This is a genomic window from Streptomyces sioyaensis (assembly GCF_004122735.1).
In the GTDB taxonomy this organism is placed as follows: Bacteria; Actinomycetota; Actinomycetes; order Streptomycetales; family Streptomycetaceae; genus Streptomyces; species Streptomyces sioyaensis.
On sequence record NZ_SDIF01000014.1, the window covers coordinates 57,672 to 109,665 of the forward strand.

Genomic DNA, 51,994 nt, shown 5'->3' on the forward strand with positions numbered 1-51,994 from the left:
CCGGCGACGGCGCAGGCCCCCCGCCCGTACGGACGAGGGGCCTGCGCACCGCGGTCCCCAGGAGGGCCGCCCGGATCCCGGGCCGCCCACGGGACCGGCGGCTACGCCGTGGGCAGGGCCGCCAGCTGCGCCGTGATCCGGACGATGTCCGCCTCCGCGGCCTCCAGCCGGCCGCGGATCTTCTCCACGACCTTGTCCGGGGCCTTGGCGAGGAACGCCTCGTTGCCGAGCTTGCCGGTGGCCTGCGCCTTCTCCTTCTCCGCCGCCGCCAGGTCCTTCGTCAGCCGCTTGCGCTCCGCCTCGATGTCGATGGCGCCGGAGAGGTCCAGGGCCACCGTGGCGCCCGCGACCGGCAGCGAGGCGGTCGCGCTGAAGCCGTCACCCGCCGGCTGCAGCCGCAGCAGCGAGCGCATCGCGGCCTCGTGCGCGGCCAGCGCCGTACCGGACAGCTCCAGCCGCGCCGGGACCTTCTGGCCGGGCTGCAGCCCCTGGTCGGAGCGGAAGCGCCGGACCTCGGTGACGACCTGCTGCACCGTCTCGATCTCCCGCTCGGCGGCCGCGTCCCGGAAGCCGGAGTCCTTCGGCCAGTCGGCGATGACGACCGACTCGCCGCCGGTCAGCGTCGTCCACAGGGTCTCGGTGACGAACGGCACGATCGGGTGCAGCAGCCGCAGCGTGACGTCCAGCACCTCGCCCAGCACCCGGCGCGAGGCCTCGGCGGCCGGTCCGCCCGCCTGGAACGTGGTCTTGGACAGCTCGACGTACCAGTCGAAGACCTCGTCCCACGCGAAGTGGAAGAGGGTGTCCGACAGCTTCGCGAACTGGTAGTCGTCGTAGTACGCGTCGACCTCGGCGACGACCGAGTTCAGCCGGGAGAGGATCCACCGGTCGGTCGCCGACAGCTGCTCGGCGGGCGGGAGTTCGCCCTCGACCGTCGCACCGTTCATCAGCGCGAAGCGGGTGGCGTTCCAGATCTTGTTGGCGAAGTTGCGCGAGCCCTGGACCCAGTCCTCGCCGATCGGGACGTCGACGCCCGGGTTCGCCCCGCGCGCCAGCGTGAACCGGACGGCGTCCGAGCCGTAGGCATCCATCCAGTCCAGCGGATTGACCGCGTTCCCGAAGGACTTGGACATCTTCTTGCCGAACTGGTCACGGACCATGCCGTGCAGCGCGATGGTGTGGAACGGCGGGGTGCCGTCCATCGCGTACAGCCCGAACATCATCATCCGGGCGACCCAGAAGAAGAGGATGTCGTAGCCGGTGACCAGGACGGAGTTCGGATAGAACTTCTCGACGCTCGGGGTCTGTTCGGGCCAGCCGAGGGTGGAGAACGGCCACAGGCCGGAGGAGAACCAGGTGTCCAGGACGTCGGTGTCCTGGGTCCAGCCCTCGCCGGTGGGTGCCTCGTCGTCCGGGCCGACGCAGACGACCTCACCGTTCGGGCCGTACCAGACGGGGATCCGGTGGCCCCACCACAACTGCCGTGAGATGCACCAGTCGTGGAGGTTGTCGACCCAGCCGAAGTAGCGGGACTCCATCTCCTTGGGGTGGATCGCGACCTTGCCGTCGCGGACCGCGTCCCCCGCGGCCTTCGCCAGCGGGCCGACCTTGACCCACCACTGCATCGACAGCCGCGGCTCGATGGTGGTCTTGCAGCGCGAGCAGTGCCCGACGGAGTGGGTGTACGGGCGCTTCTCGGCGACGATCCGGCCGTCGGCGCGCAGCGCACCGACGATCGCGGAACGGGCCTCGAAGCGGTCCAGGCCCTGGAAGGGTCCGTGTGCCGTGATGACGCCGCGCTCGTCGAGGACGGCGAGGTTGGGCAGGTCGTGCCGGCGGCCGATCTCGAAGTCGTTGGGGTCGTGGGCCGGGGTGACCTTGACCGCGCCGGTGCCGAACTCCGGGTCGACGTGCTCGTCGGCGACGACCGGGATCCGGCGGCCGGTCAGCGGCAACTCGATCTCGGTGCCGACGAGATGGGCGTAGCGCTCGTCCTGCGGGTGGACCGCGACCGCGGTGTCGCCGAGCATCGTCTCGGCGCGGGTCGTCGCCACGACGATGGAGTCGTCGCCCTCGCCGTACCGGATGGAGACGAGCTCGCCGTCGTCGTCCTGGTACTCGACCTCGATGTCCGAGATCGCGGTCAGACAGCGCGGGCACCAGTTGATGATGCGCTCGGCGCGGTAGATCAGCTCGTCGTCGTAGAGCCGCTTGAAGATCGTCTGGACGGCCTTGGTCAGGCCCTCGTCCATGGTGAAGCGCTCCCGCGACCAGGCGACGCCGTCGCCGAGCCGGCGCATCTGCCCGGAGATCTGGCCGCCGGACTCGCTCTTCCACTGCCAGACCCGCTCGACGAACGCCTCACGGCCCAGGTCGTGCCGGGAGACGCCCTCCTTGGCGAGTTCGCGCTCGACGACGTTCTGGGTGGCGATACCGGCGTGGTCCATGCCCGGCTGCCAGAGCGTCTCGTAGCCCTGCATGCGCTTGCGGCGGGTGAGCGCGTCGATCAGCGTGTGCTCGAAGGCGTGCCCCAGGTGCAGGGAACCGGTGACGTTCGGCGGCGGAATGACGATCGTGTACGGCGGCTTGTCGCTCTTCTCGTCCGCCTCGAAGTAGCCCCGCTCTACCCAGCGCTCGTACAGCGGCCCCTCTACCTCGGCCGGCGTGTACTGAGTCGGCAGTTCGGGGGCGCTGTGGTTGCTCTGCTGAGTGTTCTCGGTCACGACGGACAGTGTACGGGCGCGGATGTCGCGGCTTCGAATCGGTTTCGCCCCCGGCGCCACGGCTGTCAGCGGCGTCGTACAGGATGTCGGCAGCGCATAAACATCAGAACTTCACACGCAGCACTCAACTGTCTTCAGTTGTCACGAGGGGAACCGCTCCATGAGCTTCAACCAGCCGCCTCCCGGCCCGTACGGCCAGCAGCCCCCGCAGCCGGGCCCGTACGGCCAGCCGCAGCAGCCGCCGGCCCCGCAGCCGGGCTACGGCTACCCGCAGCAGGGCGGCCAGGTGCCCGGGCAGCAGGGCTACGGCTACCCCCCGCAGGCCCCGCAAGCCCCTCAGCAGGGTTACGGCTACCCCCAGCAGCCCGCCCAGCCCGGCTACGGCCAGCAGGCTCCGTACGGCGGCCAGCAGACCCCCTACGGCATGATCCCGCAGGGCGCCCCGGAGTCCGGCGGCAACGGCAAGAAGATCGGCCTGATCGCCGGCGCGGTCGCGGTCGTCGCGGCCATCGGCATCGGCGCGTACTTCGTCTTCGGCTCGGGCGGCGACGTGGCCCCCTACACGATCTCCCTCCCGGACAAGCTGCTGAACGGGGAGTACAGCAAGGCGCTCGGTTCCCCCGCCGGTGTCGTCAAGGACGTCTCGAACGACAAGGACGCCAAGGCGATGGGGATCACCGAGAGCAAGGCCGTCAGCGGCAAGTACGCCAACGTCGGCAAGCTCCAGCTCAATGTGGGGGGCGTCTACGGCAAGGTCGCCGACCCCGAGTCGGCCGTGGACCAGGCGTTCGCCAAGCTGGAAGAGGACCAGAAGAAGAACTCGGGAAACCAGGGCCTCAAGATCGAGACGGTCTCCGGACCGACCGACTACTCACCGAGTGACTTCGACGGCGCGGTCATGAAGTGCAAGGAGCAGAAGCTCTCGGCCGCCCAGGGCGGCATGAACGTGTCGCTGAACTTCTCCATGTGCATCTGGGGCGACAACAGCGCGATCGGCACGGTCTCCGTGATTCCCACCCCGTCGCCCGGCGGGGAGAGCGCGAAGGCGCCCACCGCCGAGCAGTTGTCGGACATGACGGCGAAGGTCCGCAACGAGGTCCGCAAGGAGAAGTAGCCCCGGCCCACGCGGCCCATCGAGGCACCGAGGCGCTCGACGAGGAACGCTCGCCGAGCGCCTTCTGCGTGCCCCACAGCACCGCAGCGAAAGCGCCGGCAGAACACTGGCCACAGCCTCACGGGCGCCACGAACGGGCGTGCCCCGCTGGTAACTTGACCATCGACCGACCAAGATTTTTTCACTTCAGGGGGAGAGTTGCCATGCGCAAATCCATCCGTCGCATCGCGGCAGCAACCGGAGTGCTCATGGCGGGAGCCGCGCTCCCGCTCGTCGTCACCGCTCCGGCCCAGGCCAGCACTGCGGACTGCACGGCCTACTTGAGCAGCAAGGGCTACATCGTGGGGAAGAAGGTGCTCATGATCTGCGAGGACTGGGCGACCGGCATCGGGGGCGCGATCCCGCCCCTGCCTTGCATGCAGCCTTTGGAGCGTCTCGGCGTCAAGGCGTCGCACGCCGAGGAAGCCTGCAACCGCGCGCAGTCCTGACCGCCGCAGCAGACACACCACCGCCCGGCAGCGTTCCCGCTGCCGGGCGGTTCGGTGAGCGGCTACGGCCGCGCCTCAGGCGCTCTTCTCCTGCGGCTCCCCCGACTCGCCGCGGTTGCGCGGGACCAGGGTCGGGTTCACGTTCGAGTGGACGACGTCCTCGGTGATGACGACGCGGGCCACGTCCTTGCGGGACGGGATCTCGTACATCACCGCCTGGAGGACCTCCTCCATGATGGCGCGCAGACCGCGGGCGCCGGTGCCGCGCAGGATGGCCTGGTCGGCGATGGCCTCCAGGGCCGGGCGGTCGAAGTCCAGCTCGACACCGTCGAGTTCGAAGAGGCGCTTGTACTGCTTGACGAGCGCGTTGCGCGGCTCGACCAGGATCTGCAGCAGGGCCTCGCGGTCGAGGTTGTGGACCGAGGTGAGGACGGGGAGGCGGCCGATGAACTCCGGGATCATCCCGAACTTCACCAGGTCCTCCGGCATGACGTCCTGGAGCTGGTCCTTGGACTCGATCTCGCGCTTGGAGCGGATCGTGGCGCCGAAGCCGATGCCCTTGGCGCCGGACCGGGCCTCGATGATCTTCTCCAGACCGGCGAAGGCACCGCCCACGATGAACAGCACGTTCGTGGTGTCGATCTGGATGAATTCCTGGTGGGGGTGCTTGCGGCCGCCCTGGGGCGGGACCGAGGCGGTGGTGCCCTCCAGGATCTTCAGCAGGGCCTGCTGGACGCCCTCACCGGAGACATCGCGGGTGATCGACGGGTTTTCGCTCTTCCGGGCGACCTTGTCGATCTCGTCGATGTAGATGATGCCGGTCTCGGCCTTCTTGATGTCGAAGTCCGCGGCCTGGATCAGCTTGAGGAGGATGTTCTCGACGTCCTCACCGACGTAGCCGGCCTCGGTGAGCGCCGTGGCGTCGGCGAACGCGAAGGGGACGTTGAGCATCCGGGCGAGGGTCTGCGCGAGCAGGGTCTTGCCGGAGCCGGTGGGGCCGAGCAGCAGGATGTTGGACTTGGCCAGCTCGATGCCCTCGTCGCCGCGGCCGGGGCCGTTCTCGCCCGCCTGCACCCGCTTGTAGTGGTTGTAGACGGCGACCGAGAGCGCCTTCTTGGCGGGGTCCTGGCCGACGACATAGCCGTTGAGGAACTCGTAGATCTCCCGCGGCTTGGGGAGCTCCTCCCACCGCACCTCGGAGGTCTCGGCGAGCTCCTCCTCGATGATTTCGTTGCAGAGGTCGATGCACTCGTCGCAGATGTACACACCAGGTCCCGCGATGAGCTTCTTCACCTGCTTCTGACTCTTTCCGCAGAATGAGCACTTGAGCAGGTCGCCGCCGTCACCGATGCGTGCCACGAGGTGCTTCCCCTTCGCCTGGGATCCGCATTGCTCCACGGACCCGGGTGCTTGCCTATCGACGGTACCTTGCCGGGCCCCCCGTACGGGCCCCCCTTGGACCGACTCGGTTCACTCGATCCCGACCCGGTCCAAGGGGGCAACGCTCCGGCTCACTTTGCGAAGATCGTCAGCCGATCGACACGGAGGACTTCCGGGTCGAGACGATCTGGTCGACCAGACCGTACGCCAGGGATTCCTCTGCGGTCAGAATCTTGTCACGCTCGATATCATCACGGATCTTCTCGACCGGCGTGGAGGAGTGCTTGGCCAGGAGGTCCTCCAGCTGCGAGCGCATCCGCAGGATCTCGTTGGCGGCGATCTCCAGGTCGGAGACCTGGCCGCGGCCGGTCTCGCTGTAGGGCTGGTGGATCAGCACCCGGGCGTTCGGCAGCGCCATCCGCTTGCCGGGCGTGCCCGCGGCGAGCAGCACGGCCGCAGCGGAGGCCGCCTGGCCCATGCAGACCGTCTGGATGTCCGGCTTCACGAACTGCATCGTGTCGTAGATGGCCGTGAGCGCCGTGAACGAACCGCCGGGGCTGTTGATGTAGATGGAGATGTCCCGGTCCGGGTCCATCGACTCCAGGCACAGCAGCTGCGCCATGACGTCATTGGCCGAGGCGTCGTCGATCTGCACGCCGAGGAAGATCACGCGCTCCTCGAACAGCTTCGCGTACGGGTCGTACTCGCGCACGCCCTGCGAGGTGCGCTCGACGAAGCGCGGGACGATGTAGCGAGCCTCGGCCTGTGGGCCGGAGAACTGCGAGGCCGGACCGGACTGCTCGGACTCGGCTCGCTGGTAGAGGCCGCTGCCGGGGAAGTTGTTCATCGTGGTGTTCACCGTCCTGGTGGCGATCAAGTGGGCTGGGGGATGTGGGGCGAGTGGTACGGGGCTCAGGCCCCGGTGCCGCCCCCGCCCGGAACGCCGGCGGCGGAGGTCATCACATCGTCGATCAGGCCGTACTCCTTGGCCTCATCGGCGGAGAACCAGCGGTCGCGGTCCGAGTCCTGGGTGATCCGCTCGACGGTCTGGCCGGTGTGGAAGGCCGTGAGCTCCGCCATCCGCTTCTTGGTGTGCAGCAGCCGCTCGGCGTGGATCTTGATGTCCGACGCGGAACCCGCCAGGCCCGCGGAGGGCTGGTGGATGAGGATCTCGGCGTTCGGCAGCGCGAAGCGCTTGCCCGGGGTGCCGGCGCTCAGCAGGAACTGCCCCATGGAGGCGGCGAGGCCCATCGCGATCGTCACCACGTCGTTCTTGATGTACTGCATGGTGTCGTAGATCGCCAAGCCGGCCGAGATCGAGCCGCCCGGGGAGTTGATGTAGAGGAAGATGTCCTTGTCCGGGTCCGCGGCGAGGAGAAGCAGCTGCGCGGTGATCTTGTTGGCGATGTCGTCGTCGACCGGCTGGCCGAGGAAGATGATCCGCTCGCCGAGCAGCCGGTTGTAGACCTGGTCGCCGAGGCCACCGAAGGTCGGCTCAGCGGCGGCGGAAGGCATCGGGATCGTCACGTGTCCACCTGCTCGTTGTCGGACGGCTCAGGCCGTCTCAGCGTCGTCTTCTGGGGCGCGGGGATCGGCGCCGTGTGTGGGTCCGGCGCGGTTTCAGGGACTCCCCTGCCCTCGTATCTACGGACCCTAACGCGCAGGTCGGACAACGCCATCCCGCATCGATAACTGTTCGCTGTGAGCGCAGGCTCACCGGCGGGTGACGACATACGGGCCCGAACACGCGGACGTGCGTGTTCGGGCCCGTCACAGCCGGTCGGCGCGCCGGCGCCGCAGGCTCAGGCCTCGGACTTCTCGTCGCCCTCGGTCTCGGCGGCGTCGGCGGCCTCGGTCTCGGCGGCCTCGACCGTCTCGGCGGTCTCGTCCTCGTCGTCGAGGTCGATGACCTCGCCGTTGCTGTCCTTGACCGTGGCGGCCTCGACGACGACCGCGAGGGCCTTGCCGCGGGCGACCTCACCGACGAGCATCGGCACCTGGCCGCCCTCGACGACGGCCTGCGCGAACTGGTCGGGGGACATGCCGGAGGACTGCGCGCGGCGCATGAGGTGCTCGGTGAGCTCCTCCTGGCTGACGTTCAGCTTCTCCTTGTTGACCAGCTCGTCGAGGATGAACTGGGTCTTGATGCCCTTCTCGGCCTGCTCCTTGGTCTCGGCGTCGAACTCCTCCTCGCTCTTGCCCTGGATCTCCAGGTACTTCGCGAGGTCGAGGCCCATCTGGCCGAGCTGGTGGTTGACCAGGTTGTGCTTGCGGGTCTGGATCTCGTCCTCGAGCAGCTTCTCGGGCATCGGCACCTCGACGAGCTTGAGCAGCTCGTCCAGGACCTTCTCCTGAGCCTGGGTGGCCTGGTCGTACTTCTTCATCTGCTCAAGGCGCTTGCGGCTGTCCGCGCGCAGCTCCTCAAGGGTGTCGAACTCGCTGGCCAGCTGCGCGAAGTCGTCGTCCAGCGCGGGCAGTTCGCGGGACTTGACCTCGGTGACCTCGACCGTGACCTCGGACTCCTTGCCCTCGGCGGAGCCGCCCTTGAGCTCGGAGGTGAAGGTGGCGCTGCCACCGGCCTCGACGCCGGTGACGGCCTCGTCGATGCCGTCGAGGAGCTCACCGGAGCCGACGGTGTAGGTGACGCCCTGGGCGACGCCGTCCTCCAGGACCTCGCCGTCCACCTTCGCTTCGAGGTTGAGCGTCAGGACGTCGCCGTCCTGGGCGCCGCGCTCGACCGGGCTGGTCGTCGCGAAGCGCTCCCGCAGCTGCTCGACGGACTTGTCGATGTCCTCGTCCGACACCTCGACGGCGTCGACCTCGACCTCGATGCCGGAGTAGTCCGGGATCTCCAGGGCGGGACGGATGTCGACCTCGGCGGTGAAGGCCAGCAGCTCGCCGTCCTTCAGCTCGGTGATGTCGACCTCGGGCTGGCCGAGGACGTTCAGCTCACCCTCGTTGACCGCCTCGGTGTAGAACTTCGGGAGCGCGTCGTTGACGGCCTCCTCCAGCACGGCGCCGCGGCCGAACCGCTGGTCGATGACGCGGGCCGGGATCTTGCCCTGGCGGAAGCCCTTCACCGTGACCTGCTGGTTGATCTTCTTGTACGCCGCGTCGAGGCTGGGCTTGAGCTCCTCGAAGGGCACCTCGACAGTGAGCCGAACCCGAGTCGGGTTCAGGGTCTCCACGGCGCTCTTCACGGTTCGGTCTCCTTGGGGCTGACTTCTGGGGTCCTGCGTGAGATCTGCCTGCGCCCGGCTGATCCGGGTCCGGCCGATCGCGCCCGGTACACAGACACACGGGCACGCAGTTTGCATAGTAACCGCAAGGAGGATGACGCCCACAATGTGATCTTGAACGGCCGTCGATCTTGCGACTCGCTCTGGTGGGCCGCAGCGGTGCCCGACGCGAACCGTCGGGCCGACCTGCTGCTGGTCGGGGTGGCCGGATTCGAACCGACGACCTTCCGCTCCCAAAGCGGACGCGCTACCAAGCTGCGCCACACCCCGTCGGTGCGACACGTAGGGTACATGGCCGCAGGCCGTACGGCTGCCAGTTATCGGGTTGCCCGGCGGGGTGGAGGTGCGGGTCCGGGCGGCCGGGCGCACCGTCCGCGGAAGGGATGTGCGGCGCACCGCCGCGACCCGCTAGGATGCACTGCGTGCCGCGGTCCTGCGACCGGTCGGCGCTCGCGGGCGTAGCTCAATGGTAGAGCCCTAGTCTTCCAAACTAGCTACGCGGGTTCGATTCCCGTCGCCCGCTCCGCATGCGGACCCCAGGCCTGATGGCCTGGGGTTTTGCGCTGTCACGGGCGAGACGGCGGGCGGGCGCACGCCTCTTCGCCCCGAGGGCGGGGGTCCTTAAGGTGGCCCCATGGAGATCTGGCTCAATCCCGCGTGTTCCAAGTGCCGTTCCGCCGTGGAGATCCTCGACGAGGAGGGCGCCTCGTACACGGTGCGCAGGTACCTGGAGGATCCGCCGGGCGCGGAAGAGATGCGCGCCGTACTGCAACGGCTGGGGCTGGAGCCCTGGGACATCACCCGGGCCCAGGAGCCCGAGGCGAAGGAGCTGGGGCTCGGGGAGTGGGAGCGCACCGACGCCGCGCGCGAGCGGTGGATCGCGGCGCTGGCGGCGCACCCCCGGCTGATTCAGCGGCCGATCATCACCGCGGACGACGGTTCGGCGCTGGTGGGACGCAGCGCGGAAGCCGTACGCGAAGCCGCGGCGCGGACCGGAGGCGAGGAGACCTCGTAGGGCCGATCCCTCGTGCGGTGCCCGGGAGGGGCCGGCGGACCACCTAGAAGGTGATGTGGTTGATGGTGTCCGCCAGGGAGTTGAGGAACCGGTTGATCGACGGCGCCATGCCCGTGGAGGCGAGGAAGAAGCCGAACAGTATGGCGACGAGCGCCGGACCTGCCTTGATGGATTTCCCTCTGATCAACACGATCAGAATGATCCCCAACAGCAGCACCACAGACAGCGAAAGAGCCACAACTGATCACACCCTCGGTCGGAACGCCTCACCGGCCCGGGAGCATGCCTCGCACACCCCCCTGCACCATCGTGCCACCAACTCCATGCCCACTGGATACCGGTGACGAATCATCGGCCAACGCTTTGCCCGATTCCCGACGCTGGGTGACCAGCTGGGGGACCGCAGGGTGCGGCCGGGCGGTGCGCGGGGTGGCGGAGCGGGTGACGTAGGGGTGGCGACGTCCTCAGGAGAGGCCGGGCCGGGCGGGGAATTCTTCCCACCCGGCGCCGCCCCGGCAAATCGTTCCGATCTTTCTCCGGTGCCGCTCGCCCCCTCCCCGGATCCGCGGAAAGGGAAATTCGTGGCGTCCGTCACTGCTTTACCGGGTGCCGCAAGGGCTTATTAGCATTCGGACATAAGAGCAAGGGATGGGACATTACCGCGGAGTCGTTTGCGGGGGATACGGGGGGATTTGAAGGGATGATAGGGGACGAGTCGGGCGGCCGCTGACCAGCTTCTACCCGGTGATTGCGGGTTTATCCGTTCTTCATCCGCGGCGGCGCCGGGGAGAAATAGGAAAGGGGCAGGACGCGGTTTTACGCATTCGTCGACCGCCGCTATCGTGCCTCCAATGTTTTCCGCTGCCCCGACACCCCGACGCGCACTCCCCGCTGCCCGGGCGGCGGACACGGACCGGACGGAGGCGACGGCCGGGCCGTCCGGCGGGCCGGAGGCGGCCGAGCCGCCCTCCCCCAAAGCCGGTAGCCGCAATCCGTTCTTCGACAACGCGAAGTACCTGGCCATCGTGCTGGTGGCGATGGGGCACTCCTGGGAGCCGCTGACCGACGGCAGCCGGGCCGCCGAGGCGTTCTACATGACCGTCTACACGTTCCACATGCCGGCCTTCATCATCATTTCGGGCTACTTCTCGCGCAGCTTCGACATGCGCAAGGACCGGTTGCAGCGGCTGGTCACCGGGGTCGCGGTCCCCTATGTCCTCTTCGAGACCGCCTACGCCTTCTTCAAGCGCTGGGCGGACGACGACCCGGGGCAGCCCATCAGCCTGCTCGACCCGTGGTTCCTGACGTGGTTCCTGGTGGCCCTGTTCATCTGGCGGCTGACCACCCCGCTGTGGAAGATCGTGCGCTGGCCGATCCCGCTCGCGGTGGCCATCGCCGTCCTCGCGTCCGTCTCACCCGACATCGGTGACGATCTGGACCTCCAGCGGGTGCTCCAGTTCCTGCCGTTCTTCGTCCTGGGGCTGTCGCTGCGGGCGGAGCACTTCGCGATGGTGCAGCGGCGGGCGGTGCGGATCGCCTCGATTCCCGCCTTCGCGGCCGCGCTGGTGATGGCCTACTGGGCGGCGCCCCGGATGACCTCGGCGTGGTTCTACCACCGGGACAGCGCCCAGGAGTTGGGCACCACCTGGTGGATCGGCGCGGTGATGACGCTGGCGCTCTTCGGCTGCTCGATCGTGCTCACCGCCTGCTTCTTCTCCTGGGTACCGACGCGGCGGACGTGGTTCACGGTGCTGGGCGCGGGGACGCTGTACGGCTATCTGCTGCACGGCTTCCTGGCCAAGGGCTCGCGCTTCTGGGGCTGGTTCGACGACTACGCCTGGCTGCACACCCCGCTCGGTGAGATCGCGGTCACGCTGATCGCCGGGGCCATCGTGACGGCCCTGTGCACCCCGCCGGTCCGCAAGGTGTTCCGCTTCGCGATGGAGCCGACGATGGCCTGGGCGTTCCGCAAGGACCCGGCCGACACGGCGCGGGCCCGCGTCAGCGCCTGAGCGCGGGCCCCGGCCCGGCCGCGCGGTGCCCGAGCGCCGGGACGGCCGGTGCGCCCACCCGGGGAGACCGGCGAAGAAAGAGCCGCGCGGACGGTGCCCCCGGGTCAGCCGTCGGTCAGGCGTCCCGGCAGATCAGCAGCAGCGCCCGGTCGTCGTTGACGTCCTTGGCGACGGCCTCGATCAGGTGCCAGGCCGCGCCGGCGAAGCCGCTGGCGACATAGCGGTCGGCCTCGCCGGTCAGCCGGTCGATGCCCTCGGCGATATCGCGGTCGGCGGCCTCGACCAAGCCGTCGGTGAACAACATCAGCACATCGCCCGTCCGCAGCGTGCCCTTGACCGGGTCGAACTGGGCGCCGTCGTAGACGCCGAGCAGCGGCCCCTCCCCCGACTTCTCCTCCCAGCGGCCGGTGCCCGCGCTGAGTTGCAGGGCCGGCAGATGCCCGGCGGAGAGCAGCTCGTAGTCGCCGGATTCCAGGTCGAGGACGAGATGGATGGAGGTGGCGAAGCCCTCGTCCCAGTCCTGGCGCAGGAGGTAGCCGTTGGCGGCGGGCAGGAAGGCGTGCGGCGGCAGTGAGCCGAGCAGGCCGCCGAAGGCGCCGGACAGCAGCAGCGCGCGGGAGGCGGCGTCCATGCCCTTGCCGGAGACATCGGTCAGCACCACTTCGAGGATGCTGCCGCCGTGGGTGCGGGAGGCCACCACGAAGTCGCCGGAGAAGGACTGCCCGCCGGCCGGGCGCAGCGCCATCTCGCGGTGCCAGCCCTGGGGCAGCTTGGGCAGTTCGCTCTGGACGCGGATCCGCTCGCGCAGGTCGAAGAGCATGGTGCCGCCGCGCCGCCAGGGCACCCCGACCCGGCTGCGGAACTGCGCGATCAGCAACCCGAAGAACCCGACCGCGGCGACCACCAGCACGGTGCCCGGAGTGATCCGGTCCGGTCCTTCGTCATACGGGCCGAACAACGCGGACTCGACGACCAGCGCGGTCGCGGAGGCGCCGTACAGCACGAGGAGGTTGGCCGGCCGCAGCACCAGTCCGCCGGCGATGACCGGGAGGACCAGGGCGGTCGGGGCGACCCACTCGGGGAACCGGAGCGTGCCCGCGGCGATGGCGGGTATGGCCAGGAGCAGGACGGCCAGTGCGAACCGGTCGGAGCCCTCACCACGGAAGTAGTCGACCCCGGCCTTGCGCACGCCGATGCGGGCCCGGTGCAGACCTTTGTGCATCCGGGCCGTCAGGGAGTCCGTGCCCTGGCCGCTTGTCATTGCTCTGGGACCCTATCCACCCGTTCGGCGGCGCGTCGATTCGCCGCACGACGGCCCGGCCAATTGCCGGGAAACTCCGTTCGAAATCCGGTCGCGCGGCCGGAGAGCGGCCTGCTAGGGATGGGGCATGGCAACGGAACTGCGGGGCGTGCGGGACGTCGAGTGGGACGACTGGTCCGACAAGCTGGATCTGGCGTTCGGCGAGCTGCCCCCGCCCCCTGAGCGGCGGTCCCTCCGGCGGGCGGCCACCGAGATCGAGCGCTCGATCGGGATCTGGGACGGCGACGACTGCGTCGCCACGGCGGGGGCGCTCTCGTTCCGGCTCACCGTGCCGGGCGGGGCCGGGGTGCCGGCGGCCGGGGTCACGATGGTCAGTGTGCAGCCGACGCACCGCCGCCGCGGGCTGCTGCGGTCGATGATGCGGCACCAGCTCGCGGACGTCCGCGAGCGCGGTGAACCGCTGGCGGTGCTCACCGCGTCGGAGCCGGCGATCTACGGGCGGTTCGGCTACGGGGCGGCGGCCCTGGACATGCAGCTGACCGTGGACACGGATCGGCTGGCCGCCCCCGAGCTGCCCGGCACGGACGGCGTGCGGCTGCGACTGGTGGATCCGGCGGCCGCGCTCGCCGACTGCGAGCGGGTCTACGCCCAACTGGTGCCGTCCCGCCCCGGAATGCTCGCCCGGCTGCCCGGCTGGGAGCGGATAGCCGTGCAGGACCCGCCCGATGAGCGGGACGGGGCCGGGATGCTCCAGTGCGTGGTGGCCGAGGTGGACGGCGAGGTGCGGGGCTATGCGCGCTTTGCGGTCAAACCGTCCTGGGACCGGGGCGGGCCCGCGGGTGCGGTGGTCGTCCGGCATCTCGACGCGCTGGACCCGGTGGTGTACGCGGCGCTGTGGCGCTTTCTGTTCGGGATCGACCTGACGTCGTCGGTGGCGGTGCGCACCCGGCCGGTGGACGATGCGCTGCCGCTGCTCGTCGCGGACATGCGGCGCTGCGCGATGGAGCTGCGGGAGTCCCTGTTCGTCCGGCCGGTGGAGGTGGGCGCGGCGCTGGCGGCCCGGACGTACCGGACGCCGGTGGACGTGGTGCTGGAGGTCGCGGATCCGTTCTGCCCGTGGAACGAGGGGCGTTGGCGGCTGACCGGTGACGCGAGCGGCGCGTCCTGCGTGCGGACCCGCGACGAGGCCGAACTGGCGCTGTCCGTACGCGAGTTGGGCTCGGCGTATCTGGGTGGCTTCGCGCTGACGGCGCTGGCGGCGGCGGGCCGGGTGCGGGAGCTGCGGCCCGGTGCGCTGGCGCCCGCGTCGAGGGCGTTCGGGTCGGATGTGGCGCCCTGGCTGCCGCACGGGTTCTGAGCGGGTCCGGGGTCCGGCCCCCGGCGTACGGGGGTGGCGCGGTGGCCGTACCGGACGCCGCCGGGGACCGTCAGCCGCCGCCGGTGGACGGCTGGCAGCCCGGGCACCAGAAGAGGTTGCGGGCGGCGAGGCCGGCGGTGCGGATCTCGCTGCCGCAGATGTGGCAGCCCTGCGGGGCGCGGCGGTAGACGTAGACCTCGCCGCCGTGGTCGTCGACCCGCGGCGGGCGGCCCATGGCCTCGGGGAGGTGCTCCGGGCGGACGGTGTCGATCCGGTTGTGCCGGACGCCCTCGGCCATCAGGAACACCAAGTCGTCCCAGAGGGCGTCCCATTCGGTGCGGGTGAGGTCACGGCCGGGGCGGTAGGGGTCGATGTGATGGCGGAAGAGGACCTCGGCGCGGTAGACGTTGCCGACGCCGGCGATGATCTTCTGGTCGAGCAGCAGCGCCGCGATGGTCGTCCGGCTGCGGGAGATCCGCTGCCAGGCGCGGGTGCCGTCGTCGCCGGGGCGCAGCGGGTCGGGGCCGAGCCGCTCGTGTATCGCCTGCTTCTCGGCTTCGGTGATCAGTGCGCAGGTGGTGGGTCCGCGCAGGTCCGCGTGGTGGTCGGCGGTGGCCAGGCGCAGCCGGACGGTGTCGGTGGGCGGCGGGGCGGGCGCGGTGCCGAAGCCGAGCTTGCCGAAGAGGCCGAGGTGGATGTGGATCCAGCGGTCCTTGCCGAAGCCGAGGAAGAGGTGTTTGCCGTGCGCCTCGGCGGCGGTCATGACCTGGCCGTCGACGAGGGCGGCGCCGCCGGCGAACTTGCCCTGCGGGCTGCTCACCCGGACGGCTTCGCCCTCGAAACGGGAGCGGTGGTCCAGGGCGAGGCGGTGGATCGTATGCCCCTCGGGCACGGGTGTTCCTCCAGTGGGCGCGCCCGCCCGCCCCGGCGGCCGGGGCGGGCGGGCGGCGGGACGAGCGGGGGTCAGCCCTGCGGGTGGTGGGCGGGGATGGCGGGCAGTTCGCCGGTGGTCTCGTAGGCCGAGAGCATCTCGATGCGGCGGGTGTGCCGCTCCTCGCCCGAGTAGGGCGTGTTGAGGAAGGCCGCGATGAACGCGGTCGCCTCTTCCTCGGTGTGCATCCGGCCGCCGACGGAGATCACGTTGGCGTTGTTGTGCTCGCGGCCGAGCTTGGCGGTCTCCTCGCTCCAGGCCAGCGCGGCCCGTACGCCCTTGACCTTGTTGGCGGCGATCTGCTCGCCGTTGCCGGAGCCGCCGATCACGATGCCGAGGCTCTCCGGGTCGGCGGCGGTCTTCTCCGCGGCGCGCAGGCAGAACGGCGGGTAGTCGTCCTGGGCGTCGTAGATGTGGGGGCCGCAGTCGACGGGCTCGTGGCCATGGGCCTTGAGCCATTCGACGAGGTGGTTCTTGAGGTCGAAACCTGCATGGTCGGAGCCGAGGTACACGCGCATGCGATGAGTGTGACACGAGGGGGCCGGGCAGGCGTCGCGGGGTCGTCCCGGGCCCGGGCGGACGGGCTACCGCTCCCGCCTTCCGTACGCAAGCGCATCGCGTAACCGCCCAGGGTTTCACACAACAATCCGACTCCAGGCCTTCCAATCAACGGATAACGAAGATCTAATGCCAGAGATCTCTTCCGCGAACCACGAAGGACGGTGCTCATGGGCGCGCACCCCCCTCCCCCCAGCTCCACCGGAGCAGGGGGCACCCCCACCACCACAGCGGTCCCGCCTGCCGGCGATCCCAGCGGCGGATCGACCGGGGGGCAGTCGCCGGACGGGCTGCAGGCAGGACTCAAGAACCGCCACCTGTCGATGATCGCCATCGGCGGGGTGATCGGCGCCGGCCTGTTCGTCGGTTCCGGGGCCGGTATCGCGGCCGCGGGTCCGGGCATTCTGCTCTCCTACGCACTGACCGGGCTGCTGGTCGTGCTGGTGATGCGGATGCTGGGCGAGATGGCCGCCGCCTCCCCCACGTCCGGCTCGTTCTCCGCTTACGCCGACCGGGCGCTGGGGCGCTGGGCCGGCTTCACCATCGGCTGGCTGTACTGGTTCTTCTGGTCGGTCGTGCTGGCCGTCGAGGCGACCGCGGCCGCCTCGATCCTCACCGGCTGGGTCCCCGCCGTCCCCCAGTGGGCCTGGGCGCTGCTGGTGATGATCGTGCTGACCGGTACGAACCTGATCTCGGTGGGCTCGTTCGGCGAGTTCGAGTTCTGGTTCGCCGGCATCAAGGTCGTCGCGATCGTGGTCTTCATCGTGGTCGGCGCGCTGGCGATATTCGGGCTGCCGCCGGGCGACGACCCGGTCGGCGTCGCGAACCTGACCGGGCACGGCGGCTTCCTGCCGCACGGTCCCGGCGCGATCCTCTCCGGCATGCTGCTGGTGGTCTTCTCCTTCATGGGCAGCGAGATCGTCACGCTGGCGGCGAGCGAGGCGCCGAACCCGGTGCAGGCCGTCCGCAAGGCCGTCAACAGCGTCATCTGGCGGATCGCGCTGTTCTACCTCGGCTCGATCGGCGTGATCGTGACCCTGCTGCCGTGGAACGACAAGGCCGTGGCCAAGAGCCCGTACGTGGCCGTGCTGGAGTCGCTGGACATCCCGTACGCGGGCACCGTGATGGACATCGTGGTGCTGACCGCGGTGCTGTCCTGTCTGAACTCCGGGCTCTACACCGCCTCCCGGATGGCGTTCTCGCTCGGCGAGCGCGGTGACGCCCCGAAGTCGTTCGCCACCGTCAACAAGGGCGGGGTGCCGGCGGTCGCCACCTATGCGTCGGTCGCCTTCGGCTTCATCGCGACGATCTTCAGCTACACCTCGAAGGACACCGTCTTCCAGTTCCTGCTCAACTCGTCCGGCGCGGTGGCGTTGTTCGTGTGGCTGGTCATCTGCTTCTCGCAGCTGCGGATGCGCCGGACCATCGAGCGGGAGACCCCGGAGCGGCTGACGGTGCGGATGTGGCTGTACCCGTGGCTGACATACGCGACGATCGCGATGATCGTGTTCGTGGTGGGCTACATGTTCTACGACCCGGACGGGCGCAAGCAGATGGTGCTGTCGGTGATCGCGGCCGTGGTCGTGCTGGCGGTCGGGCTGCTGCTGGAGCGGCGGCGCCCGCGGGCCCGGGACGCGGCGAAGGCCGGCGACGGCGCGTAACGACAACGACAGCGACGAGGGCGGGAACCGCACCGAGATACCGAAATGGTGCGGTCCCCGCCCTCTTCGCATCGGAATACATCAGCCATCAATTGAGAAACCCCGATGGCGAGCAACCCCCTCCGCGAAAGCGGCGGCGGCTTAGCCGCAAGATCAGCTCGCCAGCTTCCAGGCGGTGGGCAGCGCGCCCATCGCCAGTGCGGCCTTGAGCGCGTCACCGATCAGGAACGGGACCAGGCCGACGGCGACCGCCTGGCCGAACGGCATCCCGGTGCTCAGCGCCAGGTAGGGCACTCCGACGGCGTAGATCACGGCGGTGCCGGCGGCCATGGTGGCGGCGGTGCGCAGCACCCCGCGGTCGCCGCCGCGGCGGGCCAGCGCGCCCACGAGGCCGGCGGCGAGCAGCATGCCCATGACGTAGCCGAAGGTGGCCCCGCCGGCACCGGAGGCACCGCCGGCGAACCACGGCATCCCCGCCATCCCGGCCAGGGCGTACAGCGCCAGCGACAGCAGACCGCGGCGCGCGCCGAGCGAGGCACCGACCAGGAGGGCCGCGAAGGTCTGGCCGGTGACCGGAACCGGGGAGCCGGGGACGGGGACCGCGATCTGGGCCGCGATGCCGGTGAGCGCGGCGCCACCGAGCACCAGCGCGGCGTCCCGGACGCGGGCGCGGGAGGCGGTGGTGGCCGGCAGCAGGTCGGCGAGGACCTCCCCCAAGCTCTCGGCTTCGCTCGAGCAGGGGGTACCCCCATCGGGGGAGGTGAGGGCGGCTGTGCTCATCGGGACCTCGCGGGGGGGGGAAGGAAGGGACGGGACGCGACGACGTTAGTTCAGCGGACCGCCGGCGATCATCGTGTGGCGGTGACAAAGCCGCACCGGCCCGCTTGGAGAGTTCCGATCAACCGCCGGCCTGCCCGGCCCTGTTGAGCCGCGTGGCGTCTTTGCAGGTCACGTGATGCTCATCACGGCCGGGAAGGTGCCGCGGGGCCGGTTTTGTGGTAGCGCGCGACCTGCGGCGACACTGGGTCCGATCCGCGGCGAGCTGTGGAGTTCCCCCAAACCTGCCGGCGGCATCACCGCCCGGCCCTTGCGAGAGTACGAGCCATGCACGACGTACCGACCCGCGCCGGCGAGTCTTCTCCCGGTGTCAGTTCTCCTGGCGCCGTCTCCCCCGGTGTCACCTCTCCTGGTACCGGCGCTCCCGGTGCGGTCGCCGGTGAGCAGGAGCCGTTGTCCGCGGGCCTCAAGCAGCGTCATCTGACGATGCTGGGCCTGGGCGGGGTGATCGGCGCGGGCCTGTTCGTGGGCTCCGGGGCCGGCATCGCGGTGGCCGGGCCGGGGATCGTGCTGTCGTATCTGATCGCGGGCGCACTGGCGATGCTGGTCATGCGGATGCTCGGCGAGATGTCGGCGGCGATGCCGGCCTCCGGGGCGTTCTCCGTGCATGCGGAGCGGGCGCTGGGCCGCTGGGCCGGTTTCAGCGTCGGCTGGCTGTACTGGTTCCTGCTGGTCGTGGTGCTGGCGGTGGAGGCCACCGGTGCGGCGCAGATCGCGAACGGCTGGGTGCCGGCGGTGCCGCAGTGGGCCTGGGTGCTGCTCTTCATGACGGTCTTCACCGGCGCCAATCTGACCGCGGTGAAGAACTTCGGGGAGTTCGAGTTCTGGTTCGCCGCCCTGAAGGTCACCGCGATCGTGCTGTTTCTCGTGCTGAGCCTGCTGGCGATCTTCGGGGTGCTGCCGAATGCCGAGCCGGTCGGGCTGGGCAACCTCACCGGGCACGGCGGGCTGCTGCCGCACGGCTGGGCCGGGGTGGTCTCCGGGGTCCTGGCCGTGGTGTTCGCCTTCGGCGGCCTGGAGGTCGTCACCATCGCCGCGGCCGAGTCGGACGACCCGGCGCGCGCGGTGGGCCGGGCGGTGCGCAGTGCGGTGTGGCGCATCCTGTTCTTCTACGTCGGCTCGATGGTGGTCATCGTGACGCTGCTGCCGTGGTCGTCGATGGAGCCGGGCAAGAGCCCGTATGTGGCGGTGCTGGACAGCATCGGTGTGCCGGGGGCCGGCCAGATCATGAACATCGTGGTGTTCGTGGCGCTGCTCTCCGCGCTGAACGCCAATCTCTACGGCTCCTCGCGGATGGTGTTCTCGCTGGCCGAGCGGGGTGAGGCGCCGCGCGCACTGCTGAAGGTGTCGGGGTCCCCCCGTTCGAGCGGAGCCGGGAGTGCGGGAGGGGTGCCGCGCCGGGCCGTGCTGGCCTCGGTGGCCTTCGGCTTCGTCTCGGTGCTGCTGAATCTGGAATGGCCGGATTCGGTGTTCCTCTACATGCTCAACGCGGTCGGCGCGGTGCTGTTGTTCGTCTGGGCGCTGATCGCCGTCTCCCAACTGCGGCTGCGGGGGCGGATCGAGCGCGAGGCACCGGGGCAACTGGCCCTGCGGATGTGGGCCTTCCCGTATCTGACCTGGGCGGCGCTGGTGGCCATGGGGGCCGTGCTGGTGCTGATGCTGACCGATGACGCGGCCCGTCCGCAGCTGCTGTGGTCGGCCGGGGCGACCGGCGCGGTGCTGCTCGTCGCGGGCCTGCGCGCGCTCCGGGAGCGCCGCGCGGGCGGCTGAAGCCCGAGACGGGGATCACACCGCGTGGTAACTGACGAGCGTTCGGATACCCATGGTGACGATCACGTCTGAATATCGAACATTCGCTGCACGACTGTTGCCCTGAGCGGACACCGGCACCCAGACTGAGCCCGCTTTGCCGAGGACCCCGGAGTCGTGCTGTCGGCAGGCCCATGCGACCTGCCGCCCCACCGGGGTCCAGGGGGCCGGCAGCACCGTCGCACCGCTCGCGGCCCCGGGAGAACGCAGTAACGCCTCGCTCCGCTCTCACCTACTGGGACAGGAACCACATGAATCGGACACCCTCGTCCGCCGCCGCCGCGCGCGAGCAGGCCGACGCGGTTCAGGGCGCCGGCCCCGACAGCGGCTCCACGCTGTCCAACGGCCTCAAGCAGCGCCATCTCTCGATGATCGCCCTGGGCGGGGTGATCGGCGCGGGCCTGTTCGTCGGCTCGCGCGAGGGCATCGCGGCGGCCGGCCCGTCGATCGTGCTGGCCTATGCCGTCTCCGGCGCCCTGGTCATGCTGGTCATGCGGATGCTCGGGGAGATGGCCGCGGCCAATCCGGCCTCCGGCTCCTTCTCCGTGCACGCCGAGCGCTCCATCGGCTCCTGGGCCGGATTCACGGTGGGCTGGATGTTCACCGCGCTGCTGTGCGTGGCGGTGGCCGCCGAGGCACTGGGCGCCGCGGACGTCATGGTCCAGTGGTTCCCGGGCACCCAGCCGTGGATGTGGGTGCTGCTGTTCATGGTGATCTTCACCGGTACGAACCTGGCCGCGGTCAGCAACTTCGGTGAGTTCGAGTTCTGGTTCGCCGCCCTGAAGGTCGCGGCGATCGGCATCTTCCTGGTCCTGGGTCTGCTGGCCATCTTCGGCGTGCTCCCCGGCACCCATGCGCCGGGCACCGCGCACCTCACCGGCGACGGCGGCTTCCTCCCCAAGGGCCTGAACGGCCTGATGGTCGGCCTGCTGGCCTCGGTGTTCGCGTACGGCGGTCTGGAGACGGTGACCATCGCGGCCGCCGAGTCCAAGGACCCGGTGCGCGGGGTCGCGCGTGCGGTGCGGACCGCGATGTGGCGGATCGCCCTCTTCTACGTGGGCTCGATGGCCATCATCGTCACCGTCATCCCCTGGAACGACTCCTCGATCGCCAAGAGCGGCCCCTACGTCGCGGTGCTGGACTACCTCGACATCCCGGCGGCCGGCCAGATCATGAACGTGGTCATCCTGGTGGCCCTGCTGTCCGCGATGAACGCCAACCTCTACGGCTCGTCCCGGATGGCGTTCTCGCTGACCGCCCGCGGCCAGGGCCCGGCGTTCCTGTCGAAGGTCAGCGGCGGGGTGCCGCGCCGGGCGGTGCTGATGTGCGCCGCGTTCGGTTTCGTCGCGGTGCTGCTGAGCATCCTGTGGCCCGACACGGTCTTCCAGTGGCTGCTGAACATGGTCGGTGCGGCCGTGCTGGTGGTGTGGGGCTTCATCGCCGTCGCCCAACTGCGGCTGCGGCGGGCGCTGGAGCGCGAGGCACCGGAGAAGCTCGTGGTGAAGATGTGGGCCTTCCCGGTGCTGACCTGGGTGGCGCTGGCGGGTATCGCCGCCGTGCTGCTGCTGATGCTGCGCGATGAGAACCAGCGGATCCAGCTGCTGTTCACCGGTGGCTTCGGGATCGTGCTGGCGATCGTCGGCCTGGCCCGGCAGCGGTCGCTGGGCAGCGGCCCGGACCTGACCAAGCCGTAGCGCTCTCCGGATTCCCCACAGGCGGGGCGGGACCTCCTTCCGAGGTCCCGCCCCGCCTCCGTCTTCGGTACCCACCCGGTCCCGTCACCGGCCGGCGATCACTCCTGCTGATAGCGTGTTCTTGCACATTGTTTGCAACTACTGCATGTACGCAGCTTGGAGGCGGGATCGGCATGGCCACCTACACACTTCCTGAACTTCCGTACGACTACGCGGCGCTGGCTCCGGTCATCAGCCCCGAGATCATCGAGCTGCACCACGACAAGCACCACGCGGCGTATGTGAAGGGCGCGAACGACACCCTGGAGCAGCTCGCCGAGGCCCGCGACAAGGAAGCGTGGGGCAGCATCAACGGCCTGGAGAAGAACCTCGCGTTCCACCTCTCCGGCCACATCCTGCACAGCATCTACTGGCACAACATGACCGGCGACGGCGGCGGCGAGCCGCACGAGAAGGACGGCGTGGGCGAACTGGCCGACGCCCTCGCGGAGAGCTTCGGCTCGTACGCCGGCTTCAAGGCCCAGCTGACCAAGGCCGCCGCCACCACCCAGGGCTCCGGCTGGGGCGTCCTGGCCTACGAGCCGGTCGCCGGCCGGCTGATCGTGGAGCAGATCTACGACCACCAGGGCAACGTCGGGCAGGGCTCGGTCCCGATCCTGGTCTTCGACGCCTGGGAGCACGCCTTCTACCTGCAGTACAAGAACCAGAAGGTGGACTTCATCGAGGCCATGTGGCAGGTCGTGAACTGGCAGGACGTCGCCAAGCGGTACGCCTCCGCCAAGCAGCGCGCGCACAACCTGCTGCTGGCCCCGTAACGCCGTCACCGGCGCCACCGGTCGTCCTGCCTCGTGATCGTCTTCTCACCCTTCACCCGGCAGGCGGAATGACGGAGCGCCCCCGCACGTCCGATACGTGCGGGGGCGCTCCCATGGGCATCAGTGCCTGGACATCGGTGCCGGGACCTCAGTCGAAAATCGGCCCCTGGGTCCGCGTCCGCTTGATCTCGTAGAAGCCGGGGATCGAGGCGACCATCAGCGTCCCGTCCCACAGCTTGGCGGCCTCCTCGCCCTTGGGGGCGGGGGTGACGACCGGGCCGAAGAAGGCGATCTGCTCGCCGTCGTGCCCGGGGACGGCGATGACCGGCGTGCCGACCTCCTGGCCGACCAGGTCGATGCCCTCCTTGTGGGAGGCGCGCAGCTGCGCGTCGTAGGCGTCGGAGTCCGCGGCGTCGGCCAGTTCGGCGGGCAGACCGGCCTCCTGAAGGGCGTCGACGAGCGTCTCGCGGGTGCGGTCCAGACCGCGGTTGTGGAAGCGGGTGCCGAGCGCGGCGTAGAGCGGGCCGAGCACCTCGCTGCCGTGCTGCTGCTCGGCGGCGATGCACACCCGCACCGGGCCCCAGGCGGTCGCCAGCAGCTCGCGGTAGTTCTCCGGGAGCTCGTCCAGCTTGTCCTCGTTGAGCACCGCCAGGCTCATCACGTGCCAGCGCACCTCGACCGGGCGGACCTTCTCCACCTCCAGCATCCAGCGGGAGGTCATCCACGCCCAGGGGCACAGCGGATCGAACCAGAAGTCTGCGGGGGTCTTCGCGGTGTCGGACACGGGGTCTCCTCTTGAGAGCGGTGCGGCAACGGAGCTTATATGTGCACGGTTCAACCGCCGGCCGGCGTGCCATGATTCCCCGTGTTCGATATCCGAGACGAGCATGAGGGAGTCACGTCGTGCCAGGTGAGAATCTGTCCCGGGACGAGGCGCGGGAGCGCGGCCGGCTGCTGAGCGTCGACGCGTACGACGTGGCGCTGGACGTCCGCTCGGCGCTCGCCCACGGTGCGGACGCGGACACCTTCCGCTCCCGGACGACCATCCGCTTCCGCTGCGCCGAGCCCGGCGCCGCCACCTTCGCGGACCTGCTGGCACCGTCGGTCACCTCCGTCACCCTCAACGGCCGGGAGCTGGACCCCGCGGCGGTCTTCGACGGCACCCGGATCACGCTGGCAGCACTGGCCGCGGAGAACGTCCTCGTCGTCGACGCGCAGTGCGCCTACAGCCGGACCGGTGAGGGGCTGCACCGCTTCGTGGACCCCGAGGACGGCGAGGTCTACCTCTACACCCAGTACGAACCCGCCGATTCCCGCCGGGTCTTCGCCAACTTCGAACAGCCCGACCTGAAGGCCCCGTTCACCTTCGATGTGACCGCCCCCGAGGGCTGGGTGGTGCTCAGCAACGGCGCCCAGGACGGCGCGGCCGAGGGCGGCCGGCACCGCTTCGCGACGACCCGGCCGATCTCCACGTACATCACGGCCGTGGTCGCCGGCCCGTACCACTACGTCTCCGACAGCTACCGCCGCACCTTCAAGGACGGCACCACGCTGGAGATCCCGCTGGGCGCGCTGTGCCGCAAGGGGCTGGCGAAGCACTTCGACGCGGACGACGTCTTCACCGTCACCAAGCAGGGCCTGGACTTCTTCCACGACCACTTCGACTTCCCGTACCCCTTCGGGAAGTACGACCAGGCGTTCGTCCCGGAGTACAACCTCGGTGCGATGGAGAACCCGGGCTGTGTCACCTTCCGCGAGGAGTTCATCTTCCGCGGGAAGGTGACCGAGGCGTCCTACGAGCGGCGGGCCAACGTCATCCTGCACGAGATGGCACACATGTGGTTCGGCGACCTGGTCACCATGGAGTGGTGGGACGACCTGTGGCTGAAGGAGTCCTTCGCGGACTTCATGGGGTCCTTCGCACTGGTGGAGGCGACGCGCTTCACGGACGGCTGGATCACCTTCGCCAACCAGCGCAAGTCCTGGGCCTACCGCGCCGACCAGCTGCCCTCCACCCACCCGGTCACCGCCGACATCCGGGACCTGGAGGACGCCAAGCTCAACTTCGACGGCATCACCTACGCCAAGGGCGCCGCGGTGCTCAAGCAGCTGGTGGCGTACGTGGGGCGGGAGGCGTTCCTGGAGGGCGCCCGGCGCTACTTCAAGCGGCACGCCTACGGCAACACCCGGCTCACGGACCTGCTGACGGTGCTGGAGGAGACCTCCGGGCGGGACCTGGCGGCATGGTCGCGGGCTTGGCTGGAGACCGCGGGCGTCAACTCCCTCACCCCGCAGGTCACCTGTGACGCCCAGGACCGGATCACCGAGCTGGGCATCCTCCAGGAGGCGGCACCCTCGCACCCCGAGCTGCGGCCGCACCGGGTCGCGGTGGGCCTCTACCGCCGGCAGGGCGGGCTCGCGGAGGGCGGGGATCCGGCGCTGGTGCGCTACGCCCGCGCCGAGGTGGACGTCTCCGGACCGCGCACGGTGGTGCCGGAGCTGGCCGGTCTGGAGCGGCCGGAGCTGATCCTGGTCAACGACGAGGACCTGACGTACGGCAAGGTCCGTTTCGACGAGGGGTCGCTGGCCACCCTGCGGGCCCGGCTCGGCGAGCTGGCCGACCCGATGGCGCGCGCGCAGTGCTGGGCGGCGCTGTGGGGACTGACCCGGGACGGGCTGATGCCGGCCCGCGACTACCTCGACCTGGTGCGGCGGTTCGCCGGCCGGGAGACCGACATCGGGGTGCTCCAGTCCCTGCACGACCAGGCGCAGACCGCGCTGGAGCACTACGCGGCGCCCGAGCACCGGGAGTCCGCCGGCCGGGAGCTGGCCGAGGGCGCGCTGCGGGAGCTGCGGCTGGCCGCGCCCGGCAGCGGCCATCAGCTCACCTGGGCCCGGCAGGTCGCCGCCGTCGCCGCGTCCCCCGCCGATCTCCAGCTGGTCCAGGGCCTGCTGGACGGCACGGCGAAGATCGACGGCCTGGACGTGGACCAGGAGCTGCGCTGGACCCTGCTGGAACCGCTGGCCGCGCACGGTCTCGCGGACGAGTCCGTGATCGCCGCGGAGCTGGCCCGCGACGACACCGCGTCCGGCCGGCGCCACCAGGTGCGCTGCCTTGCGGCCCGGCCCTCGGCCGAGGTCAAGCAGCAGGCGTGGCAGGCGGTCGTGGAGTCCGACGTACTGTCGAACGCGCTGGTGGAGGCGACCATCGCGGGCTTCGGACAGCCGGGGCAGCGGGAGCTGCTGGCGCCCTACGCCCCGCGCTACTTCGAGGCCATCGAGCGGGTGTGGCGGGAGCGGTCCATCGAGATCGGGATGGATGTGGTGCGCGGGCTGTTCCCGGGCTGGCTGGTGGAGCACTCCACGCTGGACGCCGCGGACCGCTGGCTGGCGGAGCACGACCGGGCGGCGCCCGCGCTGCGCCGGCTGGTCCTGGAGAAGCGGGACGATCTGGCCCGGGCACTGCGGGCACAGGCTTGTGACGCGGCGGCCGGGGCCAGGCCGTAACCCCCGTGGCGACCAGCCCTTTTCGGCAGTCGAACGCCCGTACTTTAGTACAGGGTTGTCCGGTTTGTGGTACGAGCGTGTAACAGCGGTTAGGGGGCGGAGCGGGCGCGGGAATCTGGCCCGCATGAACCACGACACCCCGCTCTCGCCCCTCCCCCTCCGCCACCTCTCCGACGTCCACAGCCGGGTGATGACCACCCGTCAGCTGCGGGAGCACGGCGTCCCGGCGGCCGAGACCACCGAACGCTGCCGCGCCGGCGGCCCCTGGCAGCAACTGCTGCCGGGCGTCTATCTGCTGCACCCGGGGCCGCCCACCAGCGAGGAACGGCTACAGGCGGTGCTGCTCTACGCCAGTCATCGGGGGCCGACCGTGCCCCGGCAGGGCGCCGCGTCCGAGGACGCCCCCGAGGCGATGATCACGGGTCTGGCGGCGCTCGTCCTGCACGGCTTCGCGGAGGCGCCCCCGCTGCTCGGCCTGGACCGCATCGACGTGCTGGTGTCGCGCACCCGGCGGCTGCGCTCGACCGGTTTCGCGCGGATCCTGCGGGCCGTGGAGCTGCCCGTCGCGCAGGAGATCACCGGGGTGCCGGCCGCGCCGGTGCCGCGCGCCCTGGCGGACGCGGTCGGCGGGCTCACCGACGCGCCCACCGTGCGCCGGCTGCTGACCGAGGCGGTGCGCGGCGGCCACTGCGAGGCGACCGCGGTGGTGCGGGAGCTGAGCCGGGCCCGGCTGCTGACCCGGCCGCACGTGGTGGACGCGGTGGACACCCTGCTGGCCGAGGGCCGGGCGCTGGCCGAGCAGCGGCTCTACGCCATGGTGCGGGAGCACGGGCTGCCCGACCCGCTGTGGAACGTCGATCTGCGGCTGCCGGGCGGGCCGCACCTTGGCGGCGTGGACGCCTTCTGGCCCGAGTACGGGGTGGCCCTGGAGATCGACACCCGGGCGCCCCGCCCCGAGGAGGACCCGCTGGCGTCCCCCTTCTTCCACAAGCGCGAGCACCTGGAGCGGCTGGGCATCACCGTCGTGCGCTGTCTGCCCCGCACCCTGCGCGAGACGCCGGACCAGCAGGCCGCGGTGGTCCGTACGGCCCTGATGGCGGCTGGGGACCGGGAGCCGGGTGCGTATGTGGTGGTACTGCCGCGCTAGCCGGGCGCTTCGGGGCGCCGGCCGCGCCCCGGGGATCCGCGCGCCCGCGCGGGCCCCGTCAGCGCCGCTTGAGCAGCAGCTCGACGTTGCGGTCCCGGGCCGTGCCCGCGAGGTCGGTACGGGCCTCGGGCGCGTTGAAGGACAGCTCGCGGTAGAGGGCGGCCAGCCCGGTCTGCGAGAGGTCGGTGAAGTCCGTACGGTGCGGGGCGGCCGACTCGACCAGGGTGGCGAACAGCGACAGGGTGCCGTCGTGGTTGTCCACCAGCTCGATGACCCGGGCCAGTTGCGGGAAGTCGATGTGCGAGGCGGTGGAGATCTCCCAGAAGCTGCCGTGCGCGATGATCTCGTTCTTGTGGCTGTGGCCGTTGATCCAGCCGACCACCCGGGGGTGCGCGGCCAGCACCTCGATCAGCTCCGGACCGCCGTGCCGCTTCTCGTGCGGACGGGCGGGGTCGGGCTGGGTGTTGTTCATCGTCTTGCCGGTGTGGTGGCTGAAGACGAGGACGTGCAGCTTGTCCCCCTTCTCGTTCTTCTTCAGCACCCCTTCCAGCCAGCGCAGTTGGGCGTCGCCGACCGAGCCGGTGTAGTGGCCGCCGGGGTCGGTGGTGTCCAGGCTGATCCCGAGGACGTCATCGGAGATCTTGAAGGTGTAGTAGAGCCGGTCCTCGGACAGATGCGCCGGGGTGTAGCCGTGGCCGTGCGGGCCGGGGCCGGTGTGTGCGGGGTCGAGATGGGCGCGCAGGTATTCGGCCCGGGTGAAGGGGGCGCGCCGCGCGTCGGGGGTGACGCTCCTGGCCTGCTTGCGGTGCGAGGTCAGCAGGCGCTCGAAGTCCGCGCCCTTGGGGTCGAGGCCCTCCTTGACCGCCTTCCACACCTTCGCGGCCTCGGCGGCGGGCAGCGTCTCCAGCTTGCGGCCCCCGGTGGCGATCTCGGTCCAGAAGGGGTCGCCGGGGGCGTAGCAGCCGCCGGGCAGCGAGTCGTGGTTGCCGACCGTCGAGTACCAGGGCAGCCGCAGGCCGGGGCTGTGCACGGTCCGGATCGCCGCCTGGAGGAAGCCGTGCAGATGCGGGAAGCCCCGCTTCTTGTCGGCGTCGCGCAGCGCACTGTCCGGCTGCCAGTACAGCGCGAGCCCGCTGTCCTGGACGCCCTCGTAGCGGCGCGGGTCGCCGGAGTTGGGGGTGATCCGGCCGCCGCTCATCGCGGTCAGGAACCACTCCAGCTCCAGCTTGGAGTTGTTGTCGGTGTTGTCGCCGGTGGTCATCACGAAGGACAGCGGGGTGCCGGTGGCGGGCCCGCCGGGCAGCGCGTTGACCCGCTCGATCAGCGAGACGACGCCGGCCACGGACAGCGCCTCCTGCGGCCGCCAGGCGCTGGCGGTCTCGGCGCGCAGGTACTCGTAGCGCAGCGGGCTCTGCACATCGACCAGATGCAGGTCGGTGAACTGCACGAACGACGCCAGGGCGGTCCGCCGCCGGTCGCGCCCGCCGTGTGCGGTGGCCAGGTCGGCGCGTACCACCCGGTTCCATGCGGGGCCGTCGGCGAGCCGGCGGTAGCCTCCGCTGCCGCGCGGGGCGGACACACTGCCGAGGGTGGTGCCCTTGGTGTACGGCACATGGGGGACGGCGGGGGCGTCGACCGGCACCGGCGCGGCCGGGGCCGGACCGGTGGTGACGGCGGCGGCCTGGGCCGGCCGGTCCGGGCCGACGCCGAAGGCGAGCCCCAGCCCGGTCGCGGCGCCGACGGCCCCGGTGGCGGTGAGGAACGTACGGCGGTCGAAGGTGGCGGCGGACCGTATACGGGACATACGCAGGCTCCCCGAGTGCGAACGCGAAGGCGGCCGGGCAGCACAACTGCCCTGTCACCTGGGATGGTTGGCATCGGGAATGACCTGCGCGTGAACGCCACCGCAACGCGGGGAACCCATCACCGCACAGGGATCTGCCCGCCACCGGCCGGTCACGGAGCCCTGCCCGGGGGTGTGGCCGGCGGTCACCGGATGTTCACCCCGCGGGGTATCCGCAGCGCACACGGCCGGGCAGGCACCACGCACTGTGAGTGGGTGGCCACACTCCGCCCAGATCCGCCGTCCCGACCCGCCACGGAATGGAACGGATTGGACAAGGCGACGGGTGTCACACACATGATGGAGGCACTACTGAGCAGGTGTTCCGAGCAGACACCCGAGCCAGGCCAGAAAGAAGGAGTCCCATGAGGATCGGAATCGTCGGAGCCACCGGACAGGTCGGCGGTGTGGTGCGGGGCATCCTCGCCGAGCGGAACTTCCCGGTCGAGCAGCTGCGGCTGTTCGCTTCGGCCCGGTCCGCCGGACGTACGCTGCCCTGGCAGGACACCGAGATCACCGTCGAGGACGCGGCCACCGCCGACTACTCGGCGCTGGACATCGTGATCTTCTCGGCCGGCGGTGCCACCTCCAAGGCGCTGGCGGAGAAGGTCGCCGACGCCGGCCCGGTCGTGATCGACAACTCCTCGGCCTGGCGCCGTGACCCCCAGGTCCCGCTGGTCGTCTCCGAGGTCAACCCCTCGGCGATCACCGAGCGCCCCAAGGGGATCATCGCCAACCCGAACTGCACCACCATGGCCGCGATGCCGGTGCTGCGCCCGCTGCACGCCGAGGCCGGCCTGGTCTCGCTGGTCGTCGCCACCTACCAGGCGGTCTCCGGCAGCGGTCTGGCCGGTGTGGAGGAGCTGGACGGCCAGGTCCGCAAGGCCGTCGAGCAGGACGCCACCAAGCTGACGCACGACGGCTCGGCCGTGGAGTTCCCCGCTCCGGACACCTACGTCCGCCCCATCGCCTTCAATGTGCTCCCGATGGCCGGCTCGATCGTCGACGACGGGCTGAACGAGACCGACGAGGAGCAGAAGCTCCGCCACGAGAGCCGCAAGATCCTGGAGATCCCGGACCTGAAGGTGGCCGGCACCTGCGTCCGCGTCCCGGTCTTCACCGGCCACTCGCTCCAGGTCAACGCCCGCTTCGCGCGTCCGCTCAGCCCCGCCCGCGCCCAGGAGCTGCTGGCCGGCGCCCCCGGCGTGGCCCTCTCCGACGTGCCCACCCCGCTCCAGGCCGCCGGCCAGGACGCGTCCTTCGTGGGCCGGATCCGCAACGACGAGACCGCCGAGAACGGCCTGTCGCTGTTCGTCTCGAACGACAACCTCCGCAAGGGCGCGGCGCTGAACGCCGTCCAGATCGCGGAGCTGGTCGCGGCCGAGCTGCGCGGCTGACCGCACCGCTCGCACCACATTGCCGGGTGCCCGTACGGAGTCTCCGTACGGGCACCCGGCCGTTCGGGGCGGTGCGGCCTCAGGGCCGCCGGACCTCGTACAGGTAGCAGCCGTACTCCACGGCCCGGACGTGCACCAGCACCACCTGGGGGTCCGCGAACGCCTCGTCGAAGGCCGCGTCGAACCCGGCGGCCGCCTCCTCGGGGATCTCCAGGAGACGGCCGCCGGCGATGTGCCCGTCGGCGTCGTAGCGGCGCACGGTGCGCAGCCCACCGGGCCGGCCGGCCGGGTAGCCCTCCCCGGTGGCGGTGGCGTCCGGCCCGGCGCAGTCCGCGGCGTGGATGAACACCGGCCCGGTCTCGTCGTACGCCCCGGGCCGCGCCCCGGTCGCGGCCGCCCAGCGGCGCAGCGGCGCGTACGAGACCAGCGCGACCGGCTCGCCGGCCCGGATGTCCCGCAGACAGCAGCGCAGCAGACTGCCGACGCAGTCCAGCGGCACGCCGTCCGTACGCGCGGTGAACGGCTCGGCGGGGCGCCCGGCGTCGTCGGTGTCGCGGAGTTCCTTGAGGGCGGTGGGAGGGATGGGAAGCGGGGTGTAGGTCGGCATGGAGCCAGCATCGGGCCGCGCCCAGGGGGCGTGCTGGCGGCATTCGGACGCCGTGGTCCGCCACCCGCGGACCCGCAGCACACCGGGCGCCGGCCGTACCGCCCCCAGGCCCCGCCCGGCACCGGAAATACGCCCCACCCGCACCCCCGCCCACATGGAAGGATGGCCGAAACTTCCGATGCAATGACCAATGCGAAGGAGACGAACGGGTGCCTGGCACGAATCTGACCCGCGACGAGGCGCAGCAGCGGGCGCGCCTGCTGACCGTGGACGCGTATGAGATCGATCTCGACCTCTCCGGCGCACAGGAGGGGGGAGACGCGGACGGCAGCGACCACGGCACGTTCCGGTCCGTGACCACGGTGCGGTTCGACTCGGCCGAGGCGGGCGCGGACTCCTTCATCGACCTGGTCGCGCCGGCCGTGCACGAGGTGCACCTCAACGGCGAGGCGCTCGACGCCGGCGAGGTGTTCAAGGACTCGCGGATCGCGCTGACGGGGCTGCGGGCCGGCCGGAACGAATTGCGGGTCGTGGCGGACTGCGCCTACACCAACACCGGTGAGGGGCTGCACCGTTTTGTCGACCCGGTGGACCAGCAGGCCTACCTGTACACACAGTTCGAGGTGCCGGATGCGCGGCGGGTCTATGCGTCCTTCGAGCAGCCGGATCTGAAGGCGACGTTCCAGTTCACCGTGAAGGCCCCGGAGGGCTGGACGGTGATCTCCAACTCGCCGACGCCGGAGCCGGGCGGGAACGTCTGGCGCTTCGAGCCCACGCCGCGGATCTCGACCTACATCACGGCGCTGATCGCCGGTCCGTACCACAGCGTGCACAGCACCTACGAGAAGGACGGGCGGTCGGTGCCGCTGGGCATCTACTGCCGCCCGTCACTGGCCGAGCACCTGGACGCGGAGCAGATCTTCGAGGTCACCCGGCAGGGCTTCGAGTGGTTCCAGGAGAAGTTCGACTACGCCTACCCGTTCGCGAAGTACGACCAGCTCTTCGTGCCGGAGTTCAACGCCGGCGCGATGGAGAACGCGGGCGCGGTGACCATCCGCGACCAGTACGTCTTCCGGTCGAAGGTGACGGACGCGGCGTACGAGGTGCGTGCGGAGACGATCCTGCACGAGCTGGCGCACATGTGGTTCGGCGATCTGGTCACCATGGAGTGGTGGAACGACCTGTGGCTGAACGAGTCGTTCGCCACCTACACCTCGATCGCCTGCCAGGCCTACGCCCCGGGCTCGAAGTGGCCGCACTCGTGGACGACGTTCGCCAACTCCATGAAGACCTGGGCCTACCGGCAGGACCAGCTGCCGTCGACCCACCCGATCATGGCCGAGATCAACGACCTCGACGACGTGCTGGTCAACTTCGACGGCATCACCTACGCCAAGGGCGCCAGCGTCCTCAAGCAGCTGGTCGCCTACGTCGGCAGGGACGAGTTCTTCCAGGGCGTGCAGGCCTACTTCAAGGCGCACGCCTTCAAGAACACCCGGCTGTCGGACCTGCTCGGTGCGCTGGAGGAGACCAGCGGGCGGGATCTGAAGACCTGGTCGAAGAAGTGGCTGGAGACCGCGGGGATCAACATCCTGCGGCCGGAGATCGAGGTGGACGCCCAGGGCGTGATCACCTCCTTCGCGGTGAAGCAGGAGGCTCCGGCGCTGCCGCCGGGCGCCAAGGGCGAGCCGGTACTGCGGCCGCACCGCATCGCGATCGGCTCGTACGAGCTGACGGACGGCAAGCTGGTGCGCACCGGGCGGATCGAGCTGGACGTGGACGGTGCGCTGACCCCCGTACCGCAGCTGGCCGGCACCCGGCGGCCCGCCGTCCTCCTCCTCAACGACGACGATCTGTCGTACGCCAAGGTCCGGCTGGACGAGGAGTCGCTGAAGGTCGTCACCGAGCACCTCGGGGACTTCACCGAGTCGCTGCCGCGTGCCCTGTCGTGGGCGTCGGCCTGGGACATGACGCGGGACGCCGAACTCCCCGCCCGTGACTACCTCGCGCTGGTGCGCTCCGGCATCGGCAAGGAGTCGGACATCGGCGTGGTCCAGTCGCTGCACCGCCAGGTGAAGCTGGCGCTGGACCTGTACGCGGCACCGGAGTGGCGCGAGACGGGCCTGGCGGCCTGGACGACGGAGACCCTGGAGCAGCTGCGGGCGGCCGCGCCGGGCAGCGACCACCAGCTGGCATGGGCCCGTGCGTTCGCCGCTTCGGCCCGTACCGACGAGCAACTGGACCTGCTCCAGGGCCTGTTGGACGGCACGGAGGAGATCTCCGGGCTGGCCGTGGACACCGAGCTGCGCTGGTCGCTGGTGCAGCGGCTGGCCGCCACCGGCCGGGCGGACGAGAAGGCCATCGCGGCCGAGCTGGAGCGGGACAAGACCTCGGCGGGCGAGCGGCATGCCGCCACCGCGCGCGCGGCACGTCCGACCGCGGAGGCGAAGGCCGAGGCCTGGGCCTCGGTCGTGGAGTCGGACCGGCTGCCCAACGCCGTGCAGGAGGCCGTCATCGGCGGCTTCGTGCAGACCGACCAGCGGGAGCTGCTGGCGTCGTACACCGCGAAGTACTTCGACGCGGTGAAGGACATCTGGGAGTCCCGCAGCCACGAGATGGCGCAGCAGATCGCGGTGGGTCTCTACCCGGCGCTCCAGGTGTCGCAGGAGACGCTGGACGCGACGGACGCCTGGCTGGCCGCGGCCGAGCCGAGCGCCGCGCTGCGCCGGCTGATCAGCGAGTCGCGGGCCGGGATCGAGCGGGCGCTCAAGGCGCAGGCGGCGGACGCGGCGGCGTAAGCGCCCCGCTGCCCCCGACGGGCCCCCACCGCCGGTGCGGTGGGGGCCCGTCGGGTGCCGGGCTCCGGGTCGCGGCTCAGTCGCTCAGCTCGTCGAAGCGGCGGACGAGCGCGGCGCGGCCGGTTTCGGTGAGCGCTCCGTGGAGCCGCAGCCGGGCGAGACCGCCGTCGGGGAAGACATCCAGCCGGACGTGGGTGGCGGCGTAGGCCCTCGGCAGCCGGAAGCGGTGCGGGGTGTCGGGCTGCAGCGCGGTGCGCGGCAGGATCTCGTACCAGGCCGACGGGTCCGCCGGGTCGGCCGCCTCGGCGTCGCAGCCGTACAGCGCCGCCCAGCCCGCGGAGTTGCCCTTGAGGTACGCGGTGTCGATCTCGACGGCGCGGATCTCGCCCCGGGCGGCGAGCCGGAAGCGCACCCAGTCGTTCGTGCCCTTGACCCGGCGGCGGCGGTTCTCCCAGCCGTCGTCCATCTTGCGGGACAGATCGGGCCGGATGAGCTGGGTGGGCGAGGAGTAGAAGCGGTCGGAGGCGTCCTCGACGGTGCCGCCGTGCAGCACGGAGGCCAGGTCGAGGGTGCCGAGCACGTCGAGCCACTCCGGGTCCGGTACGACCTCGCCGTGCACCCGCAGGCGGGCGATGCCGCCGTCGGGGTGCTGCTTGAGGCGGAGGTGGGTGAAGCGGCGCTCGGCGTCGACCGCGAAGCCGTTGGCGGCGTGGCCGCGGACCGGCGTGCGCGGGACCAGCTCGTGCCAGGTCACGTCGTCGGCGAGCAGTTCGTCGGGGCCGGGGCTGCCGGGCAGCGCGGTGGCCTCGACGGATATCTGCTGCGGGTAGTTGCCGCGGAAGTGGGCGGTGTCGACGACGATGCCGCGGATCACGCCGGGGGCGGCGAGCCGGATCAGCGCCCAGTCGTGCTCGTGGTCGGCCGGAAAGGGGTGCTCGGCGTCGGCGCCGCGGCGGCGCCGGGTCTCCCAGCCGTCCATGATCTTGCCCTTGTGGCCGAAGCGCTCGGGGTCGAAGACCGCCTGGCTCGGCGTCAGCAGATTCTCCCGCTCGGCGAAGAACTCGTCGTTCGCGGCGATCACCCCGGCGCCGAGCCGGCGGTCGGCGAGATCCACGAGCGAGGTGAAGGGGAAGTCCCCGCCGCGGTAGTCGGCGTAGGGATCGCCGCCGCCGTACGGGGCGGCGTCGTTGGCGTGCGGGTCGTGGCTGTCGGCGGGGAGGCTGGTCATCGTGGCCTTTCGACGTGGCCGAAGGGAGCGGACCACGCCACGGTCGCAGCGCGTCACCCCTCAGGTCCATCGAAAGTTTTTGAGCAATATGTTCAGCTGGACTGAACGGTCGGGTCCTCCGGCGCCTGGGCGGCGGCCGCCTGCCGCAGCGCCGCCAGCACCCGGGCGAGCCCCGGCGCCCCTTCCGCACCGCGCCGGACGGCGGCGATCACATGCCGGCGCGGCCGGTCGGCGCGCAGGACCCGCAGCGCCACTCCCCCGGCGGCGGCCTCCCCCCGTGCGCGGCTCTCTCCCGCGCGGCCCTCCCCCGCGCCGCCGACGCCGCCCGCCATCGCCATCCGGGGCACCAGCGCGACCCCCATCCCGGCCGCGACCATCGCCCAGATCGCGCTCCAGTCGGCAGCGGCGTGCGCCTGCTCGGGCACGAAGCCGGCGCTCTCGCAGACGGTGGTGGTGATCTGCGACCAGGGGCCGCTGCTGCCGAAGATCCAGGGCTCGTCCGCCAGATCGGCCAGCCGCAGCTCGGGCGCGGCCGCCAGCCGGTGGCCGGCCGGCAGCGCCACGTCCAGCGGGTCGGCCAGCAGCTCGACCCGGCTGAACCGGGGGTCGCGCGGCGTGGGGGCGTGCGCCGCCAGGGACAGCGCCAGATCGACACTGCCGTGTGCCAGCAGCTCGTACGCGGCCTCCGCCTCGGCCTCCCGTACGGCGACCGACAGCCCCGGGTGGCTGCGGCGCAGCTCCTGGACGGCGGGCACCACCAGCGCGGGGATGGCGGTGGCGAACGCCCCGACCCGCACCTGGCCCGCCTCGCCCCGGAGATGGCCGAGCAGCTCCGCGTCCGCGCGCTCCAGCTCGGCGAAGACCGCCTCGGCGTGCCGCAGCACCAGCTGTGCGGCGTCGGTCAGCCGGACCCGCCGGCCGTGGGCCTCCAGCAGCGTCACCCCGAGCGTCCGGGCCAGCCCGGTCAGCTGCTGGGAGACCGCCGAGGGCGTCATGTGCAGCGCCTCGGCGGTCGCGGTGACCGTGCCCCGCTCCTGGAGGGTGCGCAGGATGTGCAGCTTCTTGAGGTCCCAGTCGGCCATGCGGGCAGCGTACGCATCCGCCGGCGCGGTCAGCGGGTACCGCGGGGCCGCGGCGGGGGCGGCGGGGTCGGCCCCCGCCGCGGCCGGCCGGTTCAGCCGCGCTTGGCCTGGCGGCGGGCGAGGATGGCCGCCTGTCGCTCGTCGAACTTCCGCGCCTGGCTGTCCAGGCCGTCCATGAACAGCCCCAGCTCCTCCTGCGCCGCGAGCCCGGCCGGGCCCAGGCCGCCGATCTCCAGCACCTTCAGATAGCGCAGCACCGGCTGCAGCACATCGTCGTGGTGGATGCGCAGGTTGTAGATGCCGCCGATGGCCATCCGGGCCGCCGACCGCTCGAAGCCGGGCATTCCGTGGCCGGGCATCCGGAAGCCGGTGACGACATCGCGCACCGCGCACATGGTCTGGTCGGGCGCCAGCTCGAAGGCCGCGCCCAGGAGGTTGCGGTAGAAGACCATGTGGAGGTTCTCGTCGGTGGCGATCCGGGCCAGCATCCGGTCGCAGACCGGGTCGCCGGAGTGGTGGCCGGTGTTGCGGTGCGAGATCCGGGTGGCCAGCTCCTGGAAGGCGACGTACGCCACCGAGTGCAGCATGCTGTGCGAGTTGTCCGACTCGAAGCCCTCCGACATGTGCGCCATGCGGAACCGCTCCAGCTCGTCCGGGTCGACGGCCCGGCTGGTGAGCAGGTAGTCCCGCATCACGATGCCGTGCCGGCCCTCCTCGGCGGTCCAGCGGTGCACCCAGGTACCCCAGGCGCCGTCCCGGCCGAAGAGGGTGGCGATCTCGTGGTGGTAGCTGGGGAGGTTGTCCTCGGTGAGGAGGTTGACCACGAGCGCGATCCGGCCGATGTCGCTGACCTTGGACTGCTCGGGGGCCCACGGCTCACCGTCGTCCAGGACGCCGGCGAAGTTCCGCCCGTCGCTCCACGGCACGTACTCGTGCGGCATCCAGTCCTTGGCGATCTTCAGATGCCGGTTGAGTTCCTTTTCGACGACCTCTTCGAGTGCGTAGAGCAGTTGCGCGTCGCTCCATGCGGTCTGGCCGCGCTCTCCGTTATGGCGGGCGGGGGCGATGGTCACGGGGGAACTCCTGGGGGACGACGACCTACGGGGCCGTAGGTTTGACCTACGGCTGCGTAGGTTACGTCATCGTAGGTTAGGGCCGGTTAAACACTGCGCCCCCGCAAATCAGGCGAAAATTGCGCGATAGCCGCCTCGCAACCCCTTTTTCACCTGCGCAAATATCCGGGTACGACAAAGGGCGCCCCGCGGTCTTGTGACCGTTGGGCGCCCTGGGAGGCGTCGCTGTCTAGCCCGGCGTCAGCTCTTGGACTTGGCCTGCTTGCGGGGCCGGTCGCCCGCCATGACCAGTCCGGCGATGATCAGGAAGAGCACGATGGGTGCAGCGACATAGAGGCCGAGCGTCTGGATCACACTCAGGCCCGGACCCGGGTCGTCACCGTCGTCGCGGGTGAGCGCAAACGCGGGGGACGACATCAGCAGCATCAGCGCGGTGCCGGCGGTGATGGTTCCGGCGCGCAGGACATTCTTATTGACCTTGTTGCTCACGAAGTCAACGTATCGGACGCCCTGCTGCCCCGCGCGCCCGGGGTGGCGCAACCGGCCGCCCGGGCCGGGCCCGCGGGCGCTCACCCTCCCGCGGCCCGGCTCCGGTGCAGCGTCACCGGCGCGAGCCGGACCGGGCCGCGGGATTCCCGGACGGTGACCCGCACGGCATCGGCGGTCACCGGTCGCGGCAGCGCGAGGATCCTGCGGTGCCCGATGGTGGTGCCGCCGGTGACGGCCGTCCAGGTCCCGCCGGTCCGCGCCTCGACGGTGAACCGCTCGACCCGCTGCCCGTACCGGATGTCCTCGGCGAGCCCGATCCGGTCGAAGGTCCAGGGCCCGGGCCCGGACGCCCGCAGATCCGTGCCGTAGGTCGCGCGGACGGCGGTCCCGAAGGCGGTGAGCGCGGCGACGTCCTCGCCGGCGATCCGGCCGTCCCTGGCGGGCGGGACGTTCAGCAGCAGCGAGGCATTGCGTCCCACGCTCTGTTCGTAGCGGTCCATCAGCTGCGCCGGCGACTTGGGGCGCTCGCCGGGGTGGTGGAACCAGCCGGGGCGCAGCGAGACATCCGCCTCGGCCGGGTACCACTGGAGGAATCGGGTGGTGGGTGCGAGGAGTTTCGCGCGGGAGCCGATGTCGGCGTCGGTGGAGTCGTTCGGCAGTCCGCCGGCCATGACGGTCCACGGATCCTCGGCGGACGGGGTCACGCTCCACTCCGTCTCGCGTGCGGTGCCGTTCTCGTTGCCGACCCAGCGGGCGCCCTGGGGTCCGGCGAAGACGACGGTGTCCGGGGAGAGCCGGTGGATCATCCGGAACCACTCGGCGACGCCGTACCTCTGCGTGATGCCGGAGTCCGCCCAGGGGTTGGCGCCGTCCAGCCACAGCTCGTCGAGCGGGCCGTACCGGGTGAACAGCTCGTAGACCTGGTTGAGGTAGTAGGCGTCGTAGTCGTCCGCCCGGACGTGGAAGGTGGGCAGCCGGCCGCCGCGGACCGCGGCGGCGCGGTCGTCGCCGGGGACCAGGGTGGCGATGGTGCGCTCGGTGACCTTGCTGCCGTTGCCGAAGCGGCCCAGGCCGCGGGGCGCCCGGTCCCCGTCCTCCAGGGCGACCCGCTCGGGCAGGCTGAGCGGGTAGCCCTCCTGCTGCTTCCTGCGGATCTTCTCGACCCACTGCGCGTGCCAGGCGTGCGGGAGTTCGGCGCCGTCGGAGGGCGAGAGGTAGATCCCGACCTTCAGCCCGGCCCGCCGGGCGGCCCGGACGTACGCGCCGACGACATCGGGGCGGCCGGGGCTCGCCGCGACGGAGTGCGGGGTGTAGCGGCTCGGGTAGAGCACGAACCCGTCGTGGTGCTTGGCGGTGAGCATCACCTGCTCGGCGCCGGCCGCCTTGTAGGCGCGCATCCACTGGTCGACGTCCATGCGGGACGGCGCGAACCACTTCTCGTCCTCGGTGCCGGATCCCCATTCCCGGTTGGTGAAGGTGTTCATGCCGAAGTGCGTGAAGGCGGTCACCTCCCGCTGCTGCCAGGCGAGTTGCCCCGGGGTCGGGACGACACGGGCGGCCTTCTCGATGATCCGGGCGGGGGTGTCGCAGGGCTCGACGGCCATCTGGGAGGCGGGGTGCACGGGCCGGTCGCAGGGGCCGGCGGCGGAGGCGGCCGACGACGGCCGGGCCAGGGAGCTCTGAACGGGGGCGAGCGCGGCGGCCGCGGTGAGCGCGAGCACGCACAGCGTCCGCCGGGTGCGGCACAGGGCCATGGTTCCCTCCCCCTCACCGACCACGCAGGGAAGAATGGTCGGATGTCTGGACGGTGTCCACGGCATGGTGCCGGACGGGCTGACCTACCGGAAGGGCGCGTGCGGCGGAAGCGGTCGCGGGGCGTCCTGAAACCGTCCGTCCGACAACTCCCGCATCAGCGCGTGGAGTCGGGGCGAGGCGGCCAGCTCCTCCAGGGTGTGCGGGCGCCCGTCGGGACCCGCGATCGGTACGCGCCAGTTCGGGTATTCCTCCCATGTCCCGGGCACGTTCTGCGGACGGCGGTCCCCCACCGCGTCGGGCAGCCAGACGCCGATCATCCGCGCCGGGGTGCGCAGCAGAAAGCGGTGGACGGCCCGGACCACCGCCTCCTCGTTGCCCGCCCCCTCCGGCAGCAGCCCGCGCCGGGCCAACTCCCGCAGCCACTCGGCGAGTTCGTACCGGGCGCGGGCGCGCTCCCGCTCCGGCGGCCCGGCGAGCAGCCCGAGCCGTTCGCGCAGCGCGACGTCCTCACCGGTCAAACGGGCCGCGGTGGGCGGCAGATCGTGCGTGGTGACGGTGGCGAGACAGTCTCCGCGCCACTCGTCGGGCGCCAGGATGCGGGCGGTGGCGGCGGATTCCGGCGCCTCGGCCGCGCCGGGCCCGTCCGCCGACTCCGCCCGCGGCGCCCCGTCCGCCTCTCTCCGGTCGCCCTCTCCGCAGCCCCTGTAGTCCCGCTCGAACCACAGCACGGAGGTGCCCAGGACGCCCCGTTCGGCGAGCGCATCGCGGGCGCCCGGCTCGACGGTGCCCAGGTCCTCACCGATCACCGCGGCGCCCGCGCGGTGCGCCTCCAGCGCCAGCACCGACAGCATCGCCTCGCTGTCGTAGCGGACGTAGGCGCCCTCCGTCGGCGGCCGGCCCTCCGGGATCCACCACAGCCGGAACAGCCCCATCACATGGTCGATCCGCAGCGCACCGGCGTGCCGCAGCAGCTGGCGCACCAGCTCGCGATAGGGGGCGTAGCCCGCGGCCGCCAGGGCGTCCGGGCGCCAGGGCGGCAGCCCCCAGTCCTGGCCACGGGCGTTGAAGACGTCCGGCGGCGCCCCGATGGACATCCCGGCGGCGAAGGCGTCCTGCTGGACCCAGGTGTCGGCGCCGGACGGATGGACACCGACGGCGAGGTCGTGCACCAGCCCGATGCCCATCCCGGCCTCCCGTGCGGCCCGCTGCGCACCGGCCAGCTGCTGATCGGTGAACCAGGCGAGCCGGCAGTGGAAGTCGATCCGGTCGAGCAGCTGCGGCCGCAGCCGGGCGACCTCCGCGGCCCGCGGCTCCCGCAGCCCGGCGGGCCAGCCGCGCCAGTCCGGGCCGTGCCGCTCGGCGATCGCGCACCAGGTGGCGTAGTCCTCCAGGGCTTGGCCCTGCTCGGCGAGGAAGTCGCAGTACTCGGCCCGCCGGCCCGGGCCGAGCGGGACCCGCCACAGCAGCTCCAGGGCCTCGCGCTTGAGCGCCCAGACCGCGTCCCGGTCGATCAGCGCGCCCCCTTCGAGCACCCCCGCCCGCAGCGCGGCCGCCCGCGCGGCCAGCGCGTCGGCCCGTAAGCGCGCGGCGCCGGTGAGGTGGGCGTACTCCGGGATGTGCGCGATCCGCAGATGGACCGGGTCGGGGAAGCGGCGCGAGGAGGGCCGGTAGGGGGACGGGTCGGTGGGCGGGCCGGGGACGGCCGCGTGCAGCGGGTTGAGCTGGACGAAGCCGGTACCCAGGGCACGCCCGGACCAGGCGGCGAGGTCGGCGAGGTCCCCGAGGTCGCCCATGCCCCAGGACTGCTGGGACAGCAGGGAGTAGAGCTGCACCAGGAAGCCGTGGCTGCGGCGGGGTGGTGCGGGCACCCGGTCGGGCGCGACGATCAGCGGGACGCGGGCGGTCCGGCCGTCCGGGCTGTGCGCATGCAGCACATGGATGCCCAGGGGCAGCCGGGCGAGGGCCGCGGGATCGGGCGCCCCCAGCTCCTGCGCGGCGCCGTCCTCGGTCTCCACCCCGAGGACGCTGCCTTCGGGGAGACCCGTGAGGTCGGGCGGCCGGGCCGGCCGGGCGACGACGGTGCGCGGCAGCAGGGCCGCACCCGTGGCGTCCGCGCGGGCGGCCAGGGCGGTACGGACGGCGTGCGGAGTCGAGGCGTCGACTCCCAGTGCGGCGAGCACGGCGACGACGGTGTCGTCGGCGATCTGGACGCTTCTGCCCGGTGCGGGTTCGTACGACGTGGCGATGCCGTGCAGCCGGGCGAGCCGCGCGCGGCCCATGGGTCCTCAGACCTCCATGGACTCCGTGCCCATACCGGCGGCCGTCGGCTCACTGGTCAGGGGCAGCTCGGCGGCGATCGGAACCTCGCTGGTCAGGGGCGCGGCGTCGGCGAGCGGGGGCTCGCTGGTCAGGGGCGGCTCGACGAAGCTGAAGGAGCCGGAGCCGTCCAGCCCGGAATCGGGGTCGGACACCCCGTCGTACATGTCGGACTCCATCGCCGCACCTCCCGGTTTCGAGGACAGAGCGTCGAGGAGCAGTTGAGCGGATGCGGCCACTGAGGGCCTCCCGTTCATCGGTAGTGGGACACGTGGGCCCTACCCACTGGGCACGATCGCAGACGCATCTGCTCACGAAACGTGACCCACGTCATATTATGCCTCACGCAGGCGATTTCACTGTGGGGAACACCGGGGGACGCAGAGAACGCGGAGGAAGCGGGCACCGCACCGGAAGTTCTGCGGACCGGCGGACCCCGGCACGGGCCCCCGCACGACCGCCCGCCGCACGGCCGAATACCGCCCGTGCCCGGCCCTCCGGCACCCCGCCATGGCCCGGTTGACACCCTCACCGCCACAATGGTGGGCTCACCGCCGAGGGACTGCCCGACGAGGCGCCGGCGGGGGAACAACGGGGAACGGGGCGCCGGCGGCAGGCCGGTACATGAGGGACGGGACGAGGAGCAGCCGTGCGAGGCCGGGGCGGATGGAGCGTCGGAAGAATCGGTAGGGGCGGGGAGAGCGGCGCGGGGACCCGGGCGCGGGTGGCGGGGACCACCGCGCTGGCGGCGGCCGTCATCGGGGGTCTGCTCGGCGGGGTGCCCAGCGCCCAGGCGGCGCCCGCGGACCCCGCCATCGGCACCCCCGACCGGCCGGACCGCCCGGCCGGCGCGGGAGCGCCGCCGGCCGTCTGGCCGCGCCCGCAGTCCCTTCAGGAACTCGGCGACGCCGTACCGCTGGGCGAGGAGGCGGCGCTGGTGGCGGCGCCGGACACCGACCCGTATGCGCTGGACGTGCTGCGCGGTCTGCTGCGCGACGCCGGGGTCCGTACGGTGAACACGCTTGCGCCCGGCGACCGGCTGCCCGCGGCCGGGCCGGTGTTCCGGGTCGGCGGCGAGCAGGCCGCGGACGCGCTGCGGGCGCTGCGGGCGCCGGCCCGCGGGGACCTGCCCTCCGGCGGCTACCGCCTGGCCGTGGGCCAGGTGGCGGGCCGGGACATGATCGCCATGGAGGGCGTCGGCCCGGACGGGCTCTTCCATGCCGCGCAGACGCTGCGGCAGCTGGTGACGGGTGGGACGGGCCGGCGGCAGCTGGCCTCGGTCGTCGTACGCGACTGGCCCGGCACGGCGGTGCGCGGCACCACCGAGGGGTTCTTCGGGCAGCCCTGGAGCCGGGCGCAGCGGCTCGCCCAGCTGGACTTCATGGGGCGCACCAAGCAGAACCGCTATCTGTACGCGCCCGGTGACGATCCGTACCGCCAGGCCCAGTGGCGCGAGCCCTACCCGGCCGCGCAGCGCGCCGACTTCCGGGCGCTGGCCGAGCGGGCCCGCGCCAACCACGTCACGCTGGGCTGGGCCCTCGCCCCCGGACAGGCGATGTGCTTCTCCTCCGAGGAGGATCTGCGGGCGCTGCGGCGCAAGGTGGACGCGATGTGGGCGCTGGGGGTGCGCTCCTTCCAGCTGCAGTTCCAGGACGTCAGCTACAGCGAATGGCACTGCGACGCGGACCGGGACGCCTTCGGCACCGGCCCGGAGGCCGCGGCGAAGGCGCAGGCCCGGGTCGCCAACGCGCTCGCCGACCACCTGGCGCGGCGCCACCCCGGGTCCGCGCCGCTGACGCTGATGCCGACCGAGTACTACCAGGACGGCTCGACGCCGTACCGCGGTGCGCTGTCCGATGCGCTCGACGACCGGGTGGCGGTGGCCTGGACCGGAGTGGGGGTGGTCCCGCGGACCATCACCGGCGGTGAACTGTCCGCCGCCCGCCAGGCGTTGGGCCACCCTCTGGTCACCATGGACAACTACCCGGTCAACGACTACGCCCAGGACCGGATCTTCCTCGGGCCCTACCGCGGCCGCGAGCCGGCCGTCGCCACCGGCTCCACGGCGCTGCTGGCCAATGCCATGGAGCAGCCGCTCGCCTCGCGCATCCCGCTGTTCACGGCCGCCGACTACGCCTGGAACCCGCGCGACTACCGCCCGGCGGAGTCCTGGGCCGCGGCCGTCGACGATCTGGCCGGCGGCGATCCGCGGGCCCGGGAGGCGCTGCGCGCGCTGGCCGGCAACGACGCGTCCTCGCTGCTGGACCGGGCCGAGTCGGGGTACCTCCAGCAGCTGATCGACCGCTTCTGGAAGGCCCGCGAGGCGGCGACCAACCACGGCCGGCCCGGCCGGGACGCGGACCTCGCCGACGCCGCCAAGGCGCTGCGGGCCGCGTTCCACACCATGAGCACCGCGCCGCGGAACCTGCACTCCGATCTGGCCGCCGAGATCCGGCCGTGGGCCGAGCAGCTGGCCCGCTACGGCAGCGCCGGCGAACTCGCCGTGGACACGCTCATGGCGCAGGCCCGCGACGACGGCGACGCCGCCTGGTCGGCCCAGCGCGCGGTCCAGCGGCTGCGCACGGTGATCGGGCGCAGCCCGGCGACCGTCGGCAAGGGGGTCCTGGCACCGTTCCTCCAGCGGGCGATGTCCGAGGCCGACGCCTGGACCGGGGCCCGCCACGACGCCCCACGGCCGGACGAGGGCGCCGGGGCGACGTCCCTCACGGTCCCCTTCGAGCGGGCCCGCCGGCTGGCCGCGGTCACCGCGCTGACCGAACCGGGCCCGGGCGCGGGCGCCGTGTCGCTGGAGGCGCACGTCCCGGGCGAGGGCTGGCGCCGCCTCGACGCGCTCTCCCCCACGGGCTGGACCGAGTCGCGCACCCCCCGGCTGCGTGCCGACGCGGTCCGGCTGACCTGGTCGAAGGGCGCGGACGCGCCGTCCGTGCACGCGCTCACCCCGTGGTTCGACGACACCCCGCCGGCCGGCCTCGAACTGTCCCGCAAGGAGCTGGACGCACCGCCCGGCGGCAGTGCGACGGTGGACGCCCGGATCTTCTCCCGCCGCCCCGGCGACGTCCGCGAGAAGCTGACCGTGAAGGCACCGAAGGGCTTCACGGTGCATGCGCCGCAGGAGGTCACCGCACCGCGTGGCGGCACGGCCACGGTCCGTATCGCCGTCGACGTGCCCGAGGGCACCCGCTCCGGGACGTACGAGATCCCGGTGGACTTCCGGGGCGAGGAGCAGACGCTGACCGTGCGGGTGTATCCGCGCACCGGCGGCAAGGACCTGGCGCGCGGCACGGTCGCCACCTCCTCCGGGGACGAGACGCCCGACTTCCCGGCCTCGGCGGCCACCGACGGCAACCCGAGGACGCGCTGGTCCTCGCCCGCCGAGGACGGTGCCTGGCTCCAGTTCGCCCTGGCCCATCCGACCCGGCTGGGCCGGCTCGTCCTGACCTGGCAGGACGCCTACGCCGCCCAATACCGCGTCCAGGTCTCGCCGGACGGCCGCAGCTGGCGCACGGCGGCCACGGTCCGCGACGGCAAGGGCGGCCGGGAGTCGGTCCGGATGGACGCCAAGGACGCGCGGTTCGTCCGCATCCAGGGCGACAAGCGGGCCACCCGCTTCGGCTACTCGCTGTGGTCGGTGGAGGCCTACGCGGTCGAGCCGCAGCACTGAGCCGGCCGCCGCGGGGACCGCTGCCGGTCATGCCGCCGGGCCCCTGCCGCCGCGGTGTGACCGTGGCGGCAGGGGCCCGGCGGCACCCGCCCCGGACGGAGCGTTCCGTCCGGCAGCACCGCCCCGGACGGAAAAACCCGGACCTACGCCGATACGGCGTCGATCCGGGCCAGGGCGTCATCCGCGCCGTACGGCTGCAAATACGGCAGCCAGCGCGGGTCGCGATGGCCCGTACCGATGATCCGCCACGCCAGTCCTGACGGCGGGGCGGGCTGGTGCCGCAGCCGCCAGCCGATCTCGGCGACATGGCGGTCGGCCTTGACGTGATTGCAGCGCCGGCAGGCGGCGACGACGTTCTCCCAGGTGTGCTGACCTCCGCGGCTGCGCGGGATGACGTGGTCGACGCTGGTTGCGACGCCACCGCAGTACATACAGCGCCCGCCGTCACGGGCGAACAGCGCCCGGCGGGTCAGGGGGACGGGGCCGCGAAAGGGCACCCGCACAAACCGCTTCAAGCGGACCACACTCGGAGCGGGGATGACATGGGTCGCGCTGTGCATCAGGGCGCCGGATTCCTCGAGACTCACAGCCTTCTCATTGAGCACGAGGATGAGCGCGCGGCGGAGCGGTACGACGCCGAGCGGCTCGTACGACGCATTGAGGACCAGGACATGCGGCACGGGTGCCTCCTTGTACGCCGGCGGCGCGTGGCTCGCGCCGGGACGATCTCCCCACAGTGTCCCCCGGTGCCTGGTGGGAGCGCCACCATGACCGAGTAACGGGTCGGAGGTGTTTTCCACCACACCCCGGCACGCCCCGCTCGATCAGGCGCAATCCGGCCCCGGCGGATTGTGGCGTGTCGAACAAGGGCGCGGACCGCCCTCCTTGCCCCGTTAGTGTGGTTGGTCTGCCCGGTTCCCCGGGGACCCCGCGGTCCGGGCCTGCTGTCCCACACGGAAGGTTCGACTGTGTTCTGGTCCGCTTCGCCGGTCACCGGCGCACCCCCGCGCGCCGCCACACCGGGCTCAACCGGCCCGACCTCGCTGGACGAGGCCACGCAGAAGGCCACCAACGCCGCCGGCTGGGTCGAGGAGAACTGGGGGACGTGGCTCACGTCCGGCCTGAAGATCCTGCTGATCATCGTGATCGCGGTGGTGCTGCGGCATGTGATCCGGCGCACGATCACCAAGCTCATCGAGCGGATGAACCGCACCGCGGCCGCCGCCCAGGGCACCGCGCTGGGCGGACTGCTGGTCAACGCCGAGCGCCGCCGGCAACGCTCCGAGGCCATCGGCTCGGTGCTGCGCAGCGTCGCCTCCTTTGTGATCATGGGCACCGCCGCGCTGACAGTGCTGTCCGTCCTGGAGATCAACCTGGCGCCGCTGCTGGCGAGCGCCGGAGTGGCCGGTGTCGCCATCGGCTTCGGCGCCCGCAACCTCGTCACCGACTTTCTCTCCGGTGTCTTCATGATCCTGGAGGACCAGTACGGCGTCGGCGACGAGATCGACGCGGGAGTGGCCAACGGCACGGTCATCGAGGTCGGCCTGCGCGTCACCAAGTTGCGCGGTCCCAACGGCGCGATCTGGTACATACGCAATGGCGAGGTCAAGCGGATCGGCAACCTCAGCCAGGGCTGGTCCACGGCCGCCGTCGATGTGGTGATCGCCGCCGACCAGGACCTGGAGCGGGCCCGCGACACCATCACCGGCGCCGGCGAGGAGATGTCCAAGGCCGAGCCCTGGAACGAGCAGTTGTGGGAACCGGTGGAGGTCCTCGGCCTGAGCGAGGTGCACCTGGACACGGTCACCATCAGCGTGTCGGCCCGGACCATGCCGGGCAAGGCCGCCGGAGTGGAGCGCGAACTGCGCTGGCGCATCAAGCGCGCCCTGGACGCCGCGGGCGTCCACCTCGCCCCGCGCCCGCTGCCCGAGGAGGAGACCCCGGAGACCGCGGACCCCACCGCCGGCGTCGCCGCCCCCTCGGTGCTCAACAACCCGACGTCCCCACAGTCCCTGGCGACGGAACCGCTCGCGGCGCCCCCGAAGACGGGGAAGTAGCCCGCCCGGGGCCGCAGTCGCGGACCGCGAAGGGGTGTACCGGTGACCGCCGGTGCGCCCCTTTTCGCTGTCTCGCGCGGGGCGGCACCCGGGGACGGCAGCGCACCGCGCCCGCCCCATTGACGCCCTTCCGGCCCCCGCCTACGTTCCTGGGGGGCGATGGGAAGGTTTCTTAACAGACTGGTTTCTTCCCAGGCTGGTTTCTTCACGGACTTCTCGGCGGAGACGCGGCGGCCGGGCCTCTCGGGCACCGGTGAGCGGGGGGGGACGGTCATGGCAGGTGGGCAGCAGACACGGGGAACTCCCGGGACGCCGCGGGTGCTTCGGGCCATGAACGACCGGGCCGCGCTCGAACTGCTGGTGTCGCAGGGCCCGTTGACCCGTACCCGGATCGGGCAGCTGACCGGGCTGTCCAAGCCCACCGCCTCGCAGCTGCTGGCGCGGCTGGCGGCCGCGGGGCTGGTGCGGACGAGCGGGAGCGTGACCGGGCGGCCGGGGCCCAGTGCGCAGTTGTACGAGATCAACCCGGCGGCGGCGCGGGTCGCCGCGCTGGCCGTCGACGGGCGGGGGGTCACCGCCGTGGTCGCCGACATCACCGGGCGGCTGCTCGGCGAGGAACGGGTCGGCACGGAGGCGGTCGGCTCGGAGACGGTCGGCTCGGCGGCGGTGGGCAAGGAGGCCGTGGGCACGGGGGCGCCGCAGCGTATGGCGCGGCTGGCCGCACGGGCGGTCGACGGGGCGCTGGCCAAGGCGGGGGTGGGGCGGGACCGGGTGCACGGTGCGGTGATCGGCACACCCGGCGCACTGGACCCGCGGACCGGGCGGCTGCGTTATGCGCCGCACCTGCCGGGCCTGCCGTCGGGCGGGCTGAAGGAAGAGCTGGCCGAAGCCCTGGGGATGCCACTCACCCTGGAGAACGATGTGAATCTGGCGGCGGTCGCCGAGCAGTACGACGGGGCCGCACGGGGCGTCGACGACTTCGTGCTCGTGTGGGTCGACGAGGGGATCGGCGCCGCGCTCGTACTGGGCGGGCGGCTGCTGCGCGGGGCCACCGGCGGCGCCGGCGAGATCGGCTATCTGCCGCTGCCCGGCGCCCCGTTGTCCCGGGGCGGCGACCGCAGCGCCGCCCGGGCCGACGCCGGCGGCGGCTTCCAGCGGCTGGTCGGCGCGCCGAGCGTGTGCGCGCTGGGCCGGGAGTTGGGAGGCCCCGAGGTGCGTACGGTCGCCGGGGCACTGGCCCACGACGTGGTACGCGCCGAGGTCGCGCGGCGGCTGGCGACCGGGCTCGCGGCGGTGGTCGCGGTCGTCGATCCGGGGCTGGTGGTGCTCTCCGGCGCGGTGCCGCAGGCCGGCGGGGAGGCGCTGCGCGCCCTGGTCGAGGCGGAGTTCACCGGCCTTGCGCTGCCCCGCCCCGCCCTGCGGCTCAGCCGGGTCGACGGCAATCCGATCCTCCTCGGCGCACTGCGGACGGCACTGGCACAGGCGCGGGAGGCGGTGTTCCACACCGGCTGAGCACTCCGCGGCACACGGCGCCCCGGCCCGCACCGCCCGCGTCCCCTGGCACCACCGGCACCGCTTGCCACGCCCCCTGTCTTCTTCGCACAGAAGGCCTTCGTCGAAGGCGTCACGCTCACCGGAGTGAAGGGCTGATCCTCTATGCCGTCTCCCCAGGGACGCACCCCGCGCCGCCGCCGCAAGCTCGCCGTGGTCGGTGGCGGCTCGACCTACACCCCCGAACTCATCGACGGCTTCGCGCGGTTGCGTGACGTCCTGCCGCTGGAGGAGCTCGTCCTCGTCGACCCGGACGCCGGCCGGCTGGAGGTGGTGGGCGGCCTGGCCCGGCGGATCTTCGCCCGGCAGGGACACCCGGGACGGATCTCCTGGACCGGTGACCTGTACGCCGGTGTGGACGGCGCGGACGCCGTGCTGCTGCAACTGCGGGTCGGCGGTCAGGCCGCCCGCCTCCAGGACGAGACCTGGCCGCTGGAGTGCGGCTGCGTCGGCCAGGAGACCACCGGCGCCGGCGGTCTCGCCAAGGCACTGCGCACGGTGCCCGTCGTACTCGACATCGCCGAGCGGGTGCGCCGCCGCAACCCCGGCGCCTGGATCGTCGACTTCACCAACCCCGTCGGCATCGTCACCAGGGCGCTGCTCGCCCAGGGCCACCGCGCCGTCGGGCTGTGCAATGTCGCCATCGGCCTGCAGCGCGTCCTCGCCGGGCTGCTGGACGTGTCCCCCGAGCAGGTGGAGCTGGAGCACATCGGCCTCAACCACCTCACCTGGGAGCGCGCGGTGCGCGTCGCGGGTGCGGACGTCCTGCCCCGGCTGCTGGCGGAACACGGCGACACCCTCGCCGGGACACTGCACCTGCCCCGCCCTCTCCTCGACCATCTCGGCGTCCTCCCCTCCTCCTACCTTCGCTACTACTACCGGCACGACGCCGTCGTACGGGAGTTGCGCACCCAGCCGTCCCGCGCGGCCGAGGTCGCCGCCCTCGAACAGCAACTGCTCGGCATGTACGGCGACCCGGCTCTCGACGAGAAGCCGGACCTCCTCTCCCGGCGCGGCGGCGCCTACTACTCCGAAGCCGCGGTCGCGCTGACCTCGTCGCTGCTGGGCGGCCCCAGGGGCGTCCAGGTCGTCAACATCCACAACGCCGGCACCCTGCCGTTCCTGCCCGACGACGCGGTGATCGAGGCCCCCGCGACCGTGGATCCGACGGGCGCCGCGCCACTGCCCGTACGCCCCCTGGAACCGCAGTACGCCGGGCTGGTCGCTCATGTCACCGCCTACGAACACCTCGCCCTGGAGGCGGCCCTGCTGGGCAGGGACGGCCGGAACGCCGACCGGGCCGCCGGGCGCAAGGCCGTGTTCGCCGCCCTCCTCGCCCACCCCCTCATCGGCCAGAGCGACCACGCGGACCGGCTCGCCGACGAGCTGATCGCGCACAACCGGGACCACCTCCCATGGGCCTGACCGGCACGGCGCTCGCCGTCGACGCGGGCAACACCAAGACCGAGGTGGCGCTGGTGGCCACGGACGGCAGCCTGCTCGGCGCGGCCCGCGGCGGCGGCTTCCAGCCACCGCGGGTGGGCGCCGGGCGGGCGGTCGACGTGCTGGCACCCCTGGTGGCCTCGGTCACGGAACAGGCGGGGCGCACGGGCCCCGCCGGGCATCTCTCCGCCTTTCTCGCCAACGCCGATCTCCCTTCCGAAGAGGCGGACCTGACCGCCGAACTCGCCGGCCGTGGCTGGGCCCACACGGTCTCCGTCCGCAACGACACCTTCGCCCTGCTGCGGGCCGGGCTGCCGGACGACGGTGAGCCGCTCGGCGTCGCCGTGGTGTGCGGAGCCGGCATCAACTGCGCCGGCCTCGGGCACGGCGGGGCCACCGCCCGCTTCCCCGCCGTCGGCCGGATCTCCGGTGACTGGGGCGGCGGTTCGCACCTCGCGGAGGAGGCGCTGTGGTCCGCCGCCCGTGCCGAGGACGGCCGCGGCGCACCGACCGAGCTGGTCCGCGCCCTGCCCGCGCACTTCGGGCTGGCGACCATGCCGGAGCTGATCGAGGCGTTCCACCTCCGCGCCCTCCCCGACCACCGCCGCCACGAACTGGTCCCGGTGCTCTTCGCCGTCGCGGCCTGCGGGGACGCCGTGGCCCGCACCCTCGTGGCCCGCCAGGCCGAGGAGGTCGCCCTGATGGCCACGGTCGCTCTCCACCGCCTCGGCCTGCTCGACGAGCCCGCTCCCGTGATCCTCGGCGGCGGCGTCCTCGCCGCCCGCCACCCGCTCCTCGACGACCGGATCACCCAACTCCTTTCCGAACGCGCCCCGAAGGCCGTCCCACGGGTGGTCACCGCCCCACCGGTCCTGGGCGCCGCCCTCGACACCCTGGACCGGGCGGGCGCGACGACGGAGGCCTATGAACGGTTGAGAGGGGCTTGGGGGCAAGGGCCGGAGGGGGCAGGAGGCAGGAGGGCGGCCAACGCCCCCTAGCCACCGAGGCTCCTAGCCACCGGGCCCATGCCACTGGGGGCGCCGGGGGCGCCCGAGGCACCAGCGGCCACCGGAGGACAGTCGCCTTCGCTGCCTCCCCTGCCTCCGCCCGGCTCCGCCCCCACCC

The 51,994-nt window shown here is 71.9% G+C and carries 40 protein-coding genes and 2 tRNA genes (1 of these 42 running past the window's edge); 20 read left to right on the plus strand and 22 right to left on the minus strand.

Features of this window, described 5'->3' with window-relative positions; translation table 11 throughout:
* Positions 1-136, plus strand: the end of a protein-coding gene (locus EST54_RS07640) for a hypothetical protein (RefSeq protein WP_129246427.1). 1,082 nt of this gene lie to the left of the window's left edge; only the last 136 of its 1,218 coding nucleotides appear in the window; its start codon lies off the left edge, out of view; the stop codon is at positions 134-136.
* Here EST54_RS07640 and EST54_RS07645 read toward each other — a convergent pair.
* Positions 102-2,723 carry a valine--tRNA ligase gene (locus EST54_RS07645; RefSeq protein WP_129246355.1) on the minus strand — a complete coding sequence of 874 codons (2,622 nt, stop codon included), beginning with the start codon at positions 2,721-2,723 and terminating at the stop codon, positions 102-104. The genes EST54_RS07640 and EST54_RS07645 overlap by 35 nt on opposite strands.
* Before the next feature lie 160 nt (positions 2,724-2,883).
* Here EST54_RS07645 and EST54_RS07650 point away from each other — a divergent pair, with 160 nt between their 5' ends.
* Together EST54_RS07650 and EST54_RS07655 are read left to right on the plus strand one after the other, a co-directional pair.
* Positions 2,884-3,837: a hypothetical protein gene (locus tag EST54_RS07650; RefSeq protein WP_129246357.1), complete on the plus strand. Its 954-nt coding sequence runs from the start codon at positions 2,884-2,886 to the stop codon at positions 3,835-3,837.
* A gap of 203 nt (positions 3,838-4,040) precedes the next feature.
* Positions 4,041-4,325 (plus strand): hypothetical protein, encoded by a 285-nt coding sequence (locus EST54_RS07655; RefSeq protein WP_129246359.1) that lies wholly within the window; start codon positions 4,041-4,043, stop codon positions 4,323-4,325.
* A 75-nt stretch (positions 4,326-4,400) separates the two neighbouring features.
* On the opposite strand, the gene clpX is transcribed toward EST54_RS07655, so the two are convergent.
* The 5 genes from clpX to EST54_RS07680 form a co-directional block, all read right to left on the minus strand.
* Positions 4,401-5,684, minus strand: a complete 1,284-nt coding sequence (clpX, locus tag EST54_RS07660) for an ATP-dependent Clp protease ATP-binding subunit ClpX (RefSeq protein WP_006605628.1) — start codon at positions 5,682-5,684, stop codon at positions 4,401-4,403.
* A 169-nt stretch (positions 5,685-5,853) separates the two neighbouring features.
* Positions 5,854-6,552 (minus strand): ATP-dependent Clp protease proteolytic subunit, encoded by a 699-nt coding sequence (locus tag EST54_RS07665; RefSeq protein WP_174857408.1) that lies wholly within the window; start codon positions 6,550-6,552, stop codon positions 5,854-5,856.
* Between the two features lie 65 nt (positions 6,553-6,617).
* Positions 6,618-7,220 carry an ATP-dependent Clp protease proteolytic subunit gene (locus EST54_RS07670; protein ID WP_030283915.1) on the minus strand — a complete coding sequence of 201 codons (603 nt, stop codon included), beginning with the start codon at positions 7,218-7,220 and terminating at the stop codon, positions 6,618-6,620.
* Between the two features lie 287 nt (positions 7,221-7,507).
* Entirely contained in the window at positions 7,508-8,905 is a 1,398-nt protein-coding gene (tig, locus tag EST54_RS07675) for a trigger factor (RefSeq protein ID WP_161989261.1), read from the minus strand.
* A 232-nt stretch (positions 8,906-9,137) separates the two neighbouring features.
* Positions 9,138-9,214: transfer RNA gene (locus EST54_RS07680), tRNA-Pro, on the minus strand.
* A gap of 182 nt (positions 9,215-9,396) precedes the next feature.
* Here EST54_RS07680 and EST54_RS07685 point away from each other — a divergent pair.
* Together EST54_RS07685 and EST54_RS07690 are read left to right on the plus strand one after the other, a co-directional pair.
* A tRNA-Gly gene (locus EST54_RS07685) sits at positions 9,397-9,467 on the plus strand.
* 111 nt (positions 9,468-9,578) lie between these two features.
* Positions 9,579-9,959 (plus strand): arsenate reductase family protein, encoded by a 381-nt coding sequence (locus EST54_RS07690; RefSeq protein WP_129246365.1) that lies wholly within the window; start codon positions 9,579-9,581, stop codon positions 9,957-9,959.
* A 43-nt stretch (positions 9,960-10,002) separates the two neighbouring features.
* On the opposite strand, the gene EST54_RS07695 is transcribed toward EST54_RS07690, so the two are convergent.
* Complete coding sequence (locus EST54_RS07695) at positions 10,003-10,197, minus strand: hypothetical protein (RefSeq protein WP_030415520.1); 195 nt, start codon at positions 10,195-10,197, stop codon at positions 10,003-10,005.
* Between the two features lie 613 nt (positions 10,198-10,810).
* Here EST54_RS07695 and EST54_RS07700 point away from each other — a divergent pair.
* The gene (locus EST54_RS07700) at positions 10,811-11,971 is read left to right on the plus strand and encodes an acyltransferase family protein (RefSeq protein ID WP_129246367.1); all 1,161 of its coding nucleotides are present in this window, start codon (positions 10,811-10,813) and stop codon (positions 11,969-11,971) included.
* Positions 11,972-12,086: 115 nt separating this feature from the next.
* On the opposite strand, the gene EST54_RS07705 is transcribed toward EST54_RS07700, so the two are convergent.
* Positions 12,087-13,232: a PP2C family protein-serine/threonine phosphatase gene (locus tag EST54_RS07705; protein ID WP_129246369.1), complete on the minus strand. Its 1,146-nt coding sequence runs from the start codon at positions 13,230-13,232 to the stop codon at positions 12,087-12,089.
* 127 nt (positions 13,233-13,359) lie between these two features.
* Between EST54_RS07705 and EST54_RS07710 the strand changes: the two genes are divergently transcribed.
* The gene (locus EST54_RS07710; RefSeq protein ID WP_129246371.1) at positions 13,360-14,589 is read left to right on the plus strand and encodes a GNAT family N-acetyltransferase; all 1,230 of its coding nucleotides are present in this window, start codon (positions 13,360-13,362) and stop codon (positions 14,587-14,589) included.
* 70 nt (positions 14,590-14,659) lie between these two features.
* Here the strand turns inward: EST54_RS07710 and EST54_RS07715 are convergent, their stop codons facing one another.
* Together EST54_RS07715 and EST54_RS07720 are read right to left on the minus strand one after the other, a co-directional pair.
* The gene (locus tag EST54_RS07715; protein WP_129246373.1) at positions 14,660-15,481 is read right to left on the minus strand and encodes an Fpg/Nei family DNA glycosylase; all 822 of its coding nucleotides are present in this window, start codon (positions 15,479-15,481) and stop codon (positions 14,660-14,662) included.
* Between the two features lie 71 nt (positions 15,482-15,552).
* Positions 15,553-16,038: a ribose-5-phosphate isomerase gene (locus EST54_RS07720; protein ID WP_129246375.1), complete on the minus strand. Its 486-nt coding sequence runs from the start codon at positions 16,036-16,038 to the stop codon at positions 15,553-15,555.
* Between the two features lie 210 nt (positions 16,039-16,248).
* Between EST54_RS07720 and EST54_RS07725 the strand changes: the two genes are divergently transcribed.
* Entirely contained in the window at positions 16,249-17,739 is a 1,491-nt protein-coding gene (locus EST54_RS07725) for an amino acid permease (RefSeq protein ID WP_129246377.1), read from the plus strand.
* A 153-nt stretch (positions 17,740-17,892) separates the two neighbouring features.
* On the opposite strand, the gene EST54_RS07730 is transcribed toward EST54_RS07725, so the two are convergent.
* On the minus strand, positions 17,893-18,519 hold the full coding sequence (locus tag EST54_RS07730) for a biotin transporter BioY (RefSeq protein ID WP_174857407.1): 627 nt from the start codon (positions 18,517-18,519) through the stop codon (positions 17,893-17,895).
* 324 nt (positions 18,520-18,843) lie between these two features.
* Between EST54_RS07730 and EST54_RS07735 the strand changes: the two genes are divergently transcribed.
* The 3 genes from EST54_RS07735 to EST54_RS07745 all read left to right on the plus strand — a co-directional run bounded on the left by EST54_RS07735 (position 18,844) and on the right by EST54_RS07745 (position 22,894).
* A complete protein-coding gene (locus tag EST54_RS07735) occupies positions 18,844-20,346 on the plus strand; it encodes an amino acid permease (protein ID WP_129246381.1) in 1,503 nt (500 codons plus the stop codon).
* Positions 20,347-20,636: 290 nt separating this feature from the next.
* Positions 20,637-22,079: an amino acid permease gene (locus EST54_RS07740; RefSeq protein WP_129246383.1), complete on the plus strand. Its 1,443-nt coding sequence runs from the start codon at positions 20,637-20,639 to the stop codon at positions 22,077-22,079.
* Between the two features lie 173 nt (positions 22,080-22,252).
* A complete protein-coding gene (locus EST54_RS07745) occupies positions 22,253-22,894 on the plus strand; it encodes a superoxide dismutase (protein WP_129246385.1) in 642 nt (213 codons plus the stop codon).
* Positions 22,895-23,042: 148 nt separating this feature from the next.
* Here the strand turns inward: EST54_RS07745 and EST54_RS07750 are convergent, their stop codons facing one another.
* Positions 23,043-23,678 carry a mycothiol-dependent nitroreductase Rv2466c family protein gene (locus EST54_RS07750; RefSeq protein WP_129246387.1) on the minus strand — a complete coding sequence of 212 codons (636 nt, stop codon included), beginning with the start codon at positions 23,676-23,678 and terminating at the stop codon, positions 23,043-23,045.
* 119 nt (positions 23,679-23,797) lie between these two features.
* Here EST54_RS07750 and pepN (EST54_RS07755) point away from each other — a divergent pair, with 119 nt between their 5' ends.
* A complete protein-coding gene (gene pepN / locus EST54_RS07755) occupies positions 23,798-26,401 on the plus strand; it encodes an aminopeptidase N (RefSeq protein ID WP_129246388.1) in 2,604 nt (867 codons plus the stop codon).
* Positions 26,402-26,525: 124 nt separating this feature from the next.
* Positions 26,526-27,548 carry a hypothetical protein gene (locus EST54_RS07760; RefSeq protein ID WP_129246390.1) on the plus strand — a complete coding sequence of 341 codons (1,023 nt, stop codon included), beginning with the start codon at positions 26,526-26,528 and terminating at the stop codon, positions 27,546-27,548.
* Between the two features lie 58 nt (positions 27,549-27,606).
* On the opposite strand, the gene EST54_RS07765 is transcribed toward EST54_RS07760, so the two are convergent.
* Positions 27,607-29,352, minus strand: a complete 1,746-nt coding sequence (locus tag EST54_RS07765) for a TIGR03767 family metallophosphoesterase (RefSeq protein WP_129246392.1) — start codon at positions 29,350-29,352, stop codon at positions 27,607-27,609.
* Between the two features lie 404 nt (positions 29,353-29,756).
* On the opposite strand from EST54_RS07765, the gene EST54_RS07770 reads away from it, so the two are divergent.
* Positions 29,757-30,788, plus strand: a complete 1,032-nt coding sequence (locus EST54_RS07770; protein WP_129246395.1) for an aspartate-semialdehyde dehydrogenase — start codon at positions 29,757-29,759, stop codon at positions 30,786-30,788.
* Positions 30,789-30,867: 79 nt separating this feature from the next.
* Here the strand turns inward: EST54_RS07770 and EST54_RS07775 are convergent, their stop codons facing one another.
* A complete protein-coding gene (locus EST54_RS07775) occupies positions 30,868-31,395 on the minus strand; it encodes a DUF1203 domain-containing protein (protein WP_129246397.1) in 528 nt (175 codons plus the stop codon).
* A 209-nt stretch (positions 31,396-31,604) separates the two neighbouring features.
* Between EST54_RS07775 and pepN (EST54_RS07780) the strand changes: the two genes are divergently transcribed.
* Entirely contained in the window at positions 31,605-34,193 is a 2,589-nt protein-coding gene (gene pepN / locus EST54_RS07780; RefSeq protein ID WP_129246399.1) for an aminopeptidase N, read from the plus strand.
* A gap of 76 nt (positions 34,194-34,269) precedes the next feature.
* Here pepN (EST54_RS07780) and alc read toward each other — a convergent pair whose 3' ends face one another.
* From alc to EST54_RS07815, 7 genes are all read right to left on the minus strand, one after another.
* Positions 34,270-35,421, minus strand: a complete 1,152-nt coding sequence (alc, locus tag EST54_RS07785; protein ID WP_129246401.1) for an allantoicase — start codon at positions 35,419-35,421, stop codon at positions 34,270-34,272.
* Positions 35,422-35,513: 92 nt separating this feature from the next.
* Positions 35,514-36,503, minus strand: a complete 990-nt coding sequence (locus EST54_RS07790; RefSeq protein WP_129246403.1) for a LysR family transcriptional regulator — start codon at positions 36,501-36,503, stop codon at positions 35,514-35,516.
* Positions 36,504-36,595: 92 nt separating this feature from the next.
* The gene (locus EST54_RS07795) at positions 36,596-37,576 is read right to left on the minus strand and encodes an acyl-ACP desaturase (RefSeq protein WP_129246405.1); all 981 of its coding nucleotides are present in this window, start codon (positions 37,574-37,576) and stop codon (positions 36,596-36,598) included.
* Between the two features lie 240 nt (positions 37,577-37,816).
* The gene (locus EST54_RS07800) at positions 37,817-38,065 is read right to left on the minus strand and encodes a hypothetical protein (RefSeq protein WP_129246407.1); all 249 of its coding nucleotides are present in this window, start codon (positions 38,063-38,065) and stop codon (positions 37,817-37,819) included.
* 80 nt (positions 38,066-38,145) lie between these two features.
* Positions 38,146-39,819 carry an alpha-L-fucosidase gene (locus EST54_RS07805; protein ID WP_129246409.1) on the minus strand — a complete coding sequence of 558 codons (1,674 nt, stop codon included), beginning with the start codon at positions 39,817-39,819 and terminating at the stop codon, positions 38,146-38,148.
* An 84-nt stretch (positions 39,820-39,903) separates the two neighbouring features.
* Positions 39,904-42,099, minus strand: a complete 2,196-nt coding sequence (gene malQ, locus EST54_RS07810; RefSeq protein WP_129246411.1) for a 4-alpha-glucanotransferase — start codon at positions 42,097-42,099, stop codon at positions 39,904-39,906.
* 6 nt (positions 42,100-42,105) lie between these two features.
* On the minus strand, positions 42,106-42,375 hold the full coding sequence (locus EST54_RS07815) for a hypothetical protein (protein WP_040899264.1): 270 nt from the start codon (positions 42,373-42,375) through the stop codon (positions 42,106-42,108).
* Between the two features lie 485 nt (positions 42,376-42,860).
* On the opposite strand from EST54_RS07815, the gene EST54_RS07820 reads away from it, so the two are divergent.
* Positions 42,861-45,818 carry a beta-N-acetylglucosaminidase domain-containing protein gene (locus EST54_RS07820; protein ID WP_129246413.1) on the plus strand — a complete coding sequence of 986 codons (2,958 nt, stop codon included), beginning with the start codon at positions 42,861-42,863 and terminating at the stop codon, positions 45,816-45,818.
* 143 nt (positions 45,819-45,961) lie between these two features.
* Here EST54_RS07820 and EST54_RS07825 read toward each other — a convergent pair whose 3' ends face one another.
* Positions 45,962-46,498, minus strand: coding sequence for an HNH endonuclease (locus EST54_RS07825; RefSeq protein ID WP_006605595.1), 537 nt, complete (start codon positions 46,496-46,498; stop codon positions 45,962-45,964).
* A gap of 288 nt (positions 46,499-46,786) precedes the next feature.
* Between EST54_RS07825 and EST54_RS07830 the strand changes: the two genes are divergently transcribed.
* The 4 genes from EST54_RS07830 to EST54_RS07845 all read left to right on the plus strand — a co-directional run bounded on the left by EST54_RS07830 (position 46,787) and on the right by EST54_RS07845 (position 51,867).
* A complete protein-coding gene (locus EST54_RS07830; protein ID WP_129246415.1) occupies positions 46,787-47,875 on the plus strand; it encodes a mechanosensitive ion channel family protein in 1,089 nt (362 codons plus the stop codon).
* A 330-nt stretch (positions 47,876-48,205) separates the two neighbouring features.
* The gene (locus tag EST54_RS07835) at positions 48,206-49,387 is read left to right on the plus strand and encodes an ROK family protein (RefSeq protein WP_129246417.1); all 1,182 of its coding nucleotides are present in this window, start codon (positions 48,206-48,208) and stop codon (positions 49,385-49,387) included.
* 144 nt (positions 49,388-49,531) lie between these two features.
* Entirely contained in the window at positions 49,532-50,851 is a 1,320-nt protein-coding gene (locus EST54_RS07840; RefSeq protein WP_129246419.1) for a 6-phospho-beta-glucosidase, read from the plus strand.
* Positions 50,842-51,867 carry an N-acetylglucosamine kinase gene (locus EST54_RS07845; protein WP_129246421.1) on the plus strand — a complete coding sequence of 342 codons (1,026 nt, stop codon included), beginning with the start codon at positions 50,842-50,844 and terminating at the stop codon, positions 51,865-51,867. Before EST54_RS07840 ends, EST54_RS07845 begins: the two co-directional genes overlap by 10 nt.
* The last annotated feature ends 127 nt before the right edge of the window (positions 51,868-51,994 follow it).

Bases quoted from the DNA above. Each gene is read 5' to 3' on its own strand.
- EST54_RS07650 (WP_129246357.1), top strand. From the start codon at position 2,884: ATGAGCTTCAACCAGCCGCCTCCCGGCCCGTACGGCCAGCAGCCCCCG.
- EST54_RS07655 (WP_129246359.1), top strand. From the start codon at position 4,041: ATGCGCAAATCCATCCGTCGCATCGCGGCAGCAACCGGAGTGCTCATG.
- EST54_RS07665 (WP_174857408.1), bottom strand. From the start codon at position 6,552: ATGAACAACTTCCCCGGCAGCGGCCTCTACCAGCGAGCCGAGTCCGAG.
- EST54_RS07670 (WP_030283915.1), bottom strand. From the start codon at position 7,220: ATGCCTTCCGCCGCCGCTGAGCCGACCTTCGGTGGCCTCGGCGACCAG.
- EST54_RS07690 (WP_129246365.1), top strand. From the start codon at position 9,579: ATGGAGATCTGGCTCAATCCCGCGTGTTCCAAGTGCCGTTCCGCCGTG.
- EST54_RS07700 (WP_129246367.1), top strand. From the start codon at position 10,811: ATGTTTTCCGCTGCCCCGACACCCCGACGCGCACTCCCCGCTGCCCGG.
- EST54_RS07705 (WP_129246369.1), bottom strand. From the start codon at position 13,232: ATGACAAGCGGCCAGGGCACGGACTCCCTGACGGCCCGGATGCACAAA.
- EST54_RS07710 (WP_129246371.1), top strand. From the start codon at position 13,360: ATGGCAACGGAACTGCGGGGCGTGCGGGACGTCGAGTGGGACGACTGG.
- EST54_RS07720 (WP_129246375.1), bottom strand. From the start codon at position 16,038: ATGCGCGTGTACCTCGGCTCCGACCATGCAGGTTTCGACCTCAAGAAC.
- EST54_RS07725 (WP_129246377.1), top strand. From the start codon at position 16,249: ATGGGCGCGCACCCCCCTCCCCCCAGCTCCACCGGAGCAGGGGGCACC.
- EST54_RS07730 (WP_174857407.1), bottom strand. From the start codon at position 18,519: ATGAGCACAGCCGCCCTCACCTCCCCCGATGGGGGTACCCCCTGCTCG.
- EST54_RS07735 (WP_129246381.1), top strand. From the start codon at position 18,844: ATGCACGACGTACCGACCCGCGCCGGCGAGTCTTCTCCCGGTGTCAGT.
- EST54_RS07740 (WP_129246383.1), top strand. From the start codon at position 20,637: ATGAATCGGACACCCTCGTCCGCCGCCGCCGCGCGCGAGCAGGCCGAC.
- EST54_RS07745 (WP_129246385.1), top strand. From the start codon at position 22,253: ATGGCCACCTACACACTTCCTGAACTTCCGTACGACTACGCGGCGCTG.
- EST54_RS07760 (WP_129246390.1), top strand. From the start codon at position 26,526: ATGAACCACGACACCCCGCTCTCGCCCCTCCCCCTCCGCCACCTCTCC.
- EST54_RS07765 (WP_129246392.1), bottom strand. From the start codon at position 29,352: ATGTCCCGTATACGGTCCGCCGCCACCTTCGACCGCCGTACGTTCCTC.
- EST54_RS07770 (WP_129246395.1), top strand. From the start codon at position 29,757: ATGAGGATCGGAATCGTCGGAGCCACCGGACAGGTCGGCGGTGTGGTG.
- EST54_RS07775 (WP_129246397.1), bottom strand. From the start codon at position 31,395: ATGCCGACCTACACCCCGCTTCCCATCCCTCCCACCGCCCTCAAGGAA.
- alc (WP_129246401.1), bottom strand. From the start codon at position 35,421: ATGACCAGCCTCCCCGCCGACAGCCACGACCCGCACGCCAACGACGCC.
- EST54_RS07790 (WP_129246403.1), bottom strand. From the start codon at position 36,503: ATGGCCGACTGGGACCTCAAGAAGCTGCACATCCTGCGCACCCTCCAG.
- EST54_RS07805 (WP_129246409.1), bottom strand. From the start codon at position 39,819: ATGGCCCTGTGCCGCACCCGGCGGACGCTGTGCGTGCTCGCGCTCACC.
- malQ (WP_129246411.1), bottom strand. From the start codon at position 42,099: ATGGGCCGCGCGCGGCTCGCCCGGCTGCACGGCATCGCCACGTCGTAC.
- EST54_RS07835 (WP_129246417.1), top strand. From the start codon at position 48,206: ATGAACGACCGGGCCGCGCTCGAACTGCTGGTGTCGCAGGGCCCGTTG.
- EST54_RS07840 (WP_129246419.1), top strand. From the start codon at position 49,532: ATGCCGTCTCCCCAGGGACGCACCCCGCGCCGCCGCCGCAAGCTCGCC.
- EST54_RS07845 (WP_129246421.1), top strand. From the start codon at position 50,842: ATGGGCCTGACCGGCACGGCGCTCGCCGTCGACGCGGGCAACACCAAG.